Below are 57,671 nucleotides of genomic sequence, written 5' to 3'. Positions count from 1 at the left end.
TGTCCCTGCACAACTGGCCGCTGCTGGGCCGTGCCCGGTTCGTCGGGCTCGACAACTACACGCGCGCCCTCGGCGACGACAACTTCCTGCGTGCGCTGAGGTTCACGCTGCTCTACACCGTGGTGATCACGCCGCTGCTGCTGGTGCTGGGGCTGTTCCTGGCCCTGCTGGTCCGCCGGCCCGTCCGCGGGGCGCGGTTCTTCCAGTCCGTCTTCTTCATGCCGGTCTGCATCGGTCTGGCCTCGGGCTCGTTCCTCTGGCTCTACCTCGGCCAGTCCCAGATCGGCCCGCTGTTCGACCTGCTGCGCCGTGCCGGGGTGGTGGACAGCGAGGACAACCTCTTCGCCGGGGGCGGGACCGCGCTGGCCCTCGTCATCGCGATGGTCACCTGGAAGGTCGTCGGTCTGCAGATGCTCCTGCTGCTCTCGGGCCTGCAGTCGATCCCGGACGACGTGGTCGAGGCCGCCCGGATCGACGGCGCCGGCGGCTGGCAGCTGTTCCGCTCGATCACCCTGCCGCTGCTGCGGCCGACGCTCGCCCTGGTGCTGGTGTTCTCGGTCGCCGGCTCCCTGCTGGCCTTCGACCAGTTCTTCATCATGACCGGCGGCGGGCCGTCGAACTCCACCATCACCGCCGTCTACCAGATCTACCGGATCAGCTTCACCAGCTTCCGGCTGGGCTACGGCGCCGCCCTCTCGGTGCTGCTGATGGTCATCCTCGCCGCGGTCAGCGCGGTGCAGATGCTCCTGCTGCGCAACACCGACCACAACTGAGCACCGCTCGACGACGCGAGGAGACGCCATGCGCACGATGATCGGGGACGTCCGTTCCACGGTGCCCCGGCTGGTCTGGTGGGTGATCTGCCTGGCCCTGACGGTGATGTTCCTGTACCCGCTGTTCGTGATGCTCTCGATGGCCTTCAAGGGCCCGACCGAGGCCGGGCTGATCCCGCCGACCCTGTTCCCGCACGACCTGAGCCTGGCCAACTTCCGGCGGCTCGGCAGCGTGCAGGGGCTCAACGTGTTCGGCAACGTGCTCAACAGCGTCGCCGTGACCCTCGGGGCGACGGCCGGCACCATCGTGCTCAGCACCCTCGCGGGGTACGCCTTCGCCCGCGCCCGCTTCCCCGGCAGCGGCGTGCTGTTCTTCCTCGCCCTGGCCACCTTCATGATCCCGTTCCAGGCGGTGATCACGCCGCTGTTCAAGGTGATGCAGACGCTGCACCTCAACAACTCCCTGCTGGGGCTGACGATCGTCTACATCACGTTCAACCTGCCGTTCGGGCTGTTCATCATGCGCAACTCGTTCGCCGCCCTGCCCGCCAGCCTCGAGGAGGCGGCGCTGGTCGACGGCTGCGGGATCCTCGGCGCCCTCCGGAGCGTGCTGCTGCCGGTCGTCATGCCGGGGGTGATCACCACGGCGCTGCTGACCTTCTTCGCCAGCTGGAACGAGTTCTTCGCCGCCCTGATCCTGATCACCGAGCAGGACAAGTTCACCCTGCCCGTGACCCTGACGCTCGTCTCCAGCGGCCAGTTCGGCACGGTCAACTGGGGCTCGCTGCAGGCCGGTGTCGCCCTGACGATCATCCCGTGCATCGTGGTCTACGTGCTCCTGCAGCGCTACTACGTGAGCGGCATGCTCAGCGGCGCCCTCAAGTGACCAGCAGCCCGACCGGCACCGACGGTGCCACCCGCACCACCCACCGCACTCCCGAGAGGACCTCCATGATCGAGACCGGCCGCCGCAGTGCGGGCCCGATCCGCCTGACCGACGCCAGCGCCGTGCGCCTGCGCCCCGCCACCGGGGCGCTGATCACCGGGGGGTTCTGGGCGGGCCGCCGCGCGGTCAACCGCGACGTCTGCGTCCCGGAGGGCTGGGACCGGCTGCACGAGGCCGGCAACTTCCACAACCTCGAGCTGGCCGCGGCCCGGGTCACCGGGGACTACGTCAACGACCTCCCCTTCCTCGACTCGGACCTCTACAAGTGGCTGGAGGCGGTGGCCTGGACCCTCGACGACCCCGACCTCGGGTCGGGACCGGCAGACCAGCTGCTCCGCCGGCTCGCCGAGAGCACCGAGCTGCTGGGCGCCGTGCAGCAGGAGGACGGCTACCTCAACTCCCACTTCCAGGTGCGCTTCCCCGGCGAGCGGTTCGTCCAGCTGCCCTGGGGGCACGAGCTGTACTGCGCCGGCCACCTCATCCAGGCCGCCGTCGCCCTGCACCGCAGCACCGGCGAGGACGGCCTGCTGGCCATCGGCCGTCGCGTCGCTGACCTCGCCGTCCGCGCCTTCGGCACCGGTCCGGGCCAGGTCGACGGCGTCTGCGGGCACCCGGAGATCGAGACGGCGCTGGTCGAGCTGTACCGGGAGACCGGCGAGCGCTCCTACCTCGACCTGGCCGTCTACTTCGTCGACCGTCGTGGGCACGGCCTGCTGGGCGACGGCCGGTTCGGGCGGCACTACTGGCAGGACCACACCCCGGTGCGGGACACCCTGACGGCCGAGGGGCACTCGGTGCGGCAGCTCTACCTGCTGGCCGGGGTGGCTGACGTCTACGTCGAGACCGGGGACGCCACGCTGCTCGCCGCCGTCGAGCGCGTGTGGTCGGAGATGGTCGCCACCAAGACCTACCTGACCGGCGGCATCGGGTCCCACCACCGCGACGAGGCCTTCGGCGACCCGTACGAGCTGCCGAACGAGCGCAGCTACTGCGAGACCTGCGCTGCCATCGCCTCGATCCACCTGAGCTGGCGGATGCTGATGATCACCGGCGAGGCCAAGTACGCCGACCTGCTGGAGCGGACGCTGTACAACGGCTTCCTGGCCGGGCTGTCGCTGGACGGCAAGCGCTACATCTACGCCAACCCGCTGCAGGTCCGCGACGGCCACGTCGCCAGCGGCGACGACGGCGACTACGTCCGGGTGCCCTGGTTCCGCTGCGCCTGCTGCCCGCCGAACGTCATGCGGCTGCTCGCCTCGCTGGAGCACTACGTGCTGCTGTCCGACGAGGGCTCCCTGGCCCTGCACCAGTTCATGACCGGCACCTACTCCGCCGAGGTCGCGGGCGGGGAGGCGCGGCTGGCCGTCACCACGGACTACCCCTGGGACGGCGCGGTCCGGATCCGGGTGGAGGACGGGCCGGACGCCCCCTGGACCCTCGCCCTCCGGGTGCCCGGCTGGGCGGAGGGCGCCGGCCTGACGGTCAACGGCACGGCGGTCGGGGGCGGCGCCCTCGACGGCTGGTGGCGCGTCGAGCGGTCCTGGGCGGCCGGCGACGAGGTGCTGCTCACCCTGCCGCTGGAGCCGCGGCTGACCGCCGCCGACCCACGCCTCGACGTCGACCGCGGGTGCGTCGCGCTCGAGCGGGGGCCGCTCGTCTACTGCCTCGAGGGCGTCGACCACGACGGGCACCGCCTGGACGACCTCGTCCTGGCCGCCGACCAGCCCCTGGTCAGCGCCGCCGAGGACGGCGAGCTCGGACCCGTCGTGGTGGTCCGGGCGACCGGCGCCGTGCGCGGCCGGCCCGCCGCGGCCTGGTGGCCCTACGGCAGCGCGGCGGCGGTGGCGGCCCCGGCCGCGGAGCCCGCGGCCCTCACCGCCGTGCCCTACTTCACCTGGGGCAACCGTGCCGAGGGGGCCATGCGCGTCTGGGTGCCGAGCGCCTGAGCCCGCGGCTCAGCCCAGCCGGACCTCGGCGGTGCCCCAGGCGCCCAGCGCGGCCTCGGCGGTGGCGCCGGCGGCCGCCGCGAGGGCCACGGACCGGCGCTCGGGCGTGAGGTTGGCCAGCAGGACGAGGGTGCCGCCCCCGTCGTCGACGGCGAGGGCCGCCAGCCCGTCCGGAAGCGACGTCGCCCGCAGGGTCCGGCCGCGCAGCCCGGCCACCCGGGTCAGGACGGCGGCGACGGGTCGCGGCCGGCCGCCCCCGTCCAGCAGCCCGCGCGGTCCAGCGGTCTCGAGGTAGGTGAGTCCGGCGACCCCGGGCACGGCCAGGGCGGCGACGCTGGCCAACGTCCAGGCGGCCGCCAACCCGGTGTCCAGCAGCGGGTCGACGGCGCGGGCGGCCTCGGTGGCGGGGTCGGGGCGGGGGCCGGTGGCGACCGCGTTGAACCGGCGGGTCAGGGTGACGGGGCCGACGTGCAGCGGACGCCCGCCCGCGATCCGCACGGCGTTCTCGACGACGGTGCGCTGGGTGGCCAGGCTGTCGACGACGTGCGGCACCTCGCTGGCGTGCATCTGCGGGGTCAGGCTGAAGGTGAGGGCCGAGGCGTCGGCGGGCAGGTCGGCCTGCCGCCGGTTCAGCTCGGTGAAGTGCGCACGGGTGCCGCCGAGGAGCACGGCGGCCAGCGCCTGCCGGCGGGCCTCGTCCTGCAGCGCGGCCCACAGCGGGGGCGTGCTCACGTGCCCCTCGACGTCGAAGGCCGCCAGCCTCAGCACCGGGTGCCCGGCGAGGCCGCGGACGGCGCGTCGCGCCGCCTCCGGGTCGGCCGTCACGACCCGCACGTCGAGACCTGCGCCGAGGGCCGAGGCCTGTCGGCCGGCCTCCGCCAGCAGGGCGGACCACCCCTCCTCGGGGCCGGTCAGCTCGACCAGCACCGCCTCGACGCCCTCGACCACCAGCGGTGCGGCCGGCGCCGGGTGCAGGGCCGCGCCGAGGCTCAGCGGCGGCACGGTGCCGACCGCGGTGCCGCCCACCCGGACGACGTCGGTGTCGCGGGCGGGTGGGGTGGAGGAGTGGCCCGAGGCGTCCAGCCGCACCGTCTGCTCGACGCGGTCACCCACCGCCAGCGCCACGGGGAACGGCCGCGTCAGCGGCGTGGAGTAGGTCTTGAACGACGCGTCGGTCCAGTTGCGCTGGTCCTCGGTCTCGAAGACGTCGCCCGCGAACCCCAGCCGGGCGGTGACGCCGCCGGCCGTCCAGGCGAAGCCGGCCACGTCGACGAAGGGCTGGTGGGGGCGGATGGGCACCGGCCAGCGCGCGTCCTCGACCCGTCCGTCGCCGTGCCGGACCTGCACGGCGGAGCCGGCGCACGCCGCCGGGTGCAGCACCACGAGCCCCACCCGGTTCCGCCGGAAGGCCGACCGGGCCTCGCCCACGAAGCCGACCACCAGGCTGCCGTCCTCCAGGGTGACCGTCAGCTCTCCGGCGTACTCGACGCCCTCGGCCTCGAAGCCGAGCGACCGCCGCAGCGCCACGCCCCGGCCCCCGTCCCCTGGGCCGCCCCCGTCCCCCGAGCCGCCCCCGTCCCCTGAGCCTGTCGAAGGGCTCACGGTCGACGCCAGCACCCGCACCGGGACCGTGTTCCAGTCGGCGTCACGGACCACGGGCCGCACCGCGCGCAGCAGGAGCACCCCGTCGAACCGGACGTCGGCGACCTCGTCGCCGCGGACCTGCAGCGTCCAGCGCCCGTGCCGCAGGTCGGCCACCGGTCCACCGCTCCGCGCCGCGACGACGTCGACGGTGCTCACGCGCCCGCCTCCACCGTCGCCAGCAGGCGGGCCCCGGCGCTGTCCATGTGCGCGCTCATGGCCGCGGCGGCCGCCACGGGGTCGCGCCCCTCGAGCGCGGTGAGGACGTCGGCGTGCTCGGTGCAGGTGACCGCGACGTGCTCGGCATCGCTGACCGCCCGTTCGACCCACACCCGGATCAGCGACCGGACGCTCTGCAGCATCTGGTCCAGCAGCACGTTGCCCGTCTGCTCGGCGAGCTCCTGGTGGAACCGCAGGTCGGCGGCGGCGAACGCCTCGAAGTCGGACGCGGCCGCGCGCATGGCCGCGAGGTGGCCCGCCAGGGCGGTCAGGCCCGCCTCGTCGGCCGCCGTGGCGGCCAGCCGGGCTGCCTGGACCTCGAGGCCGTGCCGGACCTGGACCAGCTCGCGCGTCTTCGGCTCGCCCAGCAACATCCCCCAGGACAGCGTCTGCGGGAGCAGCTCCGAGGTGCTGCTGCGCAGGTACGTGCCGGAGCCGGGGCGCACCTCGACCACGCCGAGCACCTCGAGCGCGGCCAGCGCCTCGCGCACCGCGGACCGGCCCACGGCGAACGTCTCGGCCAGCCGCCGTTCCGGAGGGAGCCGCGAGCCCGGCGCCACGGTGCCGGACGTGAAGTGGTCGAGCAGCCGGCGCGTCACCTCCGTCACCACCGAGGTGCTGGCGATGCTCCCGCCGAGGCTCGCTGCGGCCGGGTCGGTGGGCGGGGGGAGGGGCACACGCGCAGCCTAGGGTCCACGCCGCGCTCCCAGCAACGACCGGGCAACCGGTTGACCAAAATTGGTCAACCGGTTGACAGGTCGACGCCGGAGCGGCAGGCTCGGGACCCGTGAGCACCGGCCTCGGCACCTACGCCTACTTCTGGCAGTGGCACCCGTCCGCCGCGAGCCCCCTGAGCCTCGAGGCGATGCTGGAGCGGACCGCGGACGCGGGCGTCGACCGCTTCCAGATCTGCGACTACCCCGAGCTCGAGCGGTGGGACGCCGCCCGGCTGGACGCCGTGCGGGTGACGGCCGAGGGCCTAGGTGTCGCGCTCGAGCTCGGCACCCGGGGGATCGGCGGGCTGCACCTCACCCGGTACCTCCACCTCGCGGAGCGGCTCGGCGTCTCCCTGGTCCGCAGCATGCTCAACGCCGGTGACCACCGGCCCACCCGCGACGAGGCCGTCCGGCTGCTCACCGCGGCGGTGCCCGCCTACGCGGCCGGCGGCGTGACCCTGGCCCTGGAGACCTACGAGCAGGTGCCGGTCGCGACCCTCGTCGACGTCGTGGAGGTGGTCGGCTCCCCGGCGCTGGGCATCTGCCTCGACCCGGCCAACTGCGTCGCCGCCCTGGAGCTGCCGATGGACACCGTGCGGCGGACCGCGGCCCACGTCAAGAACCTGCACGTCAAGGACTTCCACTTCACCCGCCAGGACGGCTGGGTGGGGTTCAGCCTCGTGGGCTGCCCGCTCGGCGAGGGCCTCCTGCCCTACGCCGAGATGGTCGCCCTCGTCGACCCCGACGCCCGCGGCATCAGCCGCATCGTCGAGCACTGGCTGCCCTGGCAGGGCGACAGCGCCACCACCATCGCGCTCGAGCAGCGCTGGACCGAGCACAACCTTTCCTACCTGAGGAGCACGCAGTCGTGAGCACCGACGTCACCACCCAGCCCCGGACCACCGCCCCCTTGACCATCGCGGTCGTCGGAGCCGGCGGGAAGATGGGCATGCGGGTCTCCAACAACCTGCAGCGCAGCGAGCACACCGTCCACTACAGCGAGAACTCGCCGGCCGGCCGGCAGCGGACGACCGACGCCGGCCGCACCGTGACCGACACCGCGGTGGCCGTCGCGGACGCCGACGTGGTCATCCTCGCGGTGCCCGACGTCGCCCTGGCGCCCGTCTCCGCCGAGGTGGTGCCCCAGCTCAAGACCGGGGCCGTCGTGCTGACGCTGGACCCGGCCGCCGCCTACGCCAACCTGCTGTTCCGCCGGGCCGACGTCGAGTACGCCGTCGCGCACCCCTGCCACCCGTCGGTCTTCCTGCAGCGCAAGACCGAGGCGGAGCTCGCGGACACCTTCGGCGGGATCGCCGCCCCGCAGGAGGTGGTCGCGGCCTTCGAGTCCGACGACCTCGCCAAGCGGGCGGTGGCCGAGGAGGTCATCACGCTCATGTACGCCCCGGTGCTCTCGGTGCACTGGGTGACCGTCAAGCAGCTGGCCTACCTCGAGCCGACGCTGGTCGAGGTCGTCGCCTGCATGGTCGGCGCCCTGCTCAACGAGGCCCTCCAGGAGACGATCCACACCGTGGGCGTCCCCGAGCCCGCGGCCCGCGCGATGTTGATGGGCCACGTGCAGGTCGCGCTGGCCAACGGCCTGCGGGGGGACAACCCCTTCTCCGACGCCTGCCTGATCGCGATGGACTACGGCCGCGACAAGATCGTCAAGGAGGACTGGAAGTCGATCTTCGCCGACGACGAGCTGGACCACGTGCTCAAGCAGATGCTCCACCTCGACGCGATCGAGCGCTGAGGCCGGGGACGGGGCGGGAGCGGCGATGAGCGGACGGCTCGAGGGCAAGACGGCCCTGGTCACGGGGGCCGGCTCCGGCATCGGCCGGGGCGTGGCGGAGCGCTTCCTCGCCGAGGGGGCCCGGGTGGTGGTGACGGACCGGGACGTCGTCGCAGCGCGGGGCGTCACCGAGGGCCGGGAGGGCGCGCTCGCCGTGGCGCTCGACGTGGCCGACGAGGCGAGCGTGGTGGCCGGCTTCGCCGCCGCCGCCGAGGCCGGGTTCACGCCGGACGTCGTGGTGGCCAACGCCGGCGTCCAGCTGTTCGGGCGGGACGCCCAGGTCGCCGACCTCGACCTCGAGGTGTGGCAGCAGACCATCGCGGTCAACCTCACCGGCACCTTCTTGACCCTCAAGCACGCGGTCCGGGCGCTGCTCGCCGGCTCGGGTGGGTCCATCGTCCTCACCGGCTCGCCCACCGGCCTGAACGGTGAGGGCCAGGACTTCACGGCCTACTCCAGCTCCAAGGCCGGCATGCACGGGATGGCCCGCGCCGTCGCCAAGGCCTACGCCGGCCGCGGCATCCGGGTGAACACCGTGGTGCCGGGCTACACGGAGACGCCGCTCGTCTCCGCGATCAGCGGGAACGCGGAGGACCGGGCGGCGATCATCTCCCGCATCCCGCTCGGCCGGCCGGGCACCGCGGCCGACGTCGAGGGGATCATGGTCTACCTCGCCAGCGACGAGTCCGGCTACGCGACCGGGGCGATCTTCCGCGTCGACGGCGGGATGACCACGCTCTAGGTCAGCTGCGGGCGTGGTCGGCGAGCACCTCCGCGACCACGCCCCGGTTGCCAGCCGCGTCGGTCGCGTCGCCGGCCAGCACGATCAGCGCCTTCCACAGGGCCCAGCCCCGAGCCCGCGCCCAGGTGGCGTCGTCCAGCCCGACACCCGCGCGGAAGGCGGCGCGGGCCTCGTCGCGGAGCAGGGTCCAGGTGACGACCAGGTCGCAGGCGGGGTCGCCGACGCCGCACGTCCCGAAGTCGAGGACGGCCGACAGCACGCCCTCGTCGTCCAGCAGCAGGTTGCCGACGGCGACGTCCCCGTGGAACCAGACCGGCGGACCCGTCCAGGACGACGCCAGGGCGCTGGCCCACACCGCGCGGCAGGCGTCGCCGTCGACGGTGGCGCCCAGGCTGTCCAGGGCCGCGCGCACCTCGGCGTCGTAGAAGGCCGGAGGGCCACCGCGGTGGAAGCAGTGCGCGCCGGGGGCCGGGCCCTCCGCCGGGTCGAGCGCGCGCAGCGCCCTCAGGAAGGCGGCCAGGTCGCGCGCGAAGGTGACGGGGTCGGCCGGCGACGTGCCCAGCACGGGACGGCCGGGGATCCACCGGCGCACCGACCACGACCAGGGGTAGCCCGCCCCCGGGCGGCCGGTGGCGACCGGCTCCGGCACCCGCAGCGGGAGCCCGGGCGCCAGGCGGCGCAGCCACCGGTCCTCCTTCGCGACGGCGGCCGCGTAGCCCGCGGCGCTGGGCAGCCGGACGAGCAGGTCGTCGCCGAGCCGGTAGGTCCGGTTGTCCCAGCCGTCCGCTGGCACCGGGCGCACGGGGAGCCCGGCCCACCGGGGGAACTGCTGGGCGAGGAGACGCTGGACGAGCTCCACGGTGATGCCGCCGCGGCCGTCCGGACCCACGGCGTCGGGCAGGGGGCGCGGCACGGGGTCACCCTGCCGGAGGGGCGCGACCGGATCAACCGCATTCGGAACAGCCGGTGCGGCCGGACGCGACGAGCCGTAGCCTCGGCGCCACACACGTCCGGCGAGCAGCAGGAGGAGCCCATGACCGAGCCCGACGACCTGGACCTGACGGTCCCGCCGAGCGGCACCGGCTGCGTCGAGTGCCTCGACGCCGGGGGCTGGTGGGTGCACCTGCGGCGTTGCGCCTCGTGCGGGCACATCGGCTGCTGCGACACCTCGCCCGCGCAGCACGCCACCGCGCACGCGAGCGCCACGGGGCACGACCTCATCCGCAGCTTCGAGCCCGGCGAGACCTGGTTCTACCGCTACGGCGACGAGGCCTTCTTCGCCTCCGGGCCAGACCTCGCGCCCCCGGAGCACCACCCGGTCGACCAGCCGGTGCCGGGTCCCGTCGGCGCGGTGCCGGCCGACTGGCGCGACCACGTCCACTGAGGCCCTTCAGCGCTCCGGCAGGGCGCTCAGCCAGTCCGTCGTCCGCCGGAGGGCGGTGAGGTCCAGCTGGTGCCCTCCGGGGTGGGGCACGTCGGTCACCACGGCGCCCCGTGCCCGGAGCTGGTCCTCGAGGAGCTCGGTGCGGGCCCGCGGGATCATCGGGTCGCGGGCGCCGTTGGACACCAGCACCGGGAGGCCGGAGAGCTCCACCGCGGGCGGCGCGCCGTAGGGCACCATCGCGGCGAACAGCGCCGCGCCCCGCAGCAGGCCGGGGTGGCGCAGCAGCAGGGCCGAGGCGATGTTGGCGCCGTTGGAGAAGCCCACGGCGACCAGGCCCCGGTCGGCCAGGCCGTGCGCCGCCGAGGCCGCCTCGACGAAGCGGGCCAGCTCGTCCGCCCGTGCCGAGAGGTCGTCCTCGTCGAAGACGCCCTCCCGCAGCCGCCGGAAGAAGCGCGGCATCCCCTGCTCGAGGACCGTGCCCCGCGGCGAGAGGACCGCAGCGCCGGGGGAGAGCACCTCCCGTAGCCCGAGGAGGTCGTGCTCGTCGCCGCCGGTGCCGTGCAGCAGCAGCAGCGCCGGCCCGCCGTTGCCGGGTTCCGCGGGGAGGGCGACGTGGGGGCGGGCGAGCGGGTCGGTCACCACCTCAGGCCGCCGGCTCCGCGGGCTGCGGGGGCAGCCGCAGGGGTGGGAGCGCCGCCGCGATCTGCTCACGGCTCGGCTCGAGCCACGGGGGCAGCTTGAGGTGCCGGCCGAGCTCCAGCAGCGGTTCGTCGGTGGCGAAGCCGGGCGCGTCGGTGGCGATCTCGAAGAGCACCCCGCCCGGCTCGCGGAAGTAGATGGACTTGAAGTACTGGCGGTCGAGGATCTGGGTGACGCGGACCCCGCGGCCCAGCAGCTCGCCCTGCCACTGCGTCATGGTCGCGAGGTCGGGGGCGCGGAAGGCGACGTGGTGGACCGTTCCGCCGGCCTGCCGACCCCGCTCCCGGACGCCCGCCAGGACGTCGACGAGGCCGCCGGCGCCGCGGTCCGGCATCCCGAAGCGCACCCGGTCCCCGTCCTCCGCCTCCACGCTCAGCCCCAGCAGCTCGGTGAGCATCCCGGCCGAGGGGTCCAGCTGCTGCTCCGACAAGGTCACCGCGTGCAGGCCGCGGACCGCGTGCCCGGACGGGATGTCGGCGACGCCGTCCCAGCCGGAGCGGTGGTCACCGTCCGCGGCGACCAGCTCGACCACCATCCCGTCGGGGTCGCGGAAGCTGAGCACCTCCTCGGTGTCGCGGCTGACGGGGGCGTCCGCGTCGACGCCCAGGCGGCGGAAGCGCTGCTGCCACCAGCCCAGCGAGGCGCCGGGGACGCTGAACGCGGTGGCGGTCATCATCCCGGCGCCGGAGCGGCCGCGCGGCACCCCCGGCCACGGGAAGAAGGTCAGCAGCGTCGAGGGAGACCCCGCCGCGTCGCCGTAGTAGAGGTGGTAGGAGTCGGGCGCGTCGAAGTTGACCGTCTGCTTCACCAGACGCAGGCCGAGCGTCCCGGTGTAGAAGTCGACGTTCGCCTGGGGGTCGCTGGCGATGGCGGTGACGTGGTGGAGTCCACGGGGGCTCACGGTGCTCATGGACGGGAGCCTGGCACACCGCCACCACGTCCGGCTGCCTCCGCTGGGGGGCCGACCCAGGACGTCGCGGTGACCGCTCCCCCCAGCCGGCTTGAGTCCGCCCGGGGGAGGGGCGTACGGTGGCGGAGCCTTCACGGGATGCAGGACACCGAGCGCTCTGGTTGACCAGACGCGGTGGCCGACCGGGAGGCCCCCTCCGACCAACGGGTCCCTGGACGACCAGTCCAGGGCCATCCTGGGCGGCCACGAGGGGAGCACGAACCGGGCCACCGAGCCGGAGTTGACCAGTCGGTCTCTCGCAGGTAACGTAGTCCGAGCCCTGAGGGTGCGGGACGCCGGTCGGAAGACCTGGTGGCCGGCCTCGGGCACCACCACCACCTTGGTCACAAGGTTGCTGTCCGCCCACAGGCGGCAGGAGCCGACGAAGGTCGGTGGGGTCAGCCAGGAAGCCGGATTTGACTCCGGTCCAGCGGATGACTAAAGTAAGTCGAGTTGCCCCAAGCCGGGAATTGAAAAGCCTGGTGCGGTGTGTGAGCGAGTCTTGAGAACTTAACAGCGTGCTTAAAGTCAATGCCAAATATGCACTAATTGAAACCCGTGCCTGGCTTGGTTCTGGTCTGTCCTTCGGGGTGGGTCGGGGTTGGGTTGGGTCGGATTCCTTTGAGATTGATTGTTGATTGACCCAGCTATTGGGTTCTGTCAGTGGTTGAACTCGTTGTTTTTGACGCTGTTGCTGGCTGGCCTTTCGGGGTTGGTTGGTTTTGCGATATTTTTCAACGGAGAGTTTGATCCTGGCTCAGGACGAACGCTGGCGGCGTGCTTAACACATGCAAGTCGAACGGTAAGGCCCCTTCGGGGGTACACGAGTGGCGAACGGGTGAGTAACACGTGAGCAACCTGCCCTTGACTCTGGAATAACAGTTGGAAACAGCTGCTAATACCAGATATTCATCGTCTCCTTCCTGGGGGGTGGTGGAAAGCTCCGGCGGTCAGGGATGGGCTCGCGGCCTATCAGCTTGTTGGTGAGGTAATGGCTCACCAAGGCTTCGACGGGTAGCCGGCCTGAGAGGGCGACCGGCCACACTGGGACTGAGATACGGCCCAGACTCCTACGGGAGGCAGCAGTGGGGAATATTGCACAATGGGCGCAAGCCTGATGCAGCAACGCCGCGTGCGGGATGACGGCCTTCGGGTTGTAAACCGCTTTCAGTAGGGACGAAGGGTGACTGACGGTACCTACAGAAGAAGGACCGGCTAACTACGTGCCAGCAGCCGCGGTGATACGTAGGGTCCGAGCGTTGTCCGGAATTATTGGGCGTAAAGGGCTTGTAGGCGGTTCGTCGCGTCAGAAGTGAAAACTCAGGGCTTAACCCTGAGCCTGCTTTTGATACGGGCGGACTAGAGGGATGCAGGGGAGAACGGAATTCCTGGTGGAGCGGTGGAATGCGCAGATATCAGGAGGAACACCGGTGGCGAAGGCGGTTCTCTGGGCATTACCTGACGCTGAGAAGCGAAAGCGTGGGGAGCAAACAGGCTTAGATACCCTGGTAGTCCACGCCGTAAACGGTGGGCACTAGGTGTGGGGGACATTCCACGTTCTCCGTGCCGCAGCTAACGCATTAAGTGCCCCGCCTGGGGAGTACGGCCGCAAGGCTAAAACTCAAAGGAATTGACGGGGGCCCGCACAAGCGGCGGAGCATGCGGATTAATTCGATGCAACGCGAAGAACCTTACCTGGGTTTGACATATGCCGGAAAGCTGCAGAGATGTAGCCCCCGCAAGGTCGGTATACAGGTGGTGCATGGCTGTCGTCAGCTCGTGTCGTGAGATGTTGGGTTAAGTCCCGCAACGAGCGCAACCCTCGTTCTATGTTGCCAGCACGTAATGGTGGGGACTCATAGGAGACTGCCGGGGTCAACTCGGAGGAAGGTGGGGATGACGTCAAGTCATCATGCCCCTTAAGTCCAGGGCTTCACGCATGCTACAATGGCTGGTACAAAGGGCTGCGATACCGCAAGGTGGAGCGAATCCCAAAAAGCCAGTCTCAGTTCGGATTGGGGTCTGCAACTCGACCCCATGAAGTCGGAGTCGCTAGTAATCGCAGATCAGCAACGCTGCGGTGAATACGTTCCCGGGCCTTGTACACACCGCCCGTCAAGTCATGAAAGTCGGTAACACCCGAAGCCGGTGGCTCAACCCCTTGTGGGAGGGAGCCGTCTAAGGTGGGACTGGCGATTAGGACTAAGTCGTAACAAGGTAGCCGTACCGGAAGGTGCGGCTGGATCACCTCCTTTCTAAGGAGCCATATGGCACACTCAAAAGGTGTGTTCATGTCGGCCGGTTCTACACCGAACGTGTGTAGCCGGTCGGGCGCCGGAATGTGGAACATTGACTATTAAGCTCATCGATCTGATCTTCGTCAGTACAACTTCGTTCCCGGCTTTGCTGGGGGTGGGGAGTGGAACCTCGAGGTGAGGGTGGGTGGGCCTGAGCACGCTGTTAGGTCCTGAGGGTTCGCTCACTTCGGTGGGTGGCTTTCAGTGCGGACCGATGCCGGCTGTCCTTTGGGGGTGGTTGGGTCTGGTTTCCGCCCGTGTGTTGAGAACTTCACAGTGGACGCGAGCATCTTTGTAGTAATTAACAAGCTACTAAGGGCAATCGGTGGATGCCTAGGCACCAAGAGCCGATGAAGGACGTTGTAACCTGCGATAAGCCCCGGGGAGCTGGTAAACGAGCTTCGATCCGGGGATCTCCGAATAGGGAAACCTCGAAAGAAACCGGAGTAATGTCCGGCGACCTCTGCCTGAATATATAGGGCAGTAGGAGGGAACGTGGGGAAGTGAAACATCTCAGTACCCACAGGAAAAGAAAACAACAGTGATTCCGTCAGTAGTGGCGAGCGAACGCGGAAGAGGCCAAACCAGGTGCGTGTGATAGCTGACAGGCGTTGCGCATGTGGTGTTGTGGGGCCGTTCGGGTTGTGCTGTCAAGCAGCCGAGCAGTAAGAAATGATCGTTGAAGTCGAAGGACTCTGGGATGGTCCGGCATAGAAGGTAACACCCCTGTAGACGTAAGACGATCACTGCTGAGCGTTACCCCAAGTAGCACCGAACCCCTGAAATTCGGTGTGAATCTGGCAGGACCACCTGCTAAGCCTAAATACTCCTTGGTGACCGATAGCGGACAAGTACCGTGAGGGAAAGGTGAAAAGTACCCCGGGAGGGGAGTGAAATAGTACCTGAAACCGATTGCCTACAATCCGTCGGAGCAAACACGCTTGCGTGGATGTGACGGCGTGCCTTTTGAAGAATGAGCCTGCGAGTTAGTGGTACGTGGCGAGGTTAACCCGTGTGGGGAAGCCGTAGCGAAAGCGAGTCCGAATAGGGCGATTGAGTCGCGTGCTCTAGACCCGAAGCGGAGTGATCTATCCATGGCCAGGGTGAAGCGACGGTAAGACGTCGTGGAGGCCCGAACCCACCAGGGTTGAAAACCTGGGGGATGAGCTGTGGATAGGGGTGAAAGGCCAATCAAACTCCGTGATAGCTGGTTCTCCCCGAAATGCATATAGGTGCAGCGTCGCGTGTTTCTTGCCGGAGGTAGAGCACTGGATAGTCTAGGGGGCCCACAAGCTTACCGAAATTAGCCAAACTCCGAATGCCGGTAAGTGAGAGCGCGGCAGTGAGACTGCGGGCGATAAGGTTCGTAGTCGAGAGGGAAACAGCCCAGAACACCAGCTAAGGCCCCTAAGCGGTTGCTAAGTGGAAAAGGATGTGGAGCTGCGCAGACAACCAGGAGGTTGGCTTGGAAGCAGCCACCCTTGAAAGAGTGCGTAATAGCTCACTGGTCAAGTGGTTCTGCGCCGACAATTTAGCGGGGCTCAAGCAATCCGCCGAAGCTGTGTCATTCACATGTTAACTCGGCCCCTTGTGGGTCCAGGTGTGTGGATGGGTAGGGGAGCGTCGTGTGCGCGATGAAGCGGCGGAGTGATCCAGCCGTGGAGAGCACACGAGTGAGAATGCAGGCATGAGTAGCGAATGAGGAGTGAGAAACTCCTCCACCGAAAGACCAAGGGTTCCAGGGTCAAGCTAATCTGCCCTGGGTAAGTCGGGACCTAAGGCGAGGCCGACAGGCGTAGTCGATGGACAACGGGTTGATATTCCCGTACCGGCGCTGCAACGATCATGCCGAATCGAGTGATGCTAAGCACGCGAGCTGCCGGCGACCTTCGGGTCAATGGTCAGTGAGTCTGTGACCCGATCTTGTAGTAGGCAAGCTGCGGAGTGACGCAGGAAGGTAGCCCATCCCGGGCGATGGTAGTCCCGGGCTAAGTGCGTAGGGCGAGGTGTAGGTAAATCCGCACCTCTTGTGCCTGAGACATGACGGCTGGTCCACTTACGGGTGGGCGAGTGGGTGATCCTATGCTGCCTAGAAAACCTTCGTGAGCGAGTTGTTGAGCCGCCCGTACCCTAAACCGACACAGGTGGTCAGGTAGAGAATACCAAGGTGATCGAGATAACCATGGTTAAGGAACTCGGCAAAATGCCCCCGTAACTTCGGGATAAGGGGGGCCGACCATGTTGACGGATTTACTCCGGAAGGCGTGGGAGGCCGCAGAGACCAGGCCCAAGCGACTGTTTACTAAAAACACAGGTCCGTGCCAAGTCGCAAGACGATGTATACGGACTGACGCCTGCCCGGTGCTGGAACGTTAAGGGGAAGGGTTAGCTGAAAGGCGAAGCTCTGAACTTAAGCGCCAGTAAACGGCGGTGGTAACTATAACCATCCTAAGGTAGCGAAATTCCTTGTCGGGTAAGTTCCGACCTGCACGAATGGCGTAACGACTTGGGCGCTGTCTCGACCATGGACTCGGCGAAATTGCACTACGAGTAAAGATGCTCGTTACGCGCAGCAGGACGGAAAGACCCCGGGACCTTTACTATAGTTTGGTATTGGTGTTCGGTACAGCTTGTGTAGGATAGGTGGGAGACTGTGAAGCGGCCACGCCAGTGGTTGTGGAGTCATCGTTGAAATACCACTCTGGCTGTTCTGGATATCTAACCTAGGTCCATTATCTGGATCAGGAACAGTGCCTGATGGGTAGTTTGACTGGGGCGGTCGCCTCCTAAAAGGTAACGGAGGCGCCCAAAGGTTCCCTCAGCCTGGTTGGCAATCAGGTTTCGAGTGTAAGTGCACAAGGGAGCTTGACTGTGAGAGGGACACCTCGAGCAGGGACGAAAGTCGGGACTAGTGATCTGACGGTGGCATGTGGAAGCGCCGTCACTCAACGGATAAAAGGTACCCCGGGGATAACAGGCTGATCTTGCCCGAGCGTCCATAGCGACGGCATGGTTTGGCACCTCGATGTCGGCTCGTCGCATCCTGGGGCTGGAGTCGGTCCCAAGGGTTGGGCTATTCGCCCATTAAAGCGGCACGCGAGCTGGGTTTAGAACGTCGTGAGACAGTTCGGTCCCTATCCGCTGCGCGCGTAGGAGTCTTGAGGAGAGCTGTCCTTAGTACGAGAGGACCGGGACGGACGAACCTCTGGTGTGCCAGTTGTCCTGCCAAGGGCACGGCTGGTTGGCTACGTTCGGAAGTGATAACCGCTGAAAGCATCTAAGCGGGAAGCACGCTCCAAGATGATGGCTCCCACAGGGTAACCTGGTAAGGCCCCCAGCAGATCACTGGGTGATAGGTCGGATGTGGAAGCACAGTAATGTGTGGAGCTGACCGATACTAATAGGCCGAGGGCTTGTTTTCTACAAAGATGCTACGCGTCCACTGTGAGGTTCTCGAGATACGGTCGGGAACCCCTGAGCACCACTCTCATCTCCCCTCTTGCGGGGGTTGGTGGGGGTTGGGTGCGGGGGTTTGCGCAGGTATCTTCATAGAGTTTCGGTGATCACAGCGTTAGGGAAACACCCGGTCCCATTCCGAACCCGGAAGTTAAGCCTTTCAGCGCCGATGGTACTGCACGGGGGACCGTGTGGGAGACTAGGACGTCGCCGGACAACACACTTCAAGCCTGACCCTTTCGGGGGTCGGGCTTGAAGTCTTTCCACGTCCGGCAGGGTCGCGGTCGGCCCCGGCCCGGACGCACGGTGGAGGCGAGCCCCCCTCGATCTGGCGGCGTGCACTTGTTAGGCTCTCTGTATCGATTCAGCCCGACGCCGTCGTCGAGTCTCCGTCTCCGTCCCGGAAGTCCTGCACCCGTGACCAGCCCTCGCACCTCGACCGTGCGCATCATCCTCGCGTCCCGCTTCTACCGGAGCGCCTTCGCGGCCCTGCTGCTGAGCGGCCTGGCCGTCTCGGCGACGCTGCCGCAGCTGACGCTGTTCCTCGTCCGCGACCTCGGTGCGTCCTACACCGTCGCCGGGCTCTACTACGTGACCAACCTGGCGGCGCCCGTCGCCGGCTTCCTCCTCGGGCGGCTGTCCGACCGTCGCGAGGACCGGCTGGGGCTGTTCCGGGTCTGCGCCGTCGTCGGAGCGCTGGGCTGGCTGGCCATGGCGCTCAGCACCGAGGTCTGGATGCCCTTCGTCATCAGCGCCGTGGCCCTCAGCATCTCCGGGGCCTCGATGGCCCAGCTCTTCGCCGCCACCCGCGACGAGCTCAGCCGGCAGCCCACGGGGGCGGACAACCGGATCCTCTCGGCCGTCCGGATGGCCTTCACCGCGGGCTGGGTGCTGGGCCCGGTGCTGGGTAGCTGGCTGGGCAGCGTGGTGGGGCTCCGTCCCCTCCTCGTGGCCACCGCGGTGCTCACGCTGAGCCAGGTGCTGCCCCTCGGTGGGCAGCGGGTGCTGCGCTTCCGGCATCCGGGTCACGAGCTCGCAGGTACCCGCAGCCCGCGTGGGTCCCGGCGCCGGATGGTGCCCCTGCTGGCGTTCACCGGCCTGTGCGTCCTCGCCATGACCGGGGACACCATCAAGTTCGGCTTCCTCCCCCTCTACATGGCCGACGAGCTCGGGGTGCCCGACACCGTGCGGGGCGCCGTCATCGCCATCCAGCCGCTGCTCGAGCTCACCCTCATGCCGTTCCTCGCCCGCTTCGCCGACCGGTACGGGCCGCTGAAGGTGATGGTGTTCGGGCTGGCCCTGGGCGTCGGGGCGAACCTCGCCTTCGCCACCAGCACCGGCGTGGCCGGGCTCTTCCTCGGCCAGCTGCTCGCCGCGGGCCTGTGGGCCGCCCTGGGCGCCCTGGGCGTCTCGATCGCTCAGCACCTGTATCCCGAGGGGGTCGGCACGGCCTCGGGGGTCTTCCTCAGCTCGATGACGCTGGGCGCCGCCACCGGCGGCCTCATCGGCGGCTTCGGCGTCGCCCGGCTCGGTCTGCCCGAGGTCTTCTACGTGCCGGCGGTGCTGTCGGCGATCGCCCTGGTGGGGCTCGTCGTGCTCGAGCGTCGGCTGCGGGTGAGGGAGCCGCTCGCCGTCCCCGAACCCGTGGCCAGCGGTCGGCGCTGACCGCGGGCGTCACGACAGGGCTGCGCCACCTCCGCTCCTGACCCCGGACGCGCGTCGACCCGGCTCGGATGAGCCGGGTCGACACCGTCAGATCACGCGGGGCAGGAGACCCTCGGTCAGCGCTCCACGACGACGTGCTCGTTGGGCACGGTGTGCGTCATGCGGAGACCGCTGACGTCCCGCACGCCGTTCTTGCCCAGATTGGCCAGCCGGTCCAGCTCGTCCTCGGACAGGGTCTGGGTCTGCAGCGGCTCGAGCATCCTGACGTCGTCCGGGGTGATCCCGAGACCCTCGCCGACCCGCAGGCCCAGTTCGTCGTCCACCATCAGGAAGTGCCAGACCATCCGCTCCTGCACCGGCCGGGCGGCCTGCCCGATGAGGTGGACGAAGTTGGCGACCAGGTCGTCCTTCTCCCACTGCTCCTGCAGCTGGTAGCGCTGCCCGGCCTGGAGGTAGTCGTTGGTCCGCGGGAGGCGCTTCCGCGTCAGCCGCCCGGAGATCTCCGGCCCCTGCTCGTCGTGCGTCGGGTACTGCGCCTCGCGCAGACCACCGGTGATCGAGGGCTCGTAGTTGACGTGCGGGTTCTGACCCTCACCGAGATCGGTGCCGAACGACATCTGGCCGCCGCGCTGGTTCGTGGCGACGCGGGCGTTCTTCGCGCTGTTCACCGGCAGCTGCAGGTAGTTCGGGCCCACCCGGTAGCGCTGCGTGTCGGAGTAGCTGAAGGTCCGTCCGACCAGCATCTTGTCGTCGGAGAAGTCGAGCCCGTCGACCAGCACGCCGGTGCCGAAGGCGATCTGCTCGCTCTCGTTGTGGTGGTCGGTGACGTTGCGGTTGAGCGTCATGGTGCCGACCAGCTTCGGCTCGAACTCGTTCTCGGGCCACACCTTCGTGTCGTCCAGCGGGTCGAAGTCCAGCTCGGGGTGCTCGTCGTCGCTCATCACCTGCACGTACAGGTCCCACTTCGGGTGGTCGCCGTTCTCGATCGCCTCGTAGAGGTCCTTCGAGGCGTGCCCGAGGTCGTTCGCCTGGATGTTCGCGGCGTCGACCTCGGTGAGGCTCTTGACGCCGGCGTGGGGCTGGAAGTGGTACTTCACCAGGTGCGTGACGCCCTCGGCGTTGACCCACTTGTACGTGTTCACGCCGAAGCCCTGCATGGTCCGGTAGTTGGCCGGGATGCCGCGCGGGCTGAACAGGTTCACCAGCATGTGCATGGACTCCGGCGTCTGCGACATGAAGTCGAAGATGCGCGCGGGCTCCTGCCGGAACGTGATGGGGTCGGGCTTGAGCGCGTGGATGACGTCGGGGAACTTGATGGCGTCCCGGATGAAGAAGACGGCGAGGTTGTTGCCGACGAGGTCCCAGTTGCCGTCCTCGGTGTAGAACTTCACCGCGAAGCCGCGGGGGTCGCGCGCCGCCTCGGAGGAGTCCCGGCCACCGATCACGCTGGAGAAGCGGATGGCCAGGTCGGTCTTCTTGCCGGCCTCGCTGAACAGCTTCGCGCGGGTGTAGGCGGCGATCGGCTCGTCGCCCCAGGTGCCGGTGGCCTCGAACTCGCCGTAGGCGACGAAGCCACGGGCGTGCACGACCCGCTCGGGGATGCGCTCGCGGTCGAAGTGGCTGATCTTCTCGAGGAACTGGTAGTTCTCCAGCGTGGCGGGACCCCGGGCCCCGACGGTGCGCTGGTTCTGGTTGTCGTAGACCGGGTGGCCCTGACGGTTCGTCAGGACGGCGCGGTCCTCCTGGCCCGCAGCGGGGCCCTGGCTGGCGACGTCGGTCATCTGCACTCCGTTCCTGGCCGGTCGCGGTGCGCGTCCGGCGTTATCGGCGGGCGTGGCGCCCGCAGTTTCGTCTTGGCTCGTCGACTGGTCGGGCCACGCGCCGGCCGGCGGCAGCCTCTGGGTCCAGTATCCCGGTCCCGCGGTGCTGGACCACCCCCCGCTGCCGATGGGTTGATCCTCGGCTCGTCTTGAGCGGACCCCGCGCCGGTCGCAGGCCCGCGCAGAGGCGGCGGCGCGAGCGTGACCTCATCAACCTACCCCCGGAGGAGACGACCATGTCGGTCGAGGTCATGGCAGAACCCACCAGCCCCGTCACCGGTCACCGTCCGTTGACCCTGCTCCGCGAGCCCCATCCGGCACTCGACGCCCAGCAGGCCTTCGCCACCGCCGCCGCCCTCGTGCTGCGCCGGGCCGGCGCCAGCGGCCAGCGGCTGACGACGGCGCTCCACCTGATCCTGGCCGAGCACGCCGGCCTCCCGGTCGTGGACGGACCCGAGGGTCTGCACCTGCGGTGCACCCGGTGCCGGGACGAGGACCGGGAACCCGCGGCGCAGTACCCCTGCCCGACGGCGCAGCAGGCCTTCTGGGCGCTCGACGCCGTCCTCGGCTGACGTGGGGCCCGTCTCCGGCACGGTCAGGCCAGCAGGCCGCGGCGTCGGGCGACGGCGACGGCCTCGGTGCGCGAGCGGACGGCCAGCTTGGCCAGGATGTTCGACACGTGCACGCTCACCGTCTTCGTGCTGACGACCAGCCGCTCGCCCACCTCGCGGTTGCTCAGGCCTTCCGCGACCAGCGCGAGCACCTCCGCCTCCCGCGGGGTGAGCACCTCGGGCGCGCCGCGGCGGCCCACCAGCGGCCGGAGCTCCGCGAGCAGTGGAGCGGCACCCAACGCCTCCGCCGTCTCCTGCGCCAGCCGCGCGACGTCGGCCGCCTCCCGCCCGTGGCCCAGCCGCTTCAGCGCCGCCGCCCAGCGCGTCCGGCTGCGCGCCAGCTCGAACGGCTGACCGTAGCGCTCGACCGCCGTGACCGCCGCCGCCCAGGCCCGTTCCACCTCCGCAGGGTCGACCGGCTCGCCCGCGGCCTGCTGCAGCCGCAGCCGTTCTGCGTGCACCCGCGCCAGCCAGGCCTGGCTCTCCAGGCCGGGCTCGGGGCGGCGGCCCATCGCGCGGGCCCGCCGCGCGGCGTCGACCAGCGCGTCAGCGCGCTCCAGCAGAGCCGGCCGACGCTCCGGGTCCGCGCCGGTGGCGTGCGCGGCCAGCTGCCCGAGCAGCAACCCCGCCAGCCGGATCTGGCCCTGGAAGTCCCGGGTGCCCCACACCGTCGTGATGCACGCGACCAGCTCGTCGTAGACGGCCAGCGCCGCGTCGACGTGCCCGGCGTCGCCGTGCAGGTCGATCGCCGCCGCGGTGCTGTGCACCGCCACCATGCCGTCGGTGGTCCACTGCGGACGGACCCGCGCCATCAGCTCCGGCCAGCCGGCGGTCCGCCCGCGACCCGCCCGCACCGCGAGCGCGACCGCGGCGAGCCCGGCCGCCGCCAGCGGGGGTGGCTGCCCGGCGCCGGGCTCGGACAGCTCCTCGGCCAGGTCCCAGCGGCCCAGCTGGTAGGCGACCAGGCCCGCCAGCACCCGCGAGTCCGCGCCCGTCGGGGCGTAGGGCCGGCCCAGCTCGGCGCTGCGTCGCGCCGCCTGCCGGAAGGTCGTCAAGGCCTGCTCGAGCTGGCCGCCCTCGAGCTCGACCCAGCCCAGCTGGTAGCGGACCCGCAGCCGGGCGAGGTCGTCCGGGCCCTCCTCCAGCGCCCGCCGCAGCATCCGCTCGGAGGCCGCCGGGTCGCCGCCGCGCTCGGTGACCCGGGCCAGCACCGTCTGCAGCAGCGTCGTCACCTCCCCGACCCGCAGCTCGGGCGGGGTGGCGAGACCCTCCTCGGCCCAGCGCAGCGCCTCCTCGTCCTGCCGGACGGAGGCCAGGGCGGTCGCGAGCACGGCCACCGCCCGGTTGCGCAGGGCGGTCGGGGGCTCGGCGGGGACCAGCGACACCGCCTCCCGTGCGAGCGCGACGACGTCGGTGCTGGACTCCGAGAGCAGCCCGGCCTCCGTCCGGGCGACCAGCAGCCGGGCCCGGTCCTCGGCCGGCGCGTCGGCCGGCAGCCGTGCGAGCTGCTCGGCGACCACCGATCCCGCCCGGAGCACGTGGCCGGCCGCGGCGGCCGCCGCCGCCGCCTTCTCGGTCAGCCGGACCAGGTCCGGCACGTCGGGCGCTCCCCAGCCGGGGTGCAGGTCCAAGGCCTGCGCGAAGTGCCGGGCCGCCTCGTCGGGGCCGCCCGCGGCCAGCGCCTCGTCGCCGGCCCGGTCGCCGGCGCGGACGGCCGTCGCGTGCTCCCCCGCGGCCACGGCGTGCCGCGCGAGGTCGGCCGCCCCGCCGTTGCCGAGGGTGGTCAGCGCCCGCACGAAGGCGGCGTGCAGCCGGCGCCGCTCGCCGGGGAGCAGGTCCTCGTAGACCGCCTCGGCCAGCAGCGAGTGCCGGAACCGGTAGCCGTCGACGTCGGCCACCAGCACGTTCAGCTCCACCGCCGAGCGGACGGCGGCCTCGAACGCCTCCGGCCCCAGCCCGGCCACCGCGGCCAGCACGTCGTCGCGCACCTGCCGTCCGCCCGCCGCGGCCGCCCGCACCACCAGCTGGGACTCGACGTCCAGGGAGTCCAGCCGCAGCAGCAGCAGCCCCGCCAGGTCGCGGGGGACGACCGTCGAACCGACCGCCGCCACCAGCTCCTCGGTGAAGAAGGCGTTGCCCTCGGCCCGCTCCACGACCGTGCGGATCTCGGCCGCGGCGAGCGGGTCCGGGTGCAGCCGCTGCACCAGGTCGCGGACGGCGGCGTCGGAGAGCGGCCCCAGCTCGACCCGGGCGACACCGGGCAGCCGGGACCACTGGGCGGCGACGGTGCGCAGCGGGTGCCGCCGGTGCAGGTCGTCGCTGCGGTAGGAGGCGACGACCGAGACCGGCTCGGCGAAACCGCGGCTGAACAGGTAGCTGAGCAGGTCGGAGGTGGAGCGGTCGGCCCAGTGCAGGTCCTCGATCACCACCAGCAGCGGACCCGCGCGGCCGAGCTCGGAGAGCACGGCGTGCAGGGCGGCGAAGAAGGCGCCGCGGTCGAGCGGCTCGCCCGCCGGCTCGGCACCGAGGGCCGCGCCCGGCAGCAGCCGGGCCGCGGCCGGCCACCGGTGCACCAGGGCCTGCATGACCTCGGGCCGGGTGGCCTGGAGTCGCCCGGCGATCTCGGAGAACGGCAGGTAGGGGAGCGGGCTGCCGCCCAGGTCCAGGCAGTGCCCGACGGCCACCCGCCAGCCGCGGGCCGTCGCCTGCTCGCCGAGCGCGTCGAGCAGCCGTGACTTGCCGATGCCCGCGTCGCCGCTCACCAGCACCAGACCCGACCGGGCGGGCGGGCCGAGGCCGGTGGCCGCGACCAGCCTCGCCAGCTCGTCGGCCCGGCCCACCAGGGGTGCGGGCGCGGTGGCGGCGGCGGACATGCCGCCATCGTGGCAGAGAGGGCTGACAGCGGCGGGCACCTCGGACGGCGGCTGTCGGGCCCTAGGTACCTCAGACCAGCGCGGGGCCCGCCGCCGCCGCGGGATACGGCGCCCGCCCGATGCCGGCAGCCCCACCTCAGGACGAGGTTGGGTCCTGAGCACGGGCCACCCGGCCCGCCGAGCAGGAGGAACCGAGATGACCGACGACTACAGCTTCGGCTGGGAGCACCGGGCCAGGATCACCGAGCTGCAGGACATCGCCGCGATGGACCGGCTGGCGGCGCAGGTGGCCCCGCCCTCGGCGCTGCGACGCTACGCCGCCTCCCGGGCGGTCCGGCGGTCCGGGGGCCGTCGCCCGTGGTGGAGCGCGCTGCGCGGTCCGCGGCCCCACGCGGCCCGTTGACGCCGCCCCTCCGGCCGGGGCCGGGCGCGGCCCGGCCCTGACCGGGGCGCCCCGGCCGGCCGCGTGGTCCGGCCCAGCACGCCTCTGCGGGACCCGCATCGGCTCGTCGGAGCGGTGGCGCAATCTACGCCGCACCTCTACAGTGCAGACGTCCGGCCGCTCGCCGGACGTCCGCCTGCCCGGTCGGGGGAGGGCGTGACTCCCGAGGTTCACGTCGTATGCCCCCACGCGACCCGTCGCGCAGGTCGTCCCGACCCTCCCGCTGGTGCGCTCCTGCGCCCTGGCGGCAGACCACGGCCTGGGTGCTCAGCCTGGTCCTGGCCCTGCTGGTGCTGGGGACCGCGGTGCTGCCGCCCGTGGCCGCCGAGGCGGCCGTGCAGAAGCCCTTCGCCAAGGTGTTCAGCGCCCAGAACAACGGCGCCATCGCGATCGTGGGCAACACCCAGCTGACCTGCCAGACGGCGGCGACCGGCTGCACCGCCGCCCGGAGCGGCTCCGGCACCAACACGAACAACAACAACTACACGATGGCCTTCTCCGACGTGGACAACGTCGCGGCCACCACGAACTCCACCAGCGCCGACCTCGCCCTGCCCGCCGACTCCACCGTGCTGTACGCCCGCCTGCTGTGGAGCGCCCGGCTGACCGCGGGCACCAGCGGCGCGGCCGGGACCGGGGCCGTCGGGACCGCCAAGTTCCGGGGCCCGGGGCAGAGCGGCTACACGACCGTCAACGCCACCACCGTCACGACGACCACCATCGACACCACCCCCTACCAGGCGTCGCTGGACGTCACCTCCACCGTGAGGACCGGGGGCAACGGCACCTACTTCTTCGCCGACATGGTCGCGGCGACCGGGGTCGACCGCTACGCCGGCTGGACGCTGGTCGTCGCCTACTCCAACCCGAACCTGCCGCTGCGCGACCTCACGGTGTTCGAGGGCTTCGCCGACATCACCACCGAGACGGCCGCGAACTCCACCGTCTCGACCACCGTCTCCGGCTTCATCACCCCGACCGCCGGCACGGTCAACGCGACGGTGGGCCTGGGCGCCTGGGAGGGCGACCTGGGCACGACCGGTGACGTGCTGAAGTTCGGCGGCACCACCCTGTCCGACGCCGCGCGGCCCGCGAACAACTCCTTCGACTCCGCCATCTCCAACTACGGCACCAGCATCAGCGCCCGGAACCCGAGCGCGACCAACAACTTCGGCGTCGACATGGGTCGGATCAGCGCCAACGGCGTGCTGCCCAACGGGGCCACCTCGGCCACCGTCAGCGTCAGCACCACCGGTGACTACATCTACCTGGGCCTGCTGACCACGGAGATCGACCTCTACACGCCGTCCTTCGCGGGCGTCAGCAAGACCGTCACCAACCTCAGCGGCAACGCCCCGGCCCAGGTCGGGGACACCTTGGAGTACCGGCTGAGCTTCACCAACTCCGGCCAGGACACCGCCGCCGACGTGGTCGCCCGCGACACCCTGCCGGCCGGCGTCAGCTACGTGCCGGGCAGCACCACCGTGGTCAGCGGGGCCAACGCCTCCACCACCCCGAAGACGGACGCGACCGGGGACGACGTCGCGGAGTACGTCGCGGCCGACCGGCTGGTGCGGGTCCGGCTGGGCACCGGGGCCAGTGCCACCGCCGGCGGCACGGTCGCGGTGAACGGCAGCACCGCCGTCACCTTCCGCGCCCGCGTCGAGCGGCCGGCCGCGGGCACCACCGTCGTCAACGGTGCCCTGCTCGACTACCGGGCCGTCACCCTCGGCAACAGCTACACCTTCACCACCAACACGGTCAGCACCCCCGTCCAGGAGATCGCCGACCTGGCCCTGACGAAGACGTCCACGCCCACCAGCCAGACCGCCGGCTCACGGGTCACCTACGCCCTCGGCGTCACCAACAACGGGCCGAACACCGCGACCGGGGTGGTGACGACCGACACCCTGCCGACGGGCGTCAGCTACCTCTCCTCGGCGCCGCCCTCCGGCACGACCTGCACCTCCAGCGGCCAGACGGTCACCTGCTCGACCGCGACCCTGGCCAACGGCGCCGCGGTCAGCATCCCGGTGATCGTGGACGTCGGCGCGGGGACCGCCGCCGGCACGCTGGTCAACACCGCGAGCGTGGCCGCGTCGACGACCGACGACGTCGCGACCAACAACACGGCGACGGCCAGCACCACCGTCACGCGCGACGCCGACCTGCGGCTGACCAAGACCGGGCCGGCCAGCGTGGCGGCCGGGAACCAGGTGGTCTACACCCTCACCGCGCTCAACGCCGGCCCCTCGTCGGCCACGTCGACGACGATCACCGACACGTTGCCGCTGGGCACCACGCTGGTCAGCACCGACCCCAGCCAGGGCACCTGCTCGGCCAGCGGCCAGACGGTCATCTGCACCGTCGGGACGCTGGCCCCGGCGGCCACCGCGACCGTGACCCTCCGGGCGACGGTGGCCGCCTCGTCGACCGCCACCTCCCTGGACAACTCCGCCAGCGTCACCTCGGCGACGCCCGACGCGACGCCGGCCAACAACAGCGCGACCGCGACCACGGCCGTCACCCAGAACGCCGACCTCGCGGTCACCCAGACGGCCAACCCGACGACGGTCCCCGCCGGCGGCACGCTCACCTACACCGTGACCGTGGCCAACACCGGCGCCACCGACGCGCGCGGCGTCACGCTGGCCGACGCCGTCCCCGCCGGGCTCACCCTGCTCCAGGTGACGCCCACCCAGGGCACCTGCGCCGCCGGGTCGCCGCTGGCCTGCGACCTCGGCACCATCACACCGGGGTCCACCGTCCGGCTCACCCTGTCGGTGCGCGTCGACGCGAGCCGTGACGCCGGCACCGTCACCAACACCGCCCGGGCGACCACGACCACCGCCCAGGCCGTCACCACGAACGACGCAGCGTCCACCGACATCACGGTCGTCACCCGCGCGGACGTCTCGCTCACGAAGTCCGCGGCCCCGAACCCGGTGCAGCTGGGCAGCAACCTGACCTACACCCTCACCGCGGCCAACGCCGGACCGTCGCAGGCCCGCGGCGTCGTGGTCACCGACACCCTGCCGACGGGAACCACCTTCGTCAGCGCCTCGACCGGCTGCACGGCCTCGGGCCGGACGGTGACCTGCCCTATGGGCACCCTCGACGTCGGGGCCGGCGACAGCCGGACGGTGACCGTGACGACCCCGCAGACCGCGCCCGCCGGCGGCCTGAGCAACACCGCGGTCGCCACCGCCGCCACCACCGACCCGGCGGAGACCAACAACACCGCCACCTTCGTCAGCTCGACCGCCTCCAGCGCGGACCTGGCGCTGACCAAGACCACCAGCCCGTCGCCCGTCGTGCCGGGTCGTGACGTCACCTACACGCTGACCGCCAGCAACGCCGGGCCGTCCGCGGCGACGGGCGTCGTGGTGGACGACACCCTGCCCACCGGCGTGACCTACGCCAGCTCCACCGTCCCCGGCGGCGGCAGCTGCACCGCCACGGGCCAGGCCGTCGCCTGCACGGTGGGCACGCTGGCCGGCGGTGCCAGCGCGACCATCACCCTGGTGGGGCGGGTGAACGCCGACCTGGTCGACCGCAGCACCGCCAACACGGCCTCGGTCCGCGCGACCACGCCGACCGACCCCACGACCTCCAACAACACGGCGACCTCGACCACGGAGATCGCCCGCTCCGCCGACGTCGGCGTCACCATGGTGGCCACCACCCCGACCGTCCGTGCCGGTGAGGAGGCCGGCTACCGGGTCACCGTGAACAACGCCGGCCCCTCGACCGCGCGGAACGTGGTCGTCACCGGCCAGGTGCCCGACGGCCTGGAGCCCGTACCGGGGTCCAGTGGGGGCGTGTGCACGGTCACCGGGCGCACCGTCTCCTGCGCCATCGGCACGCTCCCCGTCGGCAGCACGGCGAACCTGACCTTCCGCGCCCGCGTGCTGCCCAGCACCCCCGCGGGCACCATCTCCGGCACCGCCTCGATCGGCGCCACGACGCCGGACCCCAACCAGGCCGACAACGCCTCCGTCGCCGCCCTCGAGGTGGTCACCGCGGCCGACGTCCGGGCCACCAGCAGCCTCTCGACCGACGTCCTCGTCGCGGGCGGCACCGCCACCTACACCCTCACCGCCGCCAACGCCGGGCCGTCCGACGCGACCGGCGTCACCCTCACCGACACCGTGCCGGCCGGGCTGACCGTGGTCTCGGTCGCGCCGAGCACCGGGTCGTGCACCGTCGAGGGGCAGATCGTCCGCTGCGGCGTCGACCGGCTGTCGCCGGGCGGCACCCTGACCGTCCGGGTGGCCGTCGCGGTCGCCGCCGACGCCACCGGCAGTCGCTCCAGCACCGTCACCGTCGGCTCGGCCGTGCCCGACCCCGCTGCGGGGAACAACAGCGACACCACGACGACCCCGGTGGTCCAGTCCGCCGACCTCCGGCTCACCGCGACCGCGGCGCCGGAACCCGTGACCGCGGGCTCCACGCTGCGGTACACCTTCGGGGCCGTGAACGTCGGGCCGTCCCTGGCCACGGCCGTCGTCCTCGACCAGGTGCTGCCCGCCGGGGTGCGGGTGCTGGCCGGCGGCATCGCCGCCCCGCCCGGCGTCACCTGCACCGTCGCCGCCGCGCTCGACCAGGTGCGCTGCACCCTGGGCGACCTGGCGCCGGGCGCCGGCGCCTCGGTCTCGGTGGACACCCAGGTCGACCCCGGTCTGGCCGACGGCAGCAGCCTCACCGCCCGCGGCACCCTCAGCTCGCCCACCGGCGACCAGGACCCCGACACCCGAGCCGCCCGCGTGACGAGCTCCGTCGTCACCAGCGCCGACCTCGCCGTGACCAAGACCGCGCGCAGCAGCTCCCCCATCGCCGGCGGCCAGGAGACCTACGTCGTCACCGTCAGCAACGCCGGCCCGTCGCGCGCCCGGGCCGTCCGGGTGGTCGACAGCCTGCCCGACGGGCTGACCTTCGTCTCCGCCGTCAACCCGGCCGGCACCTGCAGCGCCGACGGCTCCGACGTCACCTGCGACCTCGGCGCCGTCGAGCCCGGGGCCGTGGTCGTCGTGCAGCTGACGACCCGGCTGGCCGCCACTTCCGCCGGGCGCGCGGTGCGCAACACCGTGCGGGTCGCCTCCGACACGGCCGACCCCACCGCCCGCAACGACACGGCCAGCCTGGAGCAGCCGGTCAGCGGCCAGAACGACCTGCAGCTCACCAAGCAGGTGACCAGCGGGCCGGTGGTCGCCGGCCAGCCGGTCACCTACCGGATGGTGCTCAGCAACGACGGGCCCTCGCAGGCCCGCGACGTGATCCTCACCGACGTCCTGCCCGACCGGCTGACCTTCGGCCGGGTCGACGCGTCCGGCGACGGCAGCTGCGTCTACGACCCGCTCACCCAGACCCCGGCCGACGACGACCAGGTCACCTGCAGCTGGGGCACCCTCGACGTCGGCGGCTCGGTCACCGTCACCCTGACCCTCGGCGTGCCGGTCGACCAGCCCACCGGCCAGCCGGTGGTGAACACCGCCACGGCGAGCGCGTCGGCCACCGACCCGACGCCCGCCACCGCCACGGTGAGCAGCGCCGTCGGCAGCCGGGCCGACCTGTCCGTCCGCAAGAGCCTGCTGTCCGGCCCTCCCACGCCCGGTCAGGAGGTGCGCTGGCAGGTCAGCGTGCAGAACGACGGGCCGTCCGTGGCGCGCGACGTGCGGGTGCGGGACGCCGCCCCGGCCGGGGTCGCCTTCACCGGCGCCGAGGCCGGCCAGGGCTCGTGCCCGGTGGCCGCCGACGCCGTGGAGTGCGTGCTCGGCGACGTCGCCGTCGGCGCGACCGTCACCGTGACGGTCAGCGGCCTGCTGGCTGCCGGCTCGACGGTCACCGACCTCACCAACGAGGCGACGGTCAGCTCGACCACGACCGACCCGGACCCCGACGACAACACCACCTCCGTCACCACGCCGGCGACCGCCTCGGCCGACCTGGCCCTGACCAGCACCGCCCCCGCGTCGGTCGTGGCCGGGCAGCAGCTGACCTGGACCTTCCGGGTCACCGACGAGGGCCCGTCCGACGCCCGAGACCTGCGGCTGACGACCGCGCTGCCCGACGGCGTCACCGTCCTCTCCAGCACCCTGGACGGCCCGGGCAGCTGCTCCGGCACGCCCTCGCCCACCTGCACCGTCGACGACCTCGCCGCCGGGGCGAGCCGCACCCTCACCGTCGTCGCGCGGGTGAACCCCGGCTACGCCGGCACGGCGCTGCTCGCGAGCGCCCGGGTCGCCTCGGCCGTCGCCGACCCCGACCCGCTGGACGGCACCACCAGCAGCACCACCCGCGTCGGCCGCTCCGCCGACCTCTCCGTGAGCCAGACGGGGCCGGCCGTCGTCGCCGCCGGCGGGACCGCCACCTGGACGGTCCGGGTGACCAACGACGGTCCCTCCGACGGCACCGGTCTCGTCGTGGTCGACGACCTGCCGGCCGACCTGCTCGGCCTCACCGGCACCTCCGACGGCGGCACCTGCACGCTCACCGGGCAGCAGCTGCTCTGCCCGCTCGGCGTCGTGACCGCCGGTGGTTCACGGGTGATCACCGTGACCGGGCAGGTCGACCCGGCCACGACCGCCGCCACGCTGACCAACGAGGTGACCGTCGCCGCCGACACCCCCGACCCGGACACGGCCGACCTCAGCTCCACCTTCGTGACGACCATCGCGCGCTCGTCCGACCTCACCGTCACCAGCACGCCCGGCGCGGAGACCTTCACCGCCGGCGGCCCGGTCAGCTGGACGCTCACGGTCCGCGACGGCGGGCCCTCCGTGGCCCGCGAGGTGGTCCTCACCGACACCCTGCCCGAGGGCGTGACCCTGGCCACGGTGGACGCCGGGGGCGGCACCTGCCGGCTGGAGGGGACGAGCGTCCTCGTCTGCTCCTTCGAGACCCAGACGCCGGGCACCCCGATCCGGGTCCAGGTCCGCGGCACCCTCGACGCCGGCGCGACCCAGGCCGCGCTGGTCAACTCCGCCACCGTCCGGGCGGGCACCCCCGACCCCGACCTGACCGGCAACGCCGCGTCCTCCAGCACGCCGGTGGGCCAGAGCGCCAACCTCTCGATCGCCCAGCTCATCGGCAGCGGTCGCCCGGTGGCCGGCCAGCCGATCAGCAGCAGCCTGCTGGTCCGCAACGCGGGCCCGTCCGTGGCCCGCGCCGTGGCGGTCCGCTCGATCCTGCCCGTCGACATCGAGGACCCCACGGTCGTCAGCACCTCGGGCACGTGCACCCTCACCGGCCGTGACCTCCTCTGCACCGTCCCCGAGCTGGCCCCCGGCGCCGAGGCCCGGATCGACCTCGGCGGCGTGCTGGCGGCCGACTTCAGCGGGGAGCTCAGCAGCGTCGCCGCCGTCGAGAGCTCGACCCCCGACCCCGACCTCGCCGACAACACCGCCCGGGTCGCCACCACCGCCGACGAGCAGGCGGAGCTGTCGGTCGTGCTGACCGGGCCGGACCGCGTCGTCGCCGGTGAGCGGGTCAGGTTCACCGTCACCGTCACCAACGACGGGCCCTCCGACGCCCGCGGCGTCCGGCTGCTCGGGCTGCTGCCGGCCGGCGTGACCGACGTCCGCGTCGAGTCGGCGTACGACCCCTGCACCCCGGACGGCCAGTGCCCGATCGGCGACCTCGCTGCCGACGCCAGCCGCACGATCGTCGTCAGCGGGCTGGTCCCCGCCGACAGCTCGGCGACCAGCCTCAACAGCACGGCGGTGCTGACCTCCGACACCGCCGACCTCGACACCACCGACAACACCAGCCGGGTCGTCACCGAGGTCACGCGCACGGCCGACCTCGTCGTGACCACCGCCAGCGACGTCGCACAGCTGACCCCGGGTCGCGGTGCCACGCTCACCGTCACCGTGCGCAACGACGGCCCCTCGACCGCGCGCCAGGTCTCGGCGACCGACACGCTCCCCGAGGGCCTGGCGCTGGCCGGGGACCCGACCTCCAGCGCCGGAGCGTGCACCACCACCGGCCGCACCGTGACCTGCGAGCTCGACCAGCTCGAGCCCGGCGGTGCGCTCGTCCTCACGCTGCCGGTGACCGTGGGCGCCTCGTTCACGGGCGCCACGGTGGCCGACAGCGCCAGCGCGACCAGCGCCACACCCGACCCGGACGCGCAGGACAACACGGACGCGGTGACCCTCCCGGTCCGTGGCCGGGCCGACCTGACCCTGCTGAGCAGCGCCCCCGACGAGGTGCGGGCCGGCACCCCGCTCAGCTGGACGCTGGACCTGGCGAACGACGGGCCCTCCGACGCCCAGGCGACGGTGATCACCCAGACGCTGCCGGCCGGCGTCGGCCGGGTCAGCCTCGCCAGCACCCAGGGCAGCTGCACCCAGTCCGGCGTCACCGTGACCTGCACCCTGGGCGTCGTGGCCGCCGGCCAGGCGGTCCGCGTCACCGTCGGCACCAGCGGTGTCCTCGACCCCTCCTACCCGGCGGGTCCCGTCGTCGCGCGCGCCACGGTCAGCTCGCCGACCGCCGACCCGGACGGCGACGTCGCCGACGACCCCACCCCGGACGGGCGCAGCGCCTCCTCCGAGACCCGGGTCGTCGCCGAGGCCGACGTCACCGTCACCACGGTGGCCACCCCCACCAGCACGGTCGCCGGCGGTCCCGTCGGCTGGACCGTGACCGTCAGCAGCACCGGCCCCTCGACCGCGCGGGACGTGGTGCTGACCAACCCGCTGCCGGACGACGTCCGCGGGTTCACGCTGGTGCCCGCGGACGGGGTGACCTGCTCCGGGACCACGTGCACGATCGGCGACCTCCGGCCGGGTACCGACCAGGCCCTGGTGTTCACGGTGCGGGGGACCGTGCCCGCCGCGTTCGCGGGCGACGCCGTGGTGGACACCGCCCGGGTGAGCACCAGCACCCCCGACCCGGACCCGGGGGACGACCGCGCGAGCGCCCCGGTGGCGGTGCAGCAGGCCGGCGGTGTCGCCCTGGTCCTCGACGGGCCGGACACCGTCGTCCCGGGCGAGGACGTCTCGTGGACCGTGACCGTCACCAACCTCGGGCCGTCCCTGGCCCGCGGCGTCGTCGTCACCGACGCCCTGCCGACGGGCGTCACGGGCGCTCGGGTGAGCGCCCCGGCCGGGGTCCGCTGCACCGACGGCCCCACCCTCAGCTGCGACCTCGGCAGCCTCGACGTGGGCGACCAGAACGCGGTCACCCTCGTCGTCACCGGCCGGGTGGCCGCCGACCTGGCCGACCCCGAGCTGGCCACCACGGCCCGGGTCACCGCGACGACCCCCGACCCCGACAGCGGCGACAACGCGGCGACCGCGGTGTCCCTCGTCCGCCCGGAGGCCGACCTGGCGCTGGTCAAGACCGGCCCCGCCGCCGCCACGGCCGGTGAGGCCGTGGCCTGGGAGCTGGAGGTCAGCAACGACGGGCCGTCGCAGGCCCGGGACGTCGTCGTCCTCGACACCCTCCCCGCCGGGGTCGGCGGGATCGCCGCGGGCTCGCCGGAGGGCGGGGTCAGCTGCACCGTCGAGGGCGCCGGGATCCGGTGCGCCGTGGGCGCGTTGGACCCGGACGACGCCGTCACCGTGCAGGTGACCGGGGTCGTCGACGCCGGCCAGCCGGCCGGCACCCTGGAGAACGTCGCCACCGTCAGCTCGGCCGCGACGGACGTCCAGCCGGCCGACAACCGGGACGCGACCCGCACCGAGGTGACGAGCTCGGCCGACCTGTCGGTCACCAAGACGGTCAGCCCCGACCCGCTCGAGGCGGGCTCGCCGGCGACCTTCGTGCTCACCGTGGCCAACGCCGGACCCTCCCGGGCCCGCGCCGCCGTCGTCACCGACGTGCTGCCGGCCGGCCTGACGGCCGGCGCGGTGACCAGCACGAGCGGCACCTGCGCCGTCCGCGGCCAGACCGTCGCCTGCGACCTCGGTGACCTCGCGGCCACGGGGGGCACCCCGGTCGTCGTGACCATCCCGGTCGTCGTGGCCGACGACGTCGACCCCGACGGCTTCGCCAACACCGCCTCCGTGCAGTCCGACACCACCGACCCCGACGCGGGGGACAACAGCGCCGTGGTCGCCGGCGAGGCCGCCAGCCGCGCCGACCTGCGGCTGACCAAGACCGCGGACCGCACGGTCGCCGTGCCGGGTGAGCTGGTCACCTGGACGCTGGCCGTCACCAACGACGGGCCCTCCGCGGCCCGTGCCGTGAGCCTGGTCGACACGCTGCCGGCCTCGGTCGCCGTCACCGCCGCCTCCGTCCCGGGCGGCAGCTGTGCGCCGCTCGACGTGCGGCCGCTGGTCTGCACCCTCGACGTCGTGCGGGCCGACCAGACCGTCGCCGCCAGCATCACGGGCCGGGTCGACGCCGACACCCTCGACGCGGCGCTGACCAACGCCGCCTCCGTCGGCTCCACCGGCTCGGTCGACCCCGACGCGGCCGACAACAGCGACCAGGTCCGCACCCCGCTGCAGGGGGCGGCCGACCTCGTCGTCGAGCAGTCGGCCACCCCGACGCCGGCCGTCGCCGGCGCCCCGGTGACCTGGACCGTCACCGTCCGGAACACGGGCCCGTCCCAGGCCCGCGGGGTGGTCCTCACCGACACCGTGCCGGTGGGTGTCGACGTCACCTCGGCGACCCTGGACCGGAGTGGCGACTGCCGCACGCTCGACGGCTCCGTGACCTGCGACGTCGGCACGCTGGCGACGGGCAGCAGTGCCGTGCTCACGCTGGTCGGCCGGCCGACGGCCGGCTCGGCCGGGGGCGACCTCGTCAACCGGGCCGTCGCCACCGCGGTCACGCAGGAGCGGACCCCGAACGACAACGACAGCCGGCTGAGCACCCCGCTCGGCCGCAGCGCGGACCTCTCCGTGGCTCTCGACGCGCCCACCAGGGTGCTGGCCGGGGAGCAGCTCACCTGGCGGGTGACCGTGCGCAACGACGGCCCGAGCGACGCGGCCGGGGCGACCACCCGGCTGGCCCTGCCGCCGGGGCTGCTCGGCCTGACCGCCGTCGTCGACGGCACCGGGTGCCCGGTGACCGCCGACGGGACCCTCTGCGCCCTCGGTGCGCTGCCCGCCGGTGAGCAGCGCGTGCTCGTCGTGACCGGCCAGCTCGACCCGGCCTCACTCGCCACGGCCCTGCCGGCCACGGCGACCGCCGCGGCCACCACGGCCGACCCCGACACCGCCGACCTGACCGCGACCGGCAGCACCACCGTCGGCCGCGCCGCCGACCTGGCCCTGACCAAGCGCGTCGAGGGCGCGGTCGTCGCGGGCCGGGCCGTCACCTGGTCGCTCGTGCTCACCAACCCCGGCCCTTCGACCGCCCGGGACGTGGTGCTGACCGACGCGCTCCCGGCCGGGGTCCGCCCGGCCACCGCCACCTCGGGCGACGCGGACTGCGCCGTCGCCGACGGCACCCTCCGCTGCACCCGCGACCAGCTGGCGCCCGGCGGGACGGTCCAGGTGCGCGTGACCGGCACCCTGGACCCGGCCTACCCCGACACCGGGCTCCGCAACACCGCGAGCGCGACCACCAGCACACCCGACCCGGTGCCGGGCGGCAGCAGCGCGACCAGCGACGCCGAGGTGGGCGCCTCCGCCGACCTGCGGGTGGGCAAGGCGCTGACCTCAGGCCTCCCGGTGGCGGGGGAGCCGATCACCTTCACGGTCGTCGTCACCAACGACGGCCCCTCCGACGCGACCGGGGTCGTCCTCACCGACGTCGTGCCCAGCCAGGTGCGCGCGGTGACGGCCGGCTCGGACGCCGGGACCTGCACCGTGGTGGGGCCGGGCGTCCGCTGCGACCTCGGCACCCTCGCGGACGGGGCCGAGGCGGTCGTCACCGTCGGCGGCGTCGTCACCCAGACCTTCGACGAGCGGCTCACCAACACCGCGCGCGTCACCTCCGCGACGCCGGACCCCGACCCGGGGAACGACGCCGGCTCGGCCGACGCCTCGGTGGGCGAGTCCGCGGCCGTGTCCGTCGCCCTCACCGGCCCGGCCACGGCGACCGCCGGCGGCCCGCTGCGCTGGACCCTCGTGGTCCGCAACGCCGGCCCGTCGACCGCCCGGGACGTCGACCTCGCCCAGCTGCTGCCGGCGGGGGTGCGCGACGTCGCCGTCGACGACGCGCGCTGCCGCCCTGACGTCAGCTGCCTGCTGGGCGACCTGGCCCCGGGCGCGACGGTGACGGTCGTGGTGACCGGCACCCTGGACCCGGCCTTCGCCGGCGGGGAGCTGGACACGGCTGCCACCGTCACCAGCCCGACCGCCGACCCCAGCTCCGTGGACGACACGGCGACCTGGACGACCGCGGTCGGTCGGGCCTCGGACCTGGTCACCACGCTCGACCTGCGCCCGGGCACCCTGGTGCCGGGCACCGGCGCCACCCTCGTCGTGGGCGTCCGCAACGCCGGCCCGTCGACCGCGGACCGGGTGGTGCTGAGCACCACGCTGCCCGAAGGCCTGACCCTGGCCGCCGACGCGACCGGGGACGGGGCCACCTGCACGCTGGTCGGCCGCACGCTCCGCTGCACCGTCCCGGCCCTCGCGCCGGGGGCCGACGTCGCCGTCACCGTCCCGCTCGCGGTGGCCCCTGGCGTCTCCGTGGACACGCTGGACCTGAGCGCCGTCGCGAGCTCCTTGACGCCGATGGTCGTGGCCGGCGACAACACCGCGACCCGGGCGGCCCCCGTCGCCGGGCAGGCGGACCTGACCCTGAGCAAGACGGGGCCGGCGACGGCCAGCGCCGGCACCCCGCTCGCGTGGCGGCTGGTGCTGACCAACGACGGCCCGTCCGACGCCCAGGGCGTCGTGCTGACCGACGCGCTCCCCGCCGGTGTCGGCCCCGTCACCGTCACCGCCAGCCAGGGGGTCTGCGCGCAGCAGGACGACCAGGTCCGCTGCGACGTGGGCCAGCTCGCCGACGACGGCCGGGTCACCGTCGACCTGGTGACCACCGGGCCGGTCGACCCCTCGACCGTGACCGGGGTGCTCACCAACCGGGCCGCGGTGACCTCCGCCACCGGTGAGCCGGGCGGCGGCAGTGGCGGTCGCCGCGACGCCGCGAGCACCGACCTCGGGGCCATCGCCGATGTCGCCGTGGACGTCCGGGCCGACGCGGCCGCGGTCACCGCGGGCACCCGCACCAGCTGGACCGTCACGGTGGCGAACCGCGGCCCGGCCACCGCGCGCGGCGTCCGGCTCGCGCTGCCGGCCGGCGCGGGGTTGACCGACGTCAGGGTCTCGGGTCCCGCCGGGCTCACGTGCACCGATGTCTGCACGCTCGCCACGCTGCTGCCGGGCGACGAGGCGGCCGTCGTGCTCACGGTCAGCGCCCGGGTGCCCGCGGGCTCGACCGCGGACAGCGTCACCACCCGGGCCACCGTCAGCGCCGCGACCGACGACCCGGAGAACGGCGACGACACGGATGCGGCCGCCGTGCCGGTCGTCCGCTCGGCCGCCCTCGCGGTCAGCAAGACCGGCGACCGCGTGGTCACCCCCGGCGGCGACGTCGCCTGGAGCGTCGTCGTCGAGAACGCCGGACCGTCGGTGGCCCGCGACGTCCGGCTGACCGACGCGCTGCCGGACGGGGTCTCCGACGTCGAGGTCGCCGGGGCCGGCTGCACCGGCACCGACACGGTCAGCTGTGCGCTGGCCACCCTGGACCCGGACGAGTCGGTCGAGCTCACGCTCACCGGCCGGCTCGCGTCCGGGTTCGAGGCCGACGCCCTGACCAACACCGCGGAGGTGACGTCGTCGACGTCCGACCCGGACGCCGCGGACAACAGCGACACCGCCCGCGGCGACACGGCCGCCTCGGCCGACCTGTCGGTGACGAAGACCGGGCCCGAGACCCTGGTGGCGGGCGGGCCCGTCGTCTGGCGGCTGACGGTGGCGAACGACGGTCCGTCGACCGCCCGCGGGGTGGTGCTGAGCGATCCCGTGCCCGCGGGCGTCGGCCGGCTCCGGACCAGCGGCGCGGACTGCGCCGTCGTCGACCGGGTGGTCAGGTGCGACCTGGACGCGGTCGCGGACGGCGACGAGGTCACCGTCACGGTGAGCGGTGTCGTGGACCCGGCCTACACCGGGGCGGCCCTGGTCAACGCCGCGAGCGTCCGGAGCGACACGGCCGACCCGGAGCCGGCGAACGGCACCAGCGACCCGGTGTCGACCACCGTGACCCGCTCGGCGGACCTGTCGATCGTCAAGACCGTCGACGACGTGGTGGCGGGTGAGGACGCGGTGTTCACCCTCACGGTGCGCAACGCCGGGCCGTCCACCGCGCGCGGCGTGGTGGTCACCGACGTGCTGCCGGCGGGCCTGGGCATCGGCGAGGTGAGCGGAGCCGCCTGTGCGGTCGAGGGGCAGACGGTCACCTGCCGCATCGCCGAGCTGGGCCCCACCGGGGACGAGCCGGTGGTCGTCACGATCCCGGTGGCCGTGGCCGACGACGTCGACCCGGCCACCCTCGTCAACACGGCGACGGTGCAGGGGTCCGATCCGGACCCGCAGCTCGATGACAACACCTCCGTGGTCGCCGGCGGCGGGGTCGCGGTGGCGGACCTCGCGGTCACCAAGGTCGCCGACCGCGAGGCGGCGGCGCCGGGCGAGCGCGTGAGCTGGACGGTGACGGCCCGCAACGCCGGTCCCTCCGCGGCCCGCGACGTGACGATCCGGGACGTCCTGCCCGACGACCTGACCGACCTGGCCGTCGAGGGGCCGGCCGGGGCCTGCGCTGCGGTCGTCGACCGGGTCCTGACCTGCACGCTGGACGTCCTCCGGGACGGGGAGTTGGCCGCGGTCGTGGTCCGCGGCACGGTCGCCTCCGGCAGCGAGCTGTCGGCCCTCACCAACAGCGTCACGATCGCGAGTTCCGCCAGCCGGGACCCGGAGACCGACGACAACGCGGCGCAGGTGACGACGCCGCTGACGGGGGAGGCCGACGTCGCGCTCACCAAGGTGCTGGACACGGTGTCGCCGGGCGCGGGCGAGGAGGCGCGGTGGACGCTGACGGCGACCAACCGGGGTCCGTCGACGGCGCGCGGGGTGGTCCTCACCGACACCCTGCCGGCGGTCCCGGTCGTGGCCGAGCTCCCGACGGGCTGCACGGCCGTGGACCGGACGGTCAGCTGCGGGCTCGGCGACCTCGAGGTCGGGGCGTCCGGCAGCGTGGAGCTGGTCGGGACGGTCGAGTCCGGGGCCACCGGGACGCTGTCCAACAGCGCGACGGTGACGGCCACGTCGCCCGACCTCGACCTGGCCGACAACACCGCGACCACCCCGCCCGCACCGCTCCGCCACCTCGCGGACCTCGGCGTCGCCAAGGTGGCGGACGCGACGGAGGCCAGCGTCGGGGACGAGGTGGGCTACGTCGTCACCGTCACCAACCGGGGTCCGTCCGACGCCTCCGGCGTCATGGTCGACGAGCGCTGGCCGGACGGGCTGGCCCTCGTCGGCGCCGAGCCGGGCACCGGCCGCTTCGACCCGGCGACGATGACCTGGGCGGTCGGCACGCTCGCCGCCGGGGCGTCCGCGGAGCTGCGGCTGGCGGCCCGGGTGAGCGGGACCGGGGTCGTGACCAACGCGGTCGCGGTCAGCGGCGGCGACGGCACGGTCGACCCCGAGCCGGACGACGGGGTCGCCGACGCGACGCTCACCGTGGACCCCCCGGCTGACCCGGGCGACCCGGACCAGCCGGGCCAGCCGGGGCAGCCGGGGCAGCCGGCCCAGGATGGCCCGCCGGGTCCCGGCATCCCGCTGCTGCCGCGGACGGGTGGGCCGGTGCTCTGGGTGCTGGTCCTCGGCTGGCTGGCCGTCGTCGGCGGCGTCTCGGCCCTCGCCGTCCGTCGCCGCCGCGGCTGATCCGCCTCTTCTGGCGGCTGGACCACCTCAGCGGTGGCCCAGCCGCCAGAAGTCGGCGGGAGGGGCCCCGCTGGCAGCGCGTGAGGTGCGGGCGCCGTGGCTATACAAGGGACCAGGTCGCGCGCACCGCCGGCCGGAGCACCGAGGAGGAGCTGGATGGCTGGACGTGTCGTCGTCGTGACCGGGGCGAGCGGGGGGATCGGCCGTGCGGTGGTGCGCGAGCTGGCCCGGCGCGGTGACCGGCTGGCCCTGCTGGCCCGCGGCGAGACCGGCCTGGCGGCCGGCGCCCGCGACATCGCGGAGCTCGGCGGCGAGGCGCTGGTGATCCCGGTCGACGTCAGCGACGCCGAGGCGGTGGACGCCGCCGCCGAGCAGGTGGAGAACCGGCTCGGTCCCATCGACGTCTGGGTGAACGTGGCGTTCACGTCGGTGTTCGCCCGCTTCGGCGACATCACGGCCGAGGAGTACCGGCGGGTCACCGAGGTCACCTACCTGGGCTACGTCTACGGCACCATGGCGGCGCTGCGCCGGATGAAGCTGCGCGACCGCGGCACGATCGTGCACGTCGGATCGGCGCTCGCCTACCGCGGCGTCCCGCTGCAGACCGCGTACTGCGGGGCCAAGCACGCCATCCAGGGCTTCCACGAGTCGCTGCGCACCGAGCTGCTGCACGACGGCAGCGGCATCCAGGTCACGATGGTCCAGCTGCCGGCGGTGAACACCCCGCAGTTCGGCTGGGTCCGCTCCCGACTGCCGCAGAAGGCGCAGCCCGTGCCGCCGATCTACCAGCCGGAGGTCGCCGCCCGGGGCATCGTGCACGCGATCGACCACCCGGGCCGCCGCGAGTGGTGGGTGGGCGGCAGCACCGTCGGCACGCTGCTGGGCAACGCCGTCGCCCCCGCCCTCCTCGACCGCTACCTCGCCCGGACGGGCTTCGCCGACCAGCAGGTCGACGAACCGGAGGAGGAGGGTCGCCCCGACAACCTGTTCGCGCCGCTGGACGGCGCCGGCGGCCGCGACTTCGGTGCGCACGGCACCTTCGACGACCGGGCGAAGGACGTCAGCGTCCAGCAGTGGCTGTCGCACCGTGCTGGTCCGCTGGCCGCGGGGGCGGGCGTCCTGGTGGCGGGCGGCCTCGCGGCCCTGGCCGCGGCCCGCCGCCGGTGAGCAGCCGGGCGGTCGGACTGGCTGGCGTGGGCTGGGGCGCCCTGCTCCTGGCGCGGGGCGACGGGCTGTGGCGGGCCCTCACCGGACGGGCCCCGTCGGCGAGCGAGCGCGGCGTCGTCACCGTGCTCGCCGTCCGGCACCTCGGTCAGGGTCTGCTGCAGACCCTGGCCCCGACGCGGCTGCCGCGGCTCTGGCGCGCCACCGACCTCGCCCACGCCGCGTCGATGGTCGCGCTCGCGGCGGCCGACCCGGCCCGCCGCCGACCGGCCCTGCTCAGCGGGGCGGTGTCGCTGGCCGCGGTCGCCGTCGCGACGCGGGAGCTCGCCGCCGGGCGGCCCCCGGTCACCGCGTCCGCCCCGCTGGCCACCCCCCGCCGCGCTCGTCGGCCCCGCGGCTAGCGTCACCGCATGCTTGCAGCGCTCGGCTGGGGCGCGGTCGCGGCCGCCTCCCTGCTCCTCGGAACCCTCCTCGCCCTCGGCCGCCGCTGGTCGCCGGGGCTGGTGGGGGGCGTGCTGGCCTTCGGGGCGGGGGCGCTCATCTCCTCGGTCTCCTTCGAGCTGGCGGGAGCCGGGCTCGAGGTCGGCGGCCCCGTCGCCGTCGCGGTGGGGGTGGCGGCGGGCGCGCTGGCCTTCTTCTTCGCCGACCGGGCGGTGGAACGGATCGGGGGCCGGAACGGCGCCGGCACCGGTGGCCTGCCGCTCGCGCTGGGCGCCCTGCTGGACGGCATCCCCGAGCAGGCGGTGCTGGGCATCGGGCTGGCCACGGGCGAGGGCATCAGCATCGCCCTGCTGGTCGCCGTCTTCGTGTCGAACCTGCCGGAGGCGATCGGCTCGGCCAGCGACATGCGGCAGGCGGGCACCGCCAAGCGCCGGATCCTCGCCCTGTGGAGCGCGGTCGCGGTCGTCTGCGTGCTGGCGACGGTGGGCGGTCACGCGCTGGCCGGCGTCGTGAGCGGTGACCTCAAGGCGGGCATCGACGGCTTCGCCGCCGGCGCGCTGCTGGTGATGCTGGTCGACCAGATGGTGCCGGAGGCCCGGGACAAGGCTGGGAACCGGGCCGGGCTGGCCACGGTGCTGGGCTTCGCCGTCGCCGCCGCGCTGTCCAACCTCGCCTGACCCTCAGCCGGTCGACCGGTTCTTGCGCGTCGCGTAGGCGCGCTGCATCTTGACGTGGTTCCCGCAGCCGGCCATCGAGCACCAGCGCCGCACCTGGTTGCGGGACGCGTCGTAGTAGGCCCAGCGGCAGGAGTCCCGGGCGCACACCTTGAGCCGCGGCCACGTGCCGTCCTCCCGGGCCTGCCGGACGGCGTCGAGCAGGCCGCCCAGGGCGGCGCCGAAGGCCGCGTCCCCGCCGGCGCCGAAGCGGTAGCCGGCTCCCTCGAACCTGACCCGCACGGGCACCCGGGCCAGGACCGCGTTGAGCGCGTCCAGCGCTCCGGGCTCCGCCTCGTGCCCGGCGTTCTGCAGCAGGACGCCGCGGAGACCCTCCCGGACCGCGACGGCGCTCACCAGGTCGGCCTCGTCCAGCCGCGCGCCGGCCGGCAGCAGCCCGTGCTCGGCCAGCCAGTCGCGCAGCGCTCCCGGGCCGGTCAGCGACTCGGCGTCCACCTGCGGCTCGCGGGTGTTCACGAAGTCCCGCACCAGGCGGACGGCCGCCGGCACCACGTCCTCGTCCACCTCGTCCCCTCCCACGCGCTGATAAGTCACTCCAGCGTAACCCCTTGACCGGTGTAAGAGCTCGTGCCACGTTGGTCACACCAGCCAAGTTGGTTGGCCGGTGTGAGAGGAGCGCACGATGGTCATCACCACCTGGGAGCGGGACGCGCTGCGTCCCGCCCGACGAGCGCGGGAGGACGCCCAGCCCGCCGCGCGGCGCCGCGTCGGGTCCAGCCGACCGGGCCGCCGTCGAGGGGCCGCCACCGGACGGCTGCTCGTCGAGCTGGCCCAGGCCTGCGCCTGGGCCCGGGTGCTCGGCGGATGAGCACGCTGGTCGAGGTCGCCGGCGCGGCCGGGGTGTCGACGCGGACCGTCGTCAACGTCCTCGCGGGTCACCCGCACGTCCGCGCCGAGACGCGGCGGCGGGTGCTGGCGGCGGTCGAGGAGCTCGGCTACCGCCCGGACCCGGTCGCCCGGACCCTGCGCCGGGGGAGCCCGGACGCGCTGGTCCTGCTCGTGCCCGACCGCGGCTACGACGGGCTCGCGCAGCGGCTCGTCGAGGCCGCCGTCGCGGCCGGCTGCCGGACGGTCCTGGACGCGGCCGAGCTGACGGACGACCAGCCGTGCCTCCTGGTCGTCCGCCCGTCCGGGCCCTCCCGGGCCTAGGTGCCGACCTTGGTGATCTTGAACAGCCAGCTGATGCCGGCGCCCTGCCACATCGGCGGGGCGTACGGGTTCTCCGCGGTGGGGAAGTTCGTCCAGTTCGAGGTCTGGAACTCGTAGAACTCCAGTGGGCGGTACATCAGCGGCACGACGGGGATCTGCTCGCGGTAGATGGTGTCGAGCGCGGCGTAGGCGGTCTTCGCCTCCTCCTCGCTGGTCGCGCCGGCCGCGGCGTCGAGCAGGCCCGGCACGTCGGGGTGGGAGAACCGGTTGTAGTTGTAGAAGGCGGTCTTGCCGCGGTCGGCCACCCCGCGGTCGTCGAGGGCGTCGCGGAACCGCACCCACGGGCTCGCCGGGCTGACGCCCGAGTAGGAGTACATGCAGAGGTCGAAGTCGCCGTTCTGCATGGCCTTCTGCATCGTCGGCGCCTGGGGGAACTTCGTCTCGATCCCGATCCCCACCGCCTTCGCGGACTTGGCGACGATCTCGCAGGCGGTGTTCCAGTCGGTCCACCCCGTCGGGGTGATCAGCTCCCAGCCGCCCAGCCTCGTGCCGTCCGGCAGGACGTAGATCCCGTCGGAGCCCTTCTCGGCGCCCACCTCCTCCTCGAGGATCCGCACCGCCTCGTCGGCGTCGTACGACCAGCCGTCGGCGTCGACGGCGGCCGCGTCGAAGAACTTCTCCTCGAACCCGCTCGGCACCACCAGGCTGGCCCGGGCGGGGTCGGAGTAGCTCGACATGGCCGTCGCCGCGATGTTCGGGTAGTCGACGGCGTGCGCGATCGCCCGCCGGACGCGCACGTCGTCGAGGCCTTTCCTGTCCAGGTTGAAGATCAGCAGCGGCAGGTTCCCGGGCAGGTAGTAGGGCTTCTCCTTCAGCCACGTGGCGACCGGCCGCTGCTTCTCCTCCCACATCTTCCAGATCTGCGGCGTGAACTGCTGGCTGGCGTCGATCTCGCCGCTCTGCAGCTTGATGTCGCCGTCGTTGCCGGTCTTGAAGATCGGGTGCACGATCGCCAGCGGGGCCGGCGTGCCGAAGGCCGTCGTGCCCCAGTAGTCGTCGCGGCGCTCCAGCGTGACCTGGGTCTGGTCGGCCTTGCCGATCCGGTAGGGCCCGCTGCCGACCGGTTCGAGGTTGGTCTCGGCGCTGATCTCGTCCTCGCTGATCGCGCTCCACACCGCCTCGGGCACGATCAGCACCTTGGCGATGGCGTCCCGCACGGAGCCCGGGTTGTACGGCGAGCTCTTCAGGGTGAACTGCACGGTGCGCGGGTCCGGGGCGGTGACGGCGTCCAGGTAGGTCCACACGCTCGAGCTGGAGGTGCTGATCTTGCGGGACAGCTCGAAGGTGAAGACGACGTCGGCCGCGGTCAGCTCGCTGCCGTCGGACCAGGTGGTGCCGTCCTGCAGCGGGACCGTGAAGGTCTGCCGGTCGGTCTCCTGCAGCTCGCGCCCGAGTCCAGGCTGCAGGGAGCCGTCGATGAGGTTGAAGCGCAGCAGCGTCTCGTAGACGAGCTGGCTCTGCCCGCCGCCGGCCGGCCAGGCCGGGGCCGCGCCGAACGGGTTGAAGTTGCCCGGCGGGCCCCACTGGAAGCCCGAGACGAAGAGGGTGTCGCCGGCGGCCCCCGGCCGGCCCTGCGCCGCGCCGTCCCCGGTGCTGCTGCCCGTCTGGGCCGTGCCGCAGCCCGCCGCCCCCAGCCCGAGGGCCGCGCCCCCCACGGCCAGGCCGGCGAGGGACAGGAACGAGCGTCGGCTGGGCGCCCAGCCGGGTGGCCCGGCCGGGGGAGCGGAGAACGGGACCGGGGCGGACGGACGGGGCATGGTTCCTCCTTGAACGGATGCGGGGTGGGGGAGCAGGGTCAGCGGTCGCAGCCGCCGTCCTTGTCGGGGCGGGAGTAGGGCTTGGCCACGTCGGCGGTGCCCTTCCAGGCGTAGGGGTCCTCACCGGCGACCATCACGATGTCGCGGTAGTCCGCCATCGCCATGTGCTCGCCGGCGCCCGGGGGGCGCCAGGGCAGTAGCGACTCCGCGCTCATGTAGTGGTTGGCGAGCGCCCGGCGGTAGCCGTGCCGCCCCGAGTTCTCCAGCGAGCGATGCAGCAGGTAGCCGTTGAAGACCAGCGCCGTGCCGGCCGGGATCTCCACCGGCACCGACTGCTCGTCGGTGTAGGGGAAGTCGTAGGCCTCGCTGCTGCAGTCGAAGCGCGGGTCGTCCTGCTCGCGCTCGGGGTAGATGACGCCGCGGCGGTGCGAGCCGGGCAGCACCCACAGGCAGCCGTTCTCGACGGTGGCGTCGTCGAGGGCGATCCAGACCGCGGTCAGCGAGCGGTCGCGGGTGGGGATGAAGTACTCGTCCTGGTGCCAGGCCTGGCCCGGCTTGCCCTCGGACTTCACGAAGAGCATGGACTGCATGGCCTTGACGTTGGGGCCGACCACCGCGACGAGGGCGTCGACGACCCGGGGCGTGCTGAGCGCCGCCAGCGCGGGCGGCGACACCTTGTGCGGGTAGTGGATGCAGAGGTACTTGCGGAGGACCTCCTCGTCGTTGAGGTCGGTGACGGTCGCGTCGCCCTGCTGCTCGTTCCAGCCGTAGCCGATGTCGCCGTAGTCGCCGCGGCACAGCCGCAGGGCGTCGGCGTTGACGGCCGCGACCTCCTCGGCGGTGAGGGCGTTCGCCAGCAGGGCGAAGCCGTGCTCGGCATAGTGGGCGACGAAGGCCTCGTCGACGACGTCGAAGAGCGGCAGGGCCGGGCGGTCGGTCGCGGGGCGGGAGGTCAGCAGGTCGGTCATGGCAGGCTCTCGGGTCGGGAACGGGTACTACCTCACCCTCGCAGCGGCCCCGGCTGGAGTCGATGCCCGGAACGCGCCGATTACTATCTGATCGTGACCAGCGAGGCGGAGCCCGCCGGGCCCGGGCCGGCTCCGGCCGACCCGGCACGGGAGGTCGCCCTGCCGACGGTGTCGGTCGACGGGGCCGGCGTCGTGCAGGTGGTCGACTACCAGCCCGGCTCCAGCTACGGGCCGCGCGAGCTGGCCGACTTCGAGTTCTTCTGGCTGCTGCAGGGCTCCGCGGCCTGGACGGTGCACCAGGGCTGCACCACCGTCGCCGCCCGGCCCGGCCGGTCGCTCACGCTGCGGCCGGGCACGCTGCTGCTCGCCCCGGCCGGCGCCGTCGACTCGTTCCGCTGGGACCGCGACGTGGTCTCCCGCCACGCCTGGGCGCACTTCCGCGTCGAGGACCCGGGCTCGCTGCCCGACCCGGCCGGCTGGCCGGTGGTCCGCGACCTGGCGGGCGCGCCGGTGCTGGCGGGGCTCTGCCGCTACCTGGAGGACCTGGGCGCCCAGCAGTCGGCGGCCGCCCGCGCCCGCAGCGACCAGCTCCTCGGCCTGCTGCTCGACCTGTTCGTCCGGGGTCCCTTCGAGGAGCCGTCCGCCGCGGTGCCGGAGCCGGTGGCCGCGGCCGTCGAGGCCGTGCGCCGGACCTGGGCGGCCGACGGCGTCCGGCTGGTCGGGGTGGAGGAGCTGGCGGCGGCGGCCTGCGTCTCCACCGGTCACCTGTTCCGGGTGTTCCGGCAGCACTACGGCTGCGGCCCCGCGCGGGTGCTCGAGCTGGTCCGGCTGTCCCGGGCGGCGGTGCTGCTGCAGCGCAGCAACGCTTCCCTGGCCGAGGTCGCGGCCGCGACCGGCTTCGCCAACGCCTACCACCTGTCCCGCCGCTTCCGCACCGCCTACCGGGTCCCCCCGGGCACCTACCGCCGCCGGCACGCGACCGCCGACCCCGTGGTCCCGCTCCGGGAGGCGGGGCTGCTCCCGCTCGCCCACGTGCTGGCCGAGGCCTGAGCGGTCCCGCTCCGGCGCGTCGCGCGGGGCTCGGCGGACCGCGGCCGGGGTGCGAGACTGGTGCTCGTCGCTGGCACCCCCGGACCAGCGCGCTCTCGACGACGGCGTCGCGAACCATCGGAGGGAGCTCCCATGCTCGTCCCACGCCCACGCACCACCGCCCTGCTGGTGGGCACCGCGACCGCCGCCGTGGTCCTCGCCACCGCCGTACCGGCCACGGCGGCCGTCACCAGCGGCCCCGCCATCACCCTCCGCGGCAGCAGCAGCGCGAGCAGCACCACGGGCCAGTCGGTCACGGTCGCCAAGCCCGCGGGCACCGTGGCGGGCGACGTCCTGGTCGCGCGCGTCGCGAACCGCGGTGACGTCTCGGCCGCGATGACCTCCGCCGGCTGGAGCACGGTCGGCTCCACCCAGAGCGCGGCCCTGCTGAAGTCGGTCGTGCTGGTGCGGGTGGCCCGCGCGGGCGAGCCGGCCAGCTACACCTTCGACGTCAGCGAGCCCAGCAACCTCGCCGCCAGCGTCACGGCGTACGACAACGTGGACAACGCCGACCCGGTCGACTCCTTCGCGGGCCGGGTCAACGGCAACCTCGACCTCTTCACCACCCCGGGCGTCACCAGCACCGTGGGCAACGCCATGGCGGTCTGGTTCGGCACCCAGCTCTACTCCGGCACCGACTGCGTGGCCGACGCGATCACGCCGCCGTCCGGCCTGACCGAGGTCCTCGACGACTGCCTGGCCCCCGGCGGCAGTGGCCTGGCCATCGACGGGGCGCAGCGCCAGCTGGGTGCCGCCGCCACCCGCTCCGGCTGGGTCGGCAGCTCGGACTTCCTGCGCACCAACGTCACCCAGGTGCTCACCCTCCGGCCCGCGGCGAAGGTGCAGACCGCCAGCCGGTACGCCGGCAGCTCCGTCGACGTCGGCAAGCTCTGGGAGGGCTACGACCTGCTCGGCAACCGTGACACCGCGCTGAGCGACGCCACCCTGCACGAGCCCTCCGGTCTCGCGGCGAGCCGGGTCAACGAGGACGTGCAGTACGTGCACAGCGAGTCCGACGTGCCGGGCATGGTGGCGGTCAGCACCAGGACCGCCCGCGTCCTTGGCCGGTACGACGTCGCCATCCCCGACCAGTGGGACTGGGAGGACATCGCCACCGGGCCCTGCCCCGCCGGCAGCTGCATCTTCGCCGGGGACATCGGCCGCGCCAACGGCAAGCCCAACCCGCCGTCGACCTTCGCCGTGTACCGGGTGGCCGAGCCGGACCTGGCGGCCGGGGAGACCCGCGGCACGCTCCGGGGCGACTGGTTCCGGTTCCGCTACCCCGACGCGCCGCACAACGCCGAGGCGATGATGGTGCACCCGGTCACCGGACGCATCTACGTCATCACCAAGGAGGAGGACGGCCACAGCGGGGTCTACGCCTTCCCGGCGACGCTGCCCGCGCCGTCCTCGACCACGGTGACCACCCTGAGCAGGGTGGCCACGCTCGACGTCCCGACCTGGGGCGGCGACCCCGGCGACACCCACGCGGCCACCTGGTTCGCGCAGGTGACGGCCGCGTCCATCCACCCGGGCGGTGACCGCTTCCTGCTCCGCACGCCCTACCGCGTGTACGAGTACCGCGCCCCGGCCGGCAGCTCCTTCGAGTCGGCCTTCGACGCCGCCCCCGTCACGCTGACGGCCCCCTCCGGCGAGAGCCAGGGCGAGGCGGTCGAGTACGCGCCCGACGGCTCGGCCTACTACACCCTCGGCGAGCGCGAGGCCCCGCCGTTCACCCTGAAGCGCGTCGACCGCCGCTGATCGTCCCCGCGCCCTGAGCCTGCCGCGGCGCCCTGAGTTCGTCGAAGGGCCTTCGACAGGCTCAGGCCGCGGGGCGCGGCTCAGGCCGCGGGTGGCAGGCTCAGGCCGCGGGTGGCAGGCTCGGGCCGCGGGTGGCAGGCTCGGGCCGCGGGTTCAGTCGCGGTCGACCAGGGCCCAGGAGGCGCCGGCGCTGACGGCGGTGACGGCGAGCACGGAGGGCCAGGCGCCGACCTTCTTCGCCAGGGGGTGCGAGGCCCCGAAGCCGAGGACGTACACCGCGGCCAGCGCCGCGGTGACCGCCGGACCCCGCTTGGCCAGCCAGGTGCGGCCGGCGAAGACGCCCGCCGCCCCCAGGACGACGCCACCGAGCGGCCGGAGGCCCGTCTCCCGTGCCGTCAGGTAGCCGCCGAGCAGACCGAGGGCGACCACGGGTGCGGTGGACAAAGACCGGGCGGGGGAGAGCGGCATGCGGCGACCCTAGCGTGCCGCCGGCCCCTCGCCCGGCGACGCCCGCCGACCCCAGCTCGGCCAGCCGTGCGGCCATCACCTGGCGGCCCGCGTCGCTCCCGTAGCCGAGGAAAGGGGGCCAGGCGAGGAGCAGCAGCCGGAGCTCCGCGGCGTCGAGGGCCGCCCGCAGACCGTCGTCGAGCCGGAGCCCGCGGGCGTCGGCGTAGGCGGCCGTCATGACCGCCCTCGGGGGACGGGCGCCGTCGAACTCCGCCCGCTGCCAGAGGAAGACCAGGTCGCCCAGGCCGTCGCCCAGCCCGGTCTCCTGCCAGTCCACCCAGAGGGGTCGGTCCGCGGGTCCGCGCACGAGGTTGCCCCGGTGGCAGTCCCCGTGGACGAGCACCGGGCCGGGCCCGCCGGGGGTCGCCCACGTCAGCCGCCGCGCGGCACGGTCGGCGACCGCGGCCCCGCCGTGGCGCTCCCACCCGCGGCGGGCGGCGGCGATCTCGGCCGGACCGGCCGGGGTGGGCGGTCCGGGCCATCGCCCGGGCGGGACGGGCAGCCGGTGCAGGCGCCCCAGGTCAGCGGCCACGGCGGACCAGTCGTCGTCGGACAGCGCCGGCGCGGGCGGGTAGGGGTCGTGGGCGGCGAGCAGCAGTCGGACGACCGTGCCGTCGTCCCGCGCGGCGAGCAGGTCGGGGTGGGAGCGCGCCCGCTCCCCACCCACCCGGTAGAGGGCGAGCTCGCGCCGCGCACGCTCCCGCCAGGCGGCGTCCGCCGTCACCTTCAGCACGGCCGGCCGGCCACCGGTCTCGACCAGGGACACCCGGGCGCCGGACCGGCCACCGGAGAGCAGCACCACCGGCGCCGTCGGCTCCGGGCGGCCGAGCGCGGCGAGGTCGCCCGCGACCCGGGCCTCCGGCGTCGCGGGTGCAGGGGGGTCAGCCACTGCCGTCCGGACCCGTCGCGCGCGCCATGTCCTCAGGGTGGGGCCGGGCCCTGACAGTTCTCCGTCCGGCTCCTCAGGCCGGAGGTGGCCGGAAGCCCGGCGGGGACCAGAAGGCCACGTGGTCGGCGAGCGGGTGCGCGGCCGGCAGGGTGGGGTGCTGGTAGCGGGAGTGCTCGACGAGACCGAGTCGCCGCATCACCGCCTGCGAGCGGACGTTGCCCACCGCGGTGATGGACCAGACCGTGGTCAGCCCGACCGGGCCGAAGGCCACCCGCAGGGCCTCGGCGCCGGCCTCGGTCGCGTAGCCGTGACCCCACGCGGCGCGAGCCAGCCGCCAGCCGACCTCCATCCCCCCGGCGCCCGGCGTCCCGTCCGGCATCGGGTTGAGGCCGGCGAAGCCGAGGAAGGCCTGGTCGTCCCGCCGCTCCAGGGCCCAGAGGCCGAAGCCCTGCGTCGTGAACCGCTCCTCGATCCGGTCGACGAGGGCGTCGCTCGCCGCGCGGTCCAGCGGGGCCGGGAAGTGCAGCATCACCGCCGGGTCGGCGTTCATCGCCGCGAAGGGCTCCCGGTCGGCCTCCCGCCACCGGCGCATCCGCAGCCGGGGAGTCACGAGCTCGTCGAAGCGCGGCACCGGACGACGGTAGCCGGTGTCCCGCCGGCGCGCAGCGCGGGCGCTCGGCGCCGTCAGGCCTCCGCGCGCGCGAGCCGGACCAGGGCGCGCGTGGCGGCGCCCGCGCCGGGCGCACTCCTCCTCGATGCTCTGCCGGGGCGTCCGCCCCCACGAGGACCCGGTCACCCCGGACCGCCGGTGGGCTCGGGACCCAGCACCTGCCGGGCGTGCTCCAGCCCGTCGGCGAAGGCGACGGCGCCCGCGGCGTCGAGGCCGGCCCGGAGCTCGGTGAGGACCCGCGCCGCCTCCGGCCGACGGCCCAGCCGGACCAGCAGCTCCACCCGGTAGAGCAGAGCGGGGACCCTCTCCGCCGGTCCGGCCCCGCCGTGCCGGGCCAGCCCGCGGTCCAGCACGTCGAGGGCCTGGGCGTCGTCGCCGCGGGCGTCGCCCTGCCGCGCGGCGACCTCCAGCACCCGGGCGAGACCGGTGGACCGCGTGCCCGCCTCCTCCTCGACGTCACCGGCCCGGTAGAAGCGCAGCCAGTTGCCGCCGACGTCCACCACCGAGAACCCGGCCGCGGTGCCCTGCTTGCGGCGGGGCCGGAGGATGCGCGGGATGCCGGCGGAGGGCAGCCGCCCGTAGGCCGTGCGCAGGCCCGCCGCGAACGCGGCGTAGAGCTGCTCGGTGTCGGGCACCACCACGATGACGCTGCCCAGCGACGTGGCCGGGTCGACCCCGTCGACGCCGGACAGGTGCAGGGCGATGTCCCCCCGCTCCACGACGGCGTAGGGGTTCGGCCGCAGCTGCCGGTAGGTCCGGCGGAAGCCGAGGGCGGCGTAGAAGGCGAGGGCGGCGTCGAGGTCCGGCACCGTCAGCACCGGGTGGGTCCGCTCGCCGGCCATCCCGCCATGGTCCGCGCTGCGGCGACCGCCGTCCAGCGCCGCCCGCCGGCGGACCGCCGTCCCGCTCCATCTTGTCGCTCCGCGCAGAGACTATTTCAGGAGTGGATGACAACAATGCACTGATTCTGGACAGAACCGGGGCCAGTGGCTAGCGTTCTCCCGACGTGCGGCCGCGCCGCGCGCCGCTCCGGCCGCCGCACCCGGCGGCCCAGGGCCCGTACGACCGAACAGCATGGAGGCTGAACGATGTCCGCAGCACCGGCCGAGAACACCACCACCCCCGAGTCGGCCGTCAGCGGCCCCCGGTTGCCCGAGACGATGCAGGCCGTCATCGTGCACGGCCCCGAGAACTACCAGCTGGAGACGGTCGCCGTGCCGCGCCCGGGGCCCGGCGAGGCCCTGGTCAAGGTCGAGGGCGTCGGCATCTGCGCCAGCGACCTGAAGTGCTACCACGGCGCCCCGAAGTTCTGGGGCGACGCGAACCGTCCGGCCTGGGCCGAGACCGAGGTCATCCCCGGCCACGAGTTCGTCGGGACCATCGTCCAGCTCGACGACGAGGCCGCGCAGCGCTGGGGCGTCGCCGTGGGCGACCGCGTCGTCGCCGAGCAGATCGTCCCCTGCTGGAAGTGCCGGTACTGCCTCGACGGCAAGTACTGGATGTGCCAGCCGCACGACATGTTCGGCTTCAAGCGGCGCACGCCGGGGGCCATGGCGGAGTACATGCTGTTCTCCAAGGACGCCCTGGTGCACCAGGTCTCGGCCGACCTGCCGCCCGCCCACGCCGCCTTCGCCGAGCCGCTGTCCTGCGCGCTGCACGCCGTCGAGCGGGCCGACATCCACTTCGACGACGTCGTCGTGGTCGCCGGCTGCGGGCCGATCGGGCTGGGCATGATCGCCGGCGCGAAGTCGAAGAACCCGAAGCTGGTCATCGGTCTGGACATGGCGCAGGAGAAGCTGGACCTCGCGCTCGAGTGCGGGGCCGACCTCGTGATCAACATCGGTCAGGAGGACGCCGTCGCCCGGGTCAAGGAGCTGACCGACGGCTACGGCGCGGACGTCTACATCGAGGGGACCGGCCACCCCTCGGCGGTGGGCCAGGGCCTCAACCTGCTGCGCAAGCTGGGCACCTACGTCGAGTACAGCGTCTTCGGCAGCGACGTCACGGTCGACTGGTCGATCATCAGCGACGACAAGGAGCTCGACGTCCGCGGTGCGCACCTCGGTCCGCACTGCTGGCCCGCCGCCATCCGGATGATCGAGTCCGGCCGGCTGCCGATGGACAAGATCTGCACGCACCAGCTGCCGCTCGCCGACTTCCAGAAGGGCCTGGACCTCGTCGCCAGCGGCAAGGAGTCGATCAAGGTCTCGCTGATCCCGTGACCTCCACGGTCGCCGGGGGCGTCGCCGCAGCGGCGCCCTCCGGCTCGCCGTACCCCGCGGTCCCGCCCGCCGGGACGCTCTGGGTGGGCACCAGCTGGAAGATGAACAAGACCCTCGGCGAGGCGGCGGCCTTCGTCGACGCGCTGGTCGCGGCGGAGCTGCCCCCTGGCGTGCAGCCCTTCGTGCTGCCGGCCCACACGGCGCTCGCCCACGTCCGGGACCGGCTGCCCGCCGGCTCGCCGGTGCTGCTGGGGGCGCAGAACGCGCACTGGGGTCCCGAGGGGGCCGGCACCGGGGAGATCTCGATGCGGATGGCGGCCGACGCCGGCGCCCGGCTGGTCGAGATGGGCCACTCCGAGCGCCGGGCCGACTTCGGCGAGACCGACCGCACCGTCGCTCTCAAGGCGGCCGCCGCCCTGCGGCACGGGCTGCTGCCGCTGATCTGCGTCGGGGAGCCGCTCGAGGTGCGCGAGGCGGGGGGAGCGGCCGACTTCGTCGCCGGCCAGGTGCGTGCCGCCCTGGCGGAGGTGGGACCGGACGACGTGGGCCGCGTGCTGGTGGCCTACGAGCCGATCTGGGCGATCGGCGAGCACGGCCGTCCCGCCACCCAGGACCAGATCGCCCCGGTGATGGCCCTGATCGTCGAGGTGGTCGCCGCGTGCGCGGGCGGCGGGTCGCTGCTGGCGCTGCTGTACGGCGGTGGCGTGCACCCCGACAACGCGGAGGAGCTCCTCACCGACCCCAGCACCGACGGTCTCTTCGTCGGCCGGGCCGGCTGGGACGTCCAGGGCTACCTGCGGCTGCTCCAGCTCTGCGCCCCGTTCGCCCGCCCGCGCTTCTGACGCGCCCTCTCGACGGCCGACTCGGCCCCCGGTGCTCATCTGCGCATCTGCAGGTCACGCTTCTGCACCAGGAACCGAAAACTTTTCAGAACCGATTGCAATACTTCCGACGACTCCGGTAGGTTCTCGGCGTCCGGCCACGCCGGGCCACCGGACGCCGCGCCGCTGCTCGTCCGCCAGCTTGAAGGAGCACCTGATGCAACGAACGCATCGCACCCGCAACCGCATCATCGGGGCCGTGGCCCTCGTGGTCCTGGTGGTCGCCATGGCGCTGAACACCAAGTTCCTCACCCCGGCCGAGGTGGCGGCCATCGCCCCGAAGCCCTTCGACCCGGCCGCGATCGCCGCGGACCTGTACGCGAAGGCCGGCGAGGAGCTGCCGGACCGGGCCCAGCCGCTGGGCGAGGTCGTGCCGGCCCTGCAGGCCGACGTCGCGGCCGCCGCTGACAAGTACGAGGCCACCTCACCGGCCGAGAAGTCCTACGTGTTCCCGGTCGAGCTGACGGGCACCGTGGCCGAGGCCACCGACGCCTCGCTGCGCCTGGAGGTCGACGGCGTGCCCGCGCAGACCCCGGTCATCGTGCCGCTGAGCAACGCGGTCAACGGCAGCGTCATCCGCGACCTGATGGGCTTCAAGTTCGCCGACGCCCCCGGCCAGACCGGCTACCAGTACGTGGGCGATGAGATCAAGAAGCTGATGCTCGCCTCGATCGAGTCCAGCGTGCCCGACCCGGCCAGCCTCGAGGGCAAGCAGGTCACCGTGGTGGGGGCGCTGGGCGTCCAGGCCACGGGCAGCACCGTCCCGCGGGCGAAGCCGCTCAACGTGCAGCCGGTCACCATCGAGGTGGGTTCGTGACCGCCGGCACCGTCGAGGTCCCGGCACCGGCCGCGGACGAGGCCGGCGAGGTCGTCCTCCGGGCCGTCGACATCGCCAAGACCTACGGGGTGACCCGGGCCCTCAAGGGCGTCAACTTCGAGGTCCGCCGCGGCCAGGTGACCGTCCTGTTCGGGGAGAACGGCGCCGGCAAGTCGACGCTGATGAAGATCCTCTCCGGCGTCGAGCAGCCCTCGGCGGGCCAGCTGCTGCTGGACGGCGAGCCGGTGACCCTGGCCGGGACGACCGACGCCGTCGAGCGCGGCATCTCGATCATCCACCAGGAGCTGAACCTCTGCGCGAACCTGAGCGTCCGCGACAACATCTTCATCGGCCGTGAGCTCCGGACCCGCGCCGGCGGCATCGACTACGCCCGCGAGCGCGAGATCACCGAGGACCTGATGCGCCGGCTGGAGGAGCCGATCAAGGCCTCCACCCTGGTGCAGGACCTCCGGGTGGGGCAGCAGCAGATCATCGAGATCGCCCGGGCGCTGGCGGCCGACACCCGCATCCTGATCATGGACGAGCCCACCTCCGCGCTCAGCGCGAGCGAGGTCGACGTGCTGTTCAAGGTCATCCGCGACCTGACCGCCAACGGCGTGGCCATCGTCTACATCAGCCACCACCTCGAGGAGGCGATCGAGATCGCCGACCACGCCGTGGTGTTCCGCGACGGCGACCTCGTCGCGACCGCCAGGGCCGAGGACATCGACCTCAGCTGGGTGGTCCGCCAGATGGTGGGTCGGGAGGCGGACTACGACTTCCGCGACGAGCCGCGCGAGTACGGCGAGGTCGCGCTGTCCATCCAGAACGTCACCGTCGCCGAGCTGGACACCGGCCGGGTGGCGGTCAACAACCTCTCCCTCGACGTGCGCCAGGGCGAGATCGTCTGCCTCTACGGCCTGATGGGTGCCGGCCGGACCGAGCTGATGGAGGCCCTGGCCGGTCGCGACCCGCTCTCCGGCGGCCGCGTGCTGCTGGGCGGCACCGACCTCGCCGGGCGCGGGATCGCCGAGCGGATCGAGCTCGGTCTGGGCCTGGTGCCGGAGGACCGGCAGCGCGACGGCCTGGTGCAGATGATGAGCGTCGGCGCCAACCTGTCGCTGCCCAGCCTGCTGTCCACCGTGAAGCGCTGGTTCCTCAGCCGCACGGCCGAGCGCGCCGCCGTCGAGCGCGAGATCTCCGACGTCCGCGTCAAGACCGCCGGTCCCGGGGCGCTGATCACCTCGTTGTCCGGGGGCAACCAGCAGAAGGTGGTGATCGGCAAGATGCTGCTCACCGACCCCAAGGTGCTGCTGCTCGACGAGCCCACCCGCGGGATCGACGTCGGCGCCAAGGGCGAGATCTTCTCGCTCCTCTTCCGCGAGGCCGCCCGCGGCCTCGGCGTCCTCTACGTCACCTCGGAGGTCGGGGAGGCCCTGACCGCCTCCCACCGGGTCCTCGTGATGAGCAAGGGCCGGATCGTGCGCGAGTTCGACCCGCGCACCTGCACCCGTGACGACATCATGGCCGCCTCCGGCGAGCACGAGCCCGACCCCCAGCAGCAGCCGAACGGAGCCCACTGATGAGCACCACGACCACCGCCCCGGCGCCCTCGGGGGCCGGCCCCACCACGAGCGGCGGCGCGCCGGCCCGGTCCTTCAACCTCAACGCCGTCCTCATCGAGGGCCGCGCGCTGATCGCCCTGGTGATCATCGTGGCGATCTTCGCGATCATGAG

At 73.1% G+C, this 57,671-nt stretch carries 36 protein-coding genes, 3 rRNA genes and 1 pseudogene (2 of these 40 only partly in view); 26 read left to right on the top strand and 14 right to left on the bottom strand.

All coding sequences use genetic code 11. The annotated features are described in order from the left end of the window. From BLT72_RS18600 to BLT72_RS18590, 3 genes are all read left to right on the top strand, one after another. Positions 1-773: the 3' portion of a carbohydrate ABC transporter permease gene (locus tag BLT72_RS18600; RefSeq protein WP_197677089.1), read on the top strand. The gene continues 181 nt to the left of window position 1, outside the view; 773 of the gene's 954 nt are visible here — the last part of the coding sequence; its start codon lies off the left edge, out of view; the stop codon is at positions 771-773. 28 nt (positions 774-801) lie between these two features. Next, positions 802-1,659 carry a carbohydrate ABC transporter permease gene (locus tag BLT72_RS18595; protein ID WP_091414732.1) on the top strand — a complete coding sequence of 286 codons (858 nt, stop codon included), beginning with the start codon at positions 802-804 and terminating at the stop codon, positions 1,657-1,659. A gap of 65 nt (positions 1,660-1,724) precedes the next feature. Continuing rightward, positions 1,725-3,665, top strand: a complete 1,941-nt coding sequence (locus BLT72_RS18590; RefSeq protein ID WP_091417865.1) for a glycoside hydrolase family 127 protein — start codon at positions 1,725-1,727, stop codon at positions 3,663-3,665. 9 nt (positions 3,666-3,674) lie between these two features. Here the strand turns inward: BLT72_RS18590 and BLT72_RS18585 are convergent, their stop codons facing one another. Then, a complete protein-coding gene (locus tag BLT72_RS18585; protein WP_091414731.1) occupies positions 3,675-5,465 on the bottom strand; it encodes a D-apionate lactonase family protein in 1,791 nt (596 codons plus the stop codon). Continuing rightward, positions 5,462-6,202, bottom strand: coding sequence for a FadR/GntR family transcriptional regulator (locus BLT72_RS18580; protein WP_197677088.1), 741 nt, complete (start codon positions 6,200-6,202; stop codon positions 5,462-5,464). The genes BLT72_RS18585 and BLT72_RS18580 overlap by 4 nt, the downstream gene beginning before the upstream one ends. Positions 6,203-6,312: 110 nt before the next feature. On the opposite strand from BLT72_RS18580, the gene BLT72_RS18575 reads away from it, so the two are divergent. From BLT72_RS18575 to BLT72_RS18565, 3 genes are read left to right on the top strand one after another with little or no spacing between them, the layout of a single operon-like run. Further along, complete coding sequence (locus tag BLT72_RS18575; RefSeq protein ID WP_091414729.1) at positions 6,313-7,113, top strand: sugar phosphate isomerase/epimerase family protein; 801 nt, start codon at positions 6,313-6,315, stop codon at positions 7,111-7,113. Continuing rightward, positions 7,110-7,994, top strand: a complete 885-nt coding sequence (locus BLT72_RS18570; protein ID WP_091414728.1) for a phosphogluconate dehydrogenase C-terminal domain-containing protein — start codon at positions 7,110-7,112, stop codon at positions 7,992-7,994. Before BLT72_RS18575 ends, BLT72_RS18570 begins: the two co-directional genes overlap by 4 nt. Positions 7,995-8,019: 25 nt before the next feature. Next, positions 8,020-8,775, top strand: coding sequence for an SDR family NAD(P)-dependent oxidoreductase (locus tag BLT72_RS18565; protein WP_091414726.1), 756 nt, complete (start codon positions 8,020-8,022; stop codon positions 8,773-8,775). A 1-nt stretch (position 8,776) separates the two neighbouring features. Here BLT72_RS18565 and BLT72_RS18560 read toward each other — a convergent pair whose 3' ends face one another. Continuing rightward, the gene (locus BLT72_RS18560; RefSeq protein ID WP_091414724.1) at positions 8,777-9,688 is read right to left on the bottom strand and encodes an aminoglycoside phosphotransferase family protein; all 912 of its coding nucleotides are present in this window, start codon (positions 9,686-9,688) and stop codon (positions 8,777-8,779) included. A gap of 120 nt (positions 9,689-9,808) precedes the next feature. Here BLT72_RS18560 and BLT72_RS18555 point away from each other — a divergent pair, with 120 nt between their 5' ends. Beyond that, positions 9,809-10,159 (top strand): UBP-type zinc finger domain-containing protein, encoded by a 351-nt coding sequence (locus BLT72_RS18555; protein ID WP_091414722.1) that lies wholly within the window; start codon positions 9,809-9,811, stop codon positions 10,157-10,159. A 6-nt stretch (positions 10,160-10,165) separates the two neighbouring features. On the opposite strand, the gene BLT72_RS18550 is transcribed toward BLT72_RS18555, so the two are convergent. Together BLT72_RS18550 and BLT72_RS18545 are read right to left on the bottom strand one after the other, a co-directional pair. Beyond that, positions 10,166-10,798: an alpha/beta hydrolase gene (locus BLT72_RS18550; RefSeq protein ID WP_197677087.1), complete on the bottom strand. Its 633-nt coding sequence runs from the start codon at positions 10,796-10,798 to the stop codon at positions 10,166-10,168. Between the two features lie 4 nt (positions 10,799-10,802). Beyond that, entirely contained in the window at positions 10,803-11,768 is a 966-nt protein-coding gene (locus tag BLT72_RS18545; protein ID WP_091414720.1) for a ring-cleaving dioxygenase, read from the bottom strand. A gap of 773 nt (positions 11,769-12,541) precedes the next feature. Here BLT72_RS18545 and BLT72_RS18540 point away from each other — a divergent pair. The 4 genes from BLT72_RS18540 (at position 12,542) to BLT72_RS18525 (ending at position 19,225) form a co-directional block, all read left to right on the top strand. After that, positions 12,542-14,062 (top strand): 16S ribosomal RNA (locus BLT72_RS18540). Between the two features lie 344 nt (positions 14,063-14,406). Then, positions 14,407-17,525: ribosomal RNA gene (locus BLT72_RS18535) — 23S ribosomal RNA — on the top strand. A gap of 134 nt (positions 17,526-17,659) precedes the next feature. Beyond that, positions 17,660-17,776: ribosomal RNA gene (gene rrf / locus BLT72_RS18530) — 5S ribosomal RNA — on the top strand. The 16S, 23S and 5S rRNA genes sit together here, the layout of an rRNA operon. Positions 17,777-17,977: 201 nt before the next feature. Continuing rightward, entirely contained in the window at positions 17,978-19,225 is a 1,248-nt protein-coding gene (locus BLT72_RS18525; protein ID WP_157720562.1) for an MFS transporter, read from the top strand. 116 nt (positions 19,226-19,341) lie between these two features. Here BLT72_RS18525 and BLT72_RS18520 read toward each other — a convergent pair whose 3' ends face one another. Further along, entirely contained in the window at positions 19,342-21,006 is a 1,665-nt protein-coding gene (locus BLT72_RS18520; protein WP_091417854.1) for a catalase, read from the bottom strand. Positions 21,007-21,281: 275 nt separating this feature from the next. Between BLT72_RS18520 and BLT72_RS18515 the strand changes: the two genes are divergently transcribed. Further along, positions 21,282-21,617: a hypothetical protein gene (locus BLT72_RS18515; RefSeq protein WP_091414716.1), complete on the top strand. Its 336-nt coding sequence runs from the start codon at positions 21,282-21,284 to the stop codon at positions 21,615-21,617. Positions 21,618-21,640: 23 nt separating this feature from the next. On the opposite strand, the gene BLT72_RS23375 is transcribed toward BLT72_RS18515, so the two are convergent. After that, positions 21,641-24,529, bottom strand: a complete 2,889-nt coding sequence (locus BLT72_RS23375) for a helix-turn-helix transcriptional regulator (RefSeq protein WP_091414714.1) — start codon at positions 24,527-24,529, stop codon at positions 21,641-21,643. A 196-nt stretch (positions 24,530-24,725) separates the two neighbouring features. On the opposite strand from BLT72_RS23375, the gene BLT72_RS18505 reads away from it, so the two are divergent. The 5 genes from BLT72_RS18505 to BLT72_RS18485 all read left to right on the top strand — a co-directional run bounded on the left by BLT72_RS18505 (position 24,726) and on the right by BLT72_RS18485 (position 43,107). Next, a complete protein-coding gene (locus BLT72_RS18505; protein WP_091414712.1) occupies positions 24,726-24,932 on the top strand; it encodes a hypothetical protein in 207 nt (68 codons plus the stop codon). Between the two features lie 302 nt (positions 24,933-25,234). After that, entirely contained in the window at positions 25,235-40,825 is a 15,591-nt protein-coding gene (locus BLT72_RS18500) for a DUF11 domain-containing protein (protein ID WP_091414711.1), read from the top strand. Positions 40,826-40,981: 156 nt separating this feature from the next. Further along, entirely contained in the window at positions 40,982-41,992 is a 1,011-nt protein-coding gene (locus BLT72_RS18495) for an SDR family oxidoreductase (protein WP_091414709.1), read from the top strand. A 26-nt stretch (positions 41,993-42,018) separates the two neighbouring features. After that, positions 42,019-42,390 (top strand): hypothetical protein, encoded by a 372-nt coding sequence (locus tag BLT72_RS18490; protein WP_091414706.1) that lies wholly within the window; start codon positions 42,019-42,021, stop codon positions 42,388-42,390. Positions 42,391-42,399: 9 nt separating this feature from the next. Beyond that, complete coding sequence (locus BLT72_RS18485; RefSeq protein WP_091414705.1) at positions 42,400-43,107, top strand: ZIP family metal transporter; 708 nt, start codon at positions 42,400-42,402, stop codon at positions 43,105-43,107. Between the two features lie 3 nt (positions 43,108-43,110). On the opposite strand, the gene BLT72_RS18480 is transcribed toward BLT72_RS18485, so the two are convergent. Continuing rightward, positions 43,111-43,668 (bottom strand): CGNR zinc finger domain-containing protein, encoded by a 558-nt coding sequence (locus BLT72_RS18480; protein WP_091414703.1) that lies wholly within the window; start codon positions 43,666-43,668, stop codon positions 43,111-43,113. Positions 43,669-43,786: 118 nt separating this feature from the next. On the opposite strand from BLT72_RS18480, the gene BLT72_RS18475 reads away from it, so the two are divergent. Then, positions 43,787-43,972, top strand: coding sequence for a hypothetical protein (locus BLT72_RS18475; RefSeq protein WP_091414702.1), 186 nt, complete (start codon positions 43,787-43,789; stop codon positions 43,970-43,972). Then, positions 43,969-44,313: a LacI family DNA-binding transcriptional regulator gene (locus tag BLT72_RS18470; protein WP_091414700.1), complete on the top strand. Its 345-nt coding sequence runs from the start codon at positions 43,969-43,971 to the stop codon at positions 44,311-44,313. The genes BLT72_RS18475 and BLT72_RS18470 overlap by 4 nt, the downstream gene beginning before the upstream one ends. Here the strand turns inward: BLT72_RS18470 and BLT72_RS18465 are convergent. Together BLT72_RS18465 and BLT72_RS18460 are read right to left on the bottom strand one after the other, a co-directional pair. Then, on the bottom strand, positions 44,310-46,130 hold the full coding sequence (locus BLT72_RS18465) for an ABC transporter substrate-binding protein (protein ID WP_091414698.1): 1,821 nt from the start codon (positions 46,128-46,130) through the stop codon (positions 44,310-44,312). The genes BLT72_RS18470 and BLT72_RS18465 overlap by 4 nt on opposite strands. A 38-nt stretch (positions 46,131-46,168) precedes the next feature. Next, entirely contained in the window at positions 46,169-47,098 is a 930-nt protein-coding gene (locus BLT72_RS18460) for a phytanoyl-CoA dioxygenase family protein (RefSeq protein WP_091414696.1), read from the bottom strand. A gap of 93 nt (positions 47,099-47,191) precedes the next feature. Between BLT72_RS18460 and BLT72_RS18455 the strand changes: the two genes are divergently transcribed. Together BLT72_RS18455 and BLT72_RS18450 are read left to right on the top strand one after the other, a co-directional pair. Then, on the top strand, positions 47,192-48,148 hold the full coding sequence (locus BLT72_RS18455) for a helix-turn-helix transcriptional regulator (RefSeq protein ID WP_157720561.1): 957 nt from the start codon (positions 47,192-47,194) through the stop codon (positions 48,146-48,148). A gap of 132 nt (positions 48,149-48,280) precedes the next feature. Then, a complete protein-coding gene (locus BLT72_RS18450; RefSeq protein ID WP_091414693.1) occupies positions 48,281-49,948 on the top strand; it encodes a hypothetical protein in 1,668 nt (555 codons plus the stop codon). Positions 49,949-50,101: 153 nt separating this feature from the next. Here BLT72_RS18450 and BLT72_RS18445 read toward each other — a convergent pair whose 3' ends face one another. The 4 genes and pseudogenes from BLT72_RS18445 to BLT72_RS18430 form a co-directional block, all read right to left on the bottom strand. Then, positions 50,102-50,416 carry a hypothetical protein gene (locus BLT72_RS18445; RefSeq protein ID WP_091414691.1) on the bottom strand — a complete coding sequence of 105 codons (315 nt, stop codon included), beginning with the start codon at positions 50,414-50,416 and terminating at the stop codon, positions 50,102-50,104. A gap of 208 nt (positions 50,417-50,624) precedes the next feature. Continuing rightward, positions 50,625-51,254: pseudogene (locus tag BLT72_RS23610) on the bottom strand (aminoglycoside phosphotransferase family protein); the annotation flags it as partial. A gap of 163 nt (positions 51,255-51,417) precedes the next feature. Beyond that, complete coding sequence (locus BLT72_RS18435) at positions 51,418-51,975, bottom strand: GNAT family N-acetyltransferase (RefSeq protein ID WP_231930145.1); 558 nt, start codon at positions 51,973-51,975, stop codon at positions 51,418-51,420. A 161-nt stretch (positions 51,976-52,136) separates the two neighbouring features. Continuing rightward, positions 52,137-52,856 carry a VOC family protein gene (locus BLT72_RS18430; protein WP_091414690.1) on the bottom strand — a complete coding sequence of 240 codons (720 nt, stop codon included), beginning with the start codon at positions 52,854-52,856 and terminating at the stop codon, positions 52,137-52,139. Positions 52,857-53,102: 246 nt separating this feature from the next. Between BLT72_RS18430 and BLT72_RS18425 the strand changes: the two genes are divergently transcribed. From BLT72_RS18425 to BLT72_RS18405, 5 genes are all read left to right on the top strand, one after another. Next, positions 53,103-54,236 carry an alcohol dehydrogenase catalytic domain-containing protein gene (locus BLT72_RS18425; protein ID WP_091414688.1) on the top strand — a complete coding sequence of 378 codons (1,134 nt, stop codon included), beginning with the start codon at positions 53,103-53,105 and terminating at the stop codon, positions 54,234-54,236. Beyond that, positions 54,233-55,078 carry a triose-phosphate isomerase gene (locus BLT72_RS18420; protein ID WP_231930144.1) on the top strand — a complete coding sequence of 282 codons (846 nt, stop codon included), beginning with the start codon at positions 54,233-54,235 and terminating at the stop codon, positions 55,076-55,078. Before BLT72_RS18425 ends, BLT72_RS18420 begins: the two co-directional genes overlap by 4 nt. Positions 55,079-55,274: 196 nt before the next feature. After that, a complete protein-coding gene (locus BLT72_RS18415; RefSeq protein ID WP_091414685.1) occupies positions 55,275-55,934 on the top strand; it encodes a DUF2291 family protein in 660 nt (219 codons plus the stop codon). Continuing rightward, the gene (locus tag BLT72_RS18410; protein WP_091414683.1) at positions 55,931-57,517 is read left to right on the top strand and encodes a sugar ABC transporter ATP-binding protein; all 1,587 of its coding nucleotides are present in this window, start codon (positions 55,931-55,933) and stop codon (positions 57,515-57,517) included. Before BLT72_RS18415 ends, BLT72_RS18410 begins: the two co-directional genes overlap by 4 nt. Further along, positions 57,517-57,671 carry the start of an ABC transporter permease gene (locus BLT72_RS18405; RefSeq protein ID WP_091414680.1) on the top strand. The gene runs 988 nt beyond the window's last position, so only the first 155 of its 1,143 coding nucleotides appear in the window; it begins with the start codon at positions 57,517-57,519; its stop codon lies beyond the right edge, outside the window. The genes BLT72_RS18410 and BLT72_RS18405 overlap by 1 nt, the downstream gene beginning before the upstream one ends.

The sequence above is a fragment of the Friedmanniella luteola genome (assembly GCF_900105065.1).
Lineage (GTDB): Bacteria > Actinomycetota > Actinomycetes > Propionibacteriales > Propionibacteriaceae > Microlunatus > Microlunatus luteolus.
The sequence above is the reverse complement of the archived record's forward strand: the minus strand, read 5'-3'. Positions and strand labels throughout refer to the sequence as shown.

What these genes read in the sequence shown, in the direction of transcription:
- BLT72_RS18595 (WP_091414732.1), top strand. Translation starts at nt 802, where the DNA reads ATGCGCACGATGATCGGGGACGTCCGTTCCACGGTGCCCCGGCTGGTC.
- BLT72_RS18590 (WP_091417865.1), top strand. Translation starts at nt 1,725, where the DNA reads ATGATCGAGACCGGCCGCCGCAGTGCGGGCCCGATCCGCCTGACCGAC.
- BLT72_RS18565 (WP_091414726.1), top strand. Translation starts at nt 8,020, where the DNA reads ATGAGCGGACGGCTCGAGGGCAAGACGGCCCTGGTCACGGGGGCCGGC.
- BLT72_RS18555 (WP_091414722.1), top strand. Translation starts at nt 9,809, where the DNA reads ATGACCGAGCCCGACGACCTGGACCTGACGGTCCCGCCGAGCGGCACC.
- BLT72_RS18545 (WP_091414720.1), bottom strand. Translation starts at nt 11,768, where the DNA reads ATGAGCACCGTGAGCCCCCGTGGACTCCACCACGTCACCGCCATCGCC.
- BLT72_RS18520 (WP_091417854.1), bottom strand. Translation starts at nt 21,006, where the DNA reads ATGACCGACGTCGCCAGCCAGGGCCCCGCTGCGGGCCAGGAGGACCGC.
- BLT72_RS18515 (WP_091414716.1), top strand. Translation starts at nt 21,282, where the DNA reads ATGTCGGTCGAGGTCATGGCAGAACCCACCAGCCCCGTCACCGGTCAC.
- BLT72_RS23375 (WP_091414714.1), bottom strand. Translation starts at nt 24,529, where the DNA reads ATGTCCGCCGCCGCCACCGCGCCCGCACCCCTGGTGGGCCGGGCCGAC.
- BLT72_RS18505 (WP_091414712.1), top strand. Translation starts at nt 24,726, where the DNA reads ATGACCGACGACTACAGCTTCGGCTGGGAGCACCGGGCCAGGATCACC.
- BLT72_RS18495 (WP_091414709.1), top strand. Translation starts at nt 40,982, where the DNA reads ATGGCTGGACGTGTCGTCGTCGTGACCGGGGCGAGCGGGGGGATCGGC.
- BLT72_RS18485 (WP_091414705.1), top strand. Translation starts at nt 42,400, where the DNA reads ATGCTTGCAGCGCTCGGCTGGGGCGCGGTCGCGGCCGCCTCCCTGCTC.
- BLT72_RS18475 (WP_091414702.1), top strand. Translation starts at nt 43,787, where the DNA reads ATGGTCATCACCACCTGGGAGCGGGACGCGCTGCGTCCCGCCCGACGA.
- BLT72_RS18470 (WP_091414700.1), top strand. Translation starts at nt 43,969, where the DNA reads ATGAGCACGCTGGTCGAGGTCGCCGGCGCGGCCGGGGTGTCGACGCGG.
- BLT72_RS18465 (WP_091414698.1), bottom strand. Translation starts at nt 46,130, where the DNA reads ATGCCCCGTCCGTCCGCCCCGGTCCCGTTCTCCGCTCCCCCGGCCGGG.
- BLT72_RS18460 (WP_091414696.1), bottom strand. Translation starts at nt 47,098, where the DNA reads ATGACCGACCTGCTGACCTCCCGCCCCGCGACCGACCGCCCGGCCCTG.
- BLT72_RS18450 (WP_091414693.1), top strand. Translation starts at nt 48,281, where the DNA reads ATGCTCGTCCCACGCCCACGCACCACCGCCCTGCTGGTGGGCACCGCG.
- BLT72_RS18445 (WP_091414691.1), bottom strand. Translation starts at nt 50,416, where the DNA reads ATGCCGCTCTCCCCCGCCCGGTCTTTGTCCACCGCACCCGTGGTCGCC.
- BLT72_RS18430 (WP_091414690.1), bottom strand. Translation starts at nt 52,856, where the DNA reads ATGGCCGGCGAGCGGACCCACCCGGTGCTGACGGTGCCGGACCTCGAC.
- BLT72_RS18425 (WP_091414688.1), top strand. Translation starts at nt 53,103, where the DNA reads ATGTCCGCAGCACCGGCCGAGAACACCACCACCCCCGAGTCGGCCGTC.
- BLT72_RS18415 (WP_091414685.1), top strand. Translation starts at nt 55,275, where the DNA reads ATGCAACGAACGCATCGCACCCGCAACCGCATCATCGGGGCCGTGGCC.